The sequence below is a fragment of the Archangium sp. Cb G35 genome (assembly GCF_001896145.1).
Lineage (GTDB): Bacteria > Myxococcota > Myxococcia > Myxococcales > Myxococcaceae > Archangium > Archangium violaceum.
In genome coordinates, this window is sequence record NZ_MPOI01000003.1 from 345,651 (window position 1) to 403,321 (window position 57,671).

General features: G+C 69.4%; 44 protein-coding genes and 1 tRNA gene (2 of these 45 cut by a window edge). 16 read left to right on the forward strand and 29 right to left on the reverse strand.

Annotated elements, in window-relative coordinates; all coding sequences use genetic code 11:
- From BO221_RS11950 to BO221_RS11965, 4 genes are all read right to left on the reverse strand, one after another.
- Nucleotides 1–110, reverse strand: partial view of a hypothetical protein gene (locus tag BO221_RS11950; protein WP_073560545.1) — the 5' end (the start) only. Its footprint begins 1,753 nt before the window's first position; the window shows 110 of its 1,863 coding nt (coding positions 1–110); its start codon is at nt 108–110; the stop codon falls past the left edge of the window.
- Nucleotides 100–6,330: an ATP-binding protein gene (locus BO221_RS11955; protein ID WP_143195402.1), complete on the reverse strand. Its 6,231-nt coding sequence runs from the start codon at nt 6,328–6,330 to the stop codon at nt 100–102. The genes BO221_RS11950 and BO221_RS11955 overlap by 11 nt, the downstream gene beginning before the upstream one ends.
- Nucleotides 6,331–6,720: 390 nt before the next feature.
- A complete protein-coding gene (locus BO221_RS11960) occupies nt 6,721–6,954 on the reverse strand; it encodes a hypothetical protein (protein ID WP_073560547.1) in 234 nt (77 codons plus the stop codon).
- Nucleotides 6,955–7,168: 214 nt separating this feature from the next.
- A tRNA-Phe gene (locus BO221_RS11965) sits at nt 7,169–7,241 on the reverse strand.
- Nucleotides 7,242–7,439: 198 nt separating this feature from the next.
- Here BO221_RS11965 and nhaR point away from each other — a divergent pair.
- Nucleotides 7,440–8,336: a transcriptional activator NhaR gene (nhaR, locus tag BO221_RS11970; RefSeq protein WP_073560548.1), complete on the forward strand. Its 897-nt coding sequence runs from the start codon at nt 7,440–7,442 to the stop codon at nt 8,334–8,336.
- Nucleotides 8,337–8,439: 103 nt separating this feature from the next.
- Here nhaR and BO221_RS11975 read toward each other — a convergent pair whose 3' ends face one another.
- The gene (locus tag BO221_RS11975) at nt 8,440–10,092 is read right to left on the reverse strand and encodes an amidohydrolase (RefSeq protein WP_233165927.1); all 1,653 of its coding nucleotides are present in this window, start codon (nt 10,090–10,092) and stop codon (nt 8,440–8,442) included.
- 186 nt (nt 10,093–10,278) lie between these two features.
- On the opposite strand from BO221_RS11975, the gene BO221_RS11980 reads away from it, so the two are divergent.
- Nucleotides 10,279–10,680 (forward strand): polyketide cyclase, encoded by a 402-nt coding sequence (locus tag BO221_RS11980; protein ID WP_073560549.1) that lies wholly within the window; start codon nt 10,279–10,281, stop codon nt 10,678–10,680.
- Nucleotides 10,681–10,787: 107 nt separating this feature from the next.
- On the opposite strand, the gene BO221_RS11985 is transcribed toward BO221_RS11980, so the two are convergent.
- A complete protein-coding gene (locus BO221_RS11985) occupies nt 10,788–10,991 on the reverse strand; it encodes a hypothetical protein (RefSeq protein ID WP_073560550.1) in 204 nt (67 codons plus the stop codon).
- Nucleotides 10,992–11,199: 208 nt separating this feature from the next.
- Here BO221_RS11985 and BO221_RS11990 point away from each other — a divergent pair, with 208 nt between their 5' ends.
- The 3 genes from BO221_RS11990 (at nt 11,200) to BO221_RS12000 (ending at nt 14,860) form a co-directional block, all read left to right on the forward strand.
- On the forward strand, nt 11,200–12,501 hold the full coding sequence (locus BO221_RS11990; RefSeq protein ID WP_073560551.1) for a glycosyltransferase: 1,302 nt from the start codon (nt 11,200–11,202) through the stop codon (nt 12,499–12,501).
- A 284-nt stretch (nt 12,502–12,785) separates the two neighbouring features.
- The gene (locus BO221_RS11995; RefSeq protein ID WP_369864748.1) at nt 12,786–14,096 is read left to right on the forward strand and encodes a nodulation protein NfeD; all 1,311 of its coding nucleotides are present in this window, start codon (nt 12,786–12,788) and stop codon (nt 14,094–14,096) included.
- The gene (locus tag BO221_RS12000) at nt 14,093–14,860 is read left to right on the forward strand and encodes a slipin family protein (protein WP_073560553.1); all 768 of its coding nucleotides are present in this window, start codon (nt 14,093–14,095) and stop codon (nt 14,858–14,860) included. Before BO221_RS11995 ends, BO221_RS12000 begins: the two co-directional genes overlap by 4 nt.
- Nucleotides 14,861–14,866: 6 nt before the next feature.
- Here the strand turns inward: BO221_RS12000 and BO221_RS12005 are convergent, their stop codons facing one another.
- The 5 genes from BO221_RS12005 to BO221_RS12025 all read right to left on the reverse strand — a co-directional run bounded on the left by BO221_RS12005 (nt 14,867) and on the right by BO221_RS12025 (nt 18,708).
- Nucleotides 14,867–15,589, reverse strand: a complete 723-nt coding sequence (locus BO221_RS12005; protein ID WP_073560554.1) for a YsnF/AvaK domain-containing protein — start codon at nt 15,587–15,589, stop codon at nt 14,867–14,869.
- A gap of 66 nt (nt 15,590–15,655) precedes the next feature.
- On the reverse strand, nt 15,656–16,273 hold the full coding sequence (locus BO221_RS12010) for a hypothetical protein (RefSeq protein WP_073560555.1): 618 nt from the start codon (nt 16,271–16,273) through the stop codon (nt 15,656–15,658).
- Between the two features lie 193 nt (nt 16,274–16,466).
- Nucleotides 16,467–17,585 carry a hypothetical protein gene (locus BO221_RS12015; protein WP_073560556.1) on the reverse strand — a complete coding sequence of 373 codons (1,119 nt, stop codon included), beginning with the start codon at nt 17,583–17,585 and terminating at the stop codon, nt 16,467–16,469.
- Nucleotides 17,582–18,106, reverse strand: coding sequence for a DUF4365 domain-containing protein (locus BO221_RS12020; RefSeq protein ID WP_083680971.1), 525 nt, complete (start codon nt 18,104–18,106; stop codon nt 17,582–17,584). Before BO221_RS12020 ends, BO221_RS12015 begins: the two co-directional genes overlap by 4 nt.
- A 104-nt stretch (nt 18,107–18,210) precedes the next feature.
- Nucleotides 18,211–18,708 (reverse strand): DUF2721 domain-containing protein, encoded by a 498-nt coding sequence (locus BO221_RS12025; RefSeq protein WP_073560557.1) that lies wholly within the window; start codon nt 18,706–18,708, stop codon nt 18,211–18,213.
- 139 nt (nt 18,709–18,847) lie between these two features.
- Between BO221_RS12025 and BO221_RS12030 the strand changes: the two genes are divergently transcribed.
- Both BO221_RS12030 and BO221_RS12035 read left to right on the forward strand, forming a co-directional pair.
- The gene (locus BO221_RS12030) at nt 18,848–19,330 is read left to right on the forward strand and encodes a helix-turn-helix domain-containing protein (RefSeq protein ID WP_073560558.1); all 483 of its coding nucleotides are present in this window, start codon (nt 18,848–18,850) and stop codon (nt 19,328–19,330) included.
- A 4-nt stretch (nt 19,331–19,334) separates the two neighbouring features.
- Nucleotides 19,335–21,950: a VIT domain-containing protein gene (locus tag BO221_RS12035; RefSeq protein ID WP_073560559.1), complete on the forward strand. Its 2,616-nt coding sequence runs from the start codon at nt 19,335–19,337 to the stop codon at nt 21,948–21,950.
- 57 nt (nt 21,951–22,007) lie between these two features.
- Here BO221_RS12035 and BO221_RS12040 read toward each other — a convergent pair whose 3' ends face one another.
- The 3 genes from BO221_RS12040 to BO221_RS12050 form a co-directional block, all read right to left on the reverse strand.
- Nucleotides 22,008–23,018: an NADP-dependent oxidoreductase gene (locus BO221_RS12040; RefSeq protein WP_073560560.1), complete on the reverse strand. Its 1,011-nt coding sequence runs from the start codon at nt 23,016–23,018 to the stop codon at nt 22,008–22,010.
- 111 nt (nt 23,019–23,129) lie between these two features.
- Nucleotides 23,130–24,563 (reverse strand): di-heme oxidoredictase family protein, encoded by a 1,434-nt coding sequence (locus BO221_RS12045; protein WP_073560561.1) that lies wholly within the window; start codon nt 24,561–24,563, stop codon nt 23,130–23,132.
- Complete coding sequence (locus BO221_RS12050; protein ID WP_073560562.1) at nt 24,560–26,056, reverse strand: hypothetical protein; 1,497 nt, start codon at nt 26,054–26,056, stop codon at nt 24,560–24,562. The genes BO221_RS12045 and BO221_RS12050 overlap by 4 nt, the downstream gene beginning before the upstream one ends.
- Before the next feature lie 147 nt (nt 26,057–26,203).
- Between BO221_RS12050 and BO221_RS12055 the strand changes: the two genes are divergently transcribed.
- Together BO221_RS12055 and BO221_RS12060 are read left to right on the forward strand one after the other, a co-directional pair.
- The gene (locus BO221_RS12055; protein WP_143195403.1) at nt 26,204–26,704 is read left to right on the forward strand and encodes a hypothetical protein; all 501 of its coding nucleotides are present in this window, start codon (nt 26,204–26,206) and stop codon (nt 26,702–26,704) included.
- Nucleotides 26,701–27,501 carry a ferritin-like domain-containing protein gene (locus tag BO221_RS12060; protein ID WP_073560564.1) on the forward strand — a complete coding sequence of 267 codons (801 nt, stop codon included), beginning with the start codon at nt 26,701–26,703 and terminating at the stop codon, nt 27,499–27,501. Before BO221_RS12055 ends, BO221_RS12060 begins: the two co-directional genes overlap by 4 nt.
- 19 nt (nt 27,502–27,520) lie before the next feature.
- On the opposite strand, the gene BO221_RS12065 is transcribed toward BO221_RS12060, so the two are convergent.
- The 10 genes from BO221_RS12065 to BO221_RS12110 form a co-directional block, all read right to left on the reverse strand.
- Entirely contained in the window at nt 27,521–27,823 is a 303-nt protein-coding gene (locus tag BO221_RS12065; RefSeq protein WP_083680972.1) for a YkvA family protein, read from the reverse strand.
- Between the two features lie 96 nt (nt 27,824–27,919).
- The gene (locus BO221_RS12070; protein ID WP_073560566.1) at nt 27,920–29,509 is read right to left on the reverse strand and encodes a hypothetical protein; all 1,590 of its coding nucleotides are present in this window, start codon (nt 29,507–29,509) and stop codon (nt 27,920–27,922) included.
- A 301-nt stretch (nt 29,510–29,810) separates the two neighbouring features.
- Nucleotides 29,811–32,579, reverse strand: a complete 2,769-nt coding sequence (gene gyrA, locus BO221_RS12075) for a DNA gyrase subunit A (protein WP_073560567.1) — start codon at nt 32,577–32,579, stop codon at nt 29,811–29,813.
- A 186-nt stretch (nt 32,580–32,765) separates the two neighbouring features.
- Nucleotides 32,766–33,917, reverse strand: coding sequence for a hypothetical protein (locus BO221_RS12080; RefSeq protein WP_073560568.1), 1,152 nt, complete (start codon nt 33,915–33,917; stop codon nt 32,766–32,768).
- 34 nt (nt 33,918–33,951) lie between these two features.
- Complete coding sequence (locus BO221_RS12085) at nt 33,952–34,320, reverse strand: hypothetical protein (RefSeq protein WP_073560569.1); 369 nt, start codon at nt 34,318–34,320, stop codon at nt 33,952–33,954.
- Nucleotides 34,317–34,775, reverse strand: coding sequence for a hypothetical protein (locus BO221_RS12090; RefSeq protein ID WP_143195404.1), 459 nt, complete (start codon nt 34,773–34,775; stop codon nt 34,317–34,319). Before BO221_RS12090 ends, BO221_RS12085 begins: the two co-directional genes overlap by 4 nt.
- Before the next feature lie 82 nt (nt 34,776–34,857).
- Entirely contained in the window at nt 34,858–35,667 is an 810-nt protein-coding gene (locus BO221_RS12095) for a tetratricopeptide repeat protein (protein ID WP_073560571.1), read from the reverse strand.
- A gap of 170 nt (nt 35,668–35,837) precedes the next feature.
- Entirely contained in the window at nt 35,838–36,965 is a 1,128-nt protein-coding gene (locus BO221_RS12100) for an NAD(P)/FAD-dependent oxidoreductase (RefSeq protein ID WP_073560572.1), read from the reverse strand.
- Between the two features lie 54 nt (nt 36,966–37,019).
- Nucleotides 37,020–38,903 carry a LodA/GoxA family CTQ-dependent oxidase gene (locus tag BO221_RS12105; RefSeq protein ID WP_073560573.1) on the reverse strand — a complete coding sequence of 628 codons (1,884 nt, stop codon included), beginning with the start codon at nt 38,901–38,903 and terminating at the stop codon, nt 37,020–37,022.
- 16 nt (nt 38,904–38,919) lie between these two features.
- Nucleotides 38,920–40,854 carry a hypothetical protein gene (locus BO221_RS12110; protein ID WP_143195405.1) on the reverse strand — a complete coding sequence of 645 codons (1,935 nt, stop codon included), beginning with the start codon at nt 40,852–40,854 and terminating at the stop codon, nt 38,920–38,922.
- A 530-nt stretch (nt 40,855–41,384) separates the two neighbouring features.
- On the opposite strand from BO221_RS12110, the gene BO221_RS12115 reads away from it, so the two are divergent.
- On the forward strand, nt 41,385–42,713 hold the full coding sequence (locus BO221_RS12115; protein WP_073560575.1) for a cytochrome P450: 1,329 nt from the start codon (nt 41,385–41,387) through the stop codon (nt 42,711–42,713).
- A gap of 44 nt (nt 42,714–42,757) precedes the next feature.
- On the opposite strand, the gene BO221_RS12120 is transcribed toward BO221_RS12115, so the two are convergent.
- From BO221_RS12120 to ung, 3 genes are all read right to left on the reverse strand, one after another.
- The gene (locus BO221_RS12120; RefSeq protein WP_073560817.1) at nt 42,758–43,555 is read right to left on the reverse strand and encodes an isoprenyl transferase; all 798 of its coding nucleotides are present in this window, start codon (nt 43,553–43,555) and stop codon (nt 42,758–42,760) included.
- A 116-nt stretch (nt 43,556–43,671) separates the two neighbouring features.
- The gene (locus BO221_RS12125) at nt 43,672–45,336 is read right to left on the reverse strand and encodes a type VI secretion system contractile sheath domain-containing protein (RefSeq protein ID WP_073560576.1); all 1,665 of its coding nucleotides are present in this window, start codon (nt 45,334–45,336) and stop codon (nt 43,672–43,674) included.
- An 84-nt stretch (nt 45,337–45,420) separates the two neighbouring features.
- On the reverse strand, nt 45,421–46,104 hold the full coding sequence (ung, locus tag BO221_RS12130) for a uracil-DNA glycosylase (protein ID WP_369864759.1): 684 nt from the start codon (nt 46,102–46,104) through the stop codon (nt 45,421–45,423).
- 222 nt (nt 46,105–46,326) lie between these two features.
- On the opposite strand from ung, the gene BO221_RS12135 reads away from it, so the two are divergent.
- The 4 genes from BO221_RS12135 (at nt 46,327) to BO221_RS12150 (ending at nt 52,607) form a co-directional block, all read left to right on the forward strand.
- Nucleotides 46,327–48,174 carry a CpaF family protein gene (locus tag BO221_RS12135; RefSeq protein ID WP_073560577.1) on the forward strand — a complete coding sequence of 616 codons (1,848 nt, stop codon included), beginning with the start codon at nt 46,327–46,329 and terminating at the stop codon, nt 48,172–48,174.
- Between the two features lie 96 nt (nt 48,175–48,270).
- A complete protein-coding gene (locus BO221_RS12140) occupies nt 48,271–49,179 on the forward strand; it encodes a hypothetical protein (RefSeq protein WP_073560819.1) in 909 nt (302 codons plus the stop codon).
- 8 nt (nt 49,180–49,187) lie between these two features.
- Entirely contained in the window at nt 49,188–50,789 is a 1,602-nt protein-coding gene (locus BO221_RS57305) for a hypothetical protein (RefSeq protein WP_073560578.1), read from the forward strand.
- A gap of 87 nt (nt 50,790–50,876) precedes the next feature.
- Nucleotides 50,877–52,607, forward strand: a complete 1,731-nt coding sequence (locus tag BO221_RS12150; protein WP_073560579.1) for a serine/threonine-protein kinase — start codon at nt 50,877–50,879, stop codon at nt 52,605–52,607.
- A gap of 33 nt (nt 52,608–52,640) precedes the next feature.
- Here the strand turns inward: BO221_RS12150 and BO221_RS12155 are convergent, their stop codons facing one another.
- Entirely contained in the window at nt 52,641–53,405 is a 765-nt protein-coding gene (locus BO221_RS12155) for a transglycosylase domain-containing protein (RefSeq protein WP_073560580.1), read from the reverse strand.
- Nucleotides 53,406–53,464: 59 nt separating this feature from the next.
- Between BO221_RS12155 and BO221_RS12160 the strand changes: the two genes are divergently transcribed.
- Complete coding sequence (locus tag BO221_RS12160; protein WP_073560581.1) at nt 53,465–54,157, forward strand: NAD-binding oxidoreductase; 693 nt, start codon at nt 53,465–53,467, stop codon at nt 54,155–54,157.
- Between the two features lie 10 nt (nt 54,158–54,167).
- Nucleotides 54,168–56,561, forward strand: coding sequence for a DNA polymerase domain-containing protein (locus BO221_RS12165; protein ID WP_073560582.1), 2,394 nt, complete (start codon nt 54,168–54,170; stop codon nt 56,559–56,561).
- A 200-nt stretch (nt 56,562–56,761) separates the two neighbouring features.
- Here the strand turns inward: BO221_RS12165 and BO221_RS12170 are convergent, their stop codons facing one another.
- Nucleotides 56,762–57,671: the 3' portion of a WD40 repeat domain-containing protein gene (locus tag BO221_RS12170; RefSeq protein WP_073560583.1), read on the reverse strand. Its footprint extends 689 nt past the window's final position; 910 of the gene's 1,599 nt are visible here — the last part of the coding sequence; its start codon lies off the right edge, out of view; the stop codon is at nt 56,762–56,764.

Sequence of the window (57,671 nt, forward strand, 5' to 3'; positions counted from 1 at the left end):
CCGTAGATCACAGCGCCGCCGGCGTCCTCGGCGGCGACCGTGAGGCCCAGGTCCGAAGCCGCTGTCCGGTTCTCCTGGGAAAGGAGCTGGGGCAGTTTCTCAGGAGACATGGTTCAGGTGCCGCAGGGCGAGTTCCTTCGTCACGGCCGGGGAATAGTCGTACTTCGTCTGGACCAGTCTCCGCACGAGCGGGAAGCGGATGCGGTAGTACAGCCGCCCGTTCTCGTCCTCGATGACGATCATCTTGTACGTGTCGAGCAGCTTGCACAGGCCCATCACCCGGGAGCGGGACAGCCGGGTGCCCACCTGCTCCTCCGACTGCTGCAGCACGTCCTCGAAGCGGACGCGAGGCTCCTCGTCGGTGGTGCGCCGCGCGATGAGCGAGAGCAGGTACTCCAGCAGCGGGTGGTCCGGATGGTCCTTGATGGGTTCGAGCACCTTGTCGTAGGGCGCGGGCGCCTCGGCGATGCTGTCCGAGGGCAGGCTGCGCCGCACGGCCTCGCGCACGTGCCAGCGGCTGACGAGGTCGGAGGGGCGCTCCAGCAGCACGTTGCACAACCGGCTTCCCAGCAGCTGCACGAAGAAGGGGAAGCCGCCGGTGACCTCATACACCTCGCGCAGCGCGGCCTGGGTGATGGTGATGGGCCGGCCGGCCAGCGTGGCGAAGGGGGCGGTGAGGAGCTTGGTGCACTCCTCGCGAGACATGCTGTGCACCGGCAGCTGGGTGATGCTGCCGAGGAGCGGGTTCTGGTAGTCCTCGAACATGGAAGCGCAGCGGTCGGAGCCGGACAACAGCCACCGGAAGGAGCGCAGTGGACCGCCTCCCGGAGACAGCAGCGAGCGCATCATGTTGAAGAAGTCGTAGACGTACTGCCGTGACTCCGCCTTCTCCCAGTAGTTGACGAGGTAATCGAGCTCGTCCACCACCACGATCATCGGATTGGGCTCTACCTGCCGGGCGACCTCCTCCAGCATTCCCCGGAGCAGGTCCGAGGGGAACCGGGAGTCACTGAACTCCTTGTGGACCTGCTCCTTCCACTGGAAGCCCTTGTAACCGAGGAGCGAGTACAGCGCGCTGCCCTCCGCGCTGCCTTCCAGGATTCGGGTGGCGAGGAAGGAGCACATCCGCCAGGGCGCCAGGGAGAGCTGCTGGTTGTCCCCCTGGCCGCTGTACTGCTTGAAATCAACGAAGGCGGTGACGGCGCCCTGCTCGCGGGCCCGGTCCAGGAAGACGCGGGCCAGCGAGGTCTTGCCGATGCGGCGCATCCCCCGGAGCACCAGGCCCTCTGGCAGCTCCTGCTCCAGCAGGCGGAACTGGAGCTCCTCCAGCTCGCGATCGCGGCCGAAGAAGTTCCGGCCGACCTTGATGACCTCGTTTCCGGACTCGCTGAAGAGCTGCTTGAGGGTCCGGCGTTCGAGGACGGGAATGGCCGCCTTGGAGCGCTTCGGGATGATGACGTTCAGCAGCTTCTCGTAGGCCCGGTCATCATGACCGCGGTAGGTGATCCGCAGACCCAGGGCGGTGGTGCTGCTCTCGTCCGCCGCTCGGAGCCGCCCCTTGATCTGGCTGATGGAGGTCTGCCGCGGGTTGAGCAGCTCGTCGATCACCAACGGCTCGTCCTCGCCCACGAGGATCTGGCTCTGCGACTGCGAGACGATCCGCATCCCATGAATGATGTCGCTGCCGCGGTTCTCTAGGGCCAGCACGAAGTCCACCGCCGTGCCGTCCACGGTCGCATGCGTCTCCTCCAGGAAGACGTGAAGCTCGGGAGGATCACTGGGGACGTTCATCTCCACGAGCGCCTGCTGGATGCCGTGGAGGGTGGCCGCGAAGGACTTGCCGTGGTTGTTGCGCTGGGCGACCAGGAGCAGCCGCAGGAGCTGATCGCGCTGGGCGGCGCGCTGCGCCCCAATGGAGCGGCCGAACGTGGACAGGTTGCGCCGGATGAGGTTCCAGGTCTGTTGCTCGCCGAGCGGCATCACCTCGTCGCTGCGTCCCGAACGCGCGAGGTGATCCAGCACATCCAGCGTCCACTCGTGGTCCTTCGCGACGTGGTTCGTGAGCAGGTAGCCGAGCTGCCGGCGGGCGTTGATGTCGGCCTCGGTGCGCAGCAACCCCGCCAGGCTCTCCGCGAGCCACCCGGGGTTCTCCTCCCACAGGGTCATGCGGCGCAAGCTGACCACCATCAGCGGCTCGCTATCGTCGGCAGGGAGTCCCCAGCAGACGCCCAGGAGGCGCGCCAGGTGGTCTCGCGCGGTGTCCGCCGCCAGGGCCGCCTTCATGTGCTCCGCCGTCGTGGAGCCGCTGCTCGTGCTCCGGGCCAGCCACTCGGCAGGGGCTCCGCGGTGCTCCTCCGGAATACGGGCGATGAGGTGGGTGCTCACCAGCAGCACCACCGCGTTCAATGGGTCCTCCGGCGGCCGCGGAGCTCCCACCTTCTTCTGCGCCCACTCACTCCCCCAGCGTCGCTGGAGAAAGAAGAGCACCTCGCAGCACTGGCGAGCCGCGTCGCTGTCACCCGCGTAGGCGTAGGCAAGGGCGCGGACCCGTGCGAGCTCCGCCAGGAATGCGGTGCGTTGGAGGCCACGGGGGACGGAGATCTCCGCGAGAATCTCGAGGCGGCGTGCCACCCCCGTGCGATCCGCACCACAGCTCGAGTACTCGCGCTGGAGCGCCGCGAAGCGCCCGGACTCCTGGATGCGAGGCGTCTCGGGAGGCTGGAGCAACGCCGCGAGCCCGGGGGGCTCGTCGCTGAGCGGTGCCTGGGCGAGCCGCTCCTTCGCCAGCTCCAGGGTGGAGGCCAGCGCATCCAACTCCGTGGCCGGGAGCAATCGCGCCTGGACGAGCAGGGGCTCGACGGCGGTGACGTCGAAGCAGTCCTGGCGCCGTTGAAGCATGTCCTGCTCTAGCCGCGTGAGCAGCTGCTGGAGCGTGGAACCACGCTCCGTGGGACCTTCTTCTCCGACCTCGGCGAAGTGGCCCGCCCGGTCCAAGAACGACTTGATGGCGCTCTTGCCCTGCGCGTCCTCTGGCGCCACGTCGTGATCGATCACCAACCGGAAGGCCTCGAGCGCCACGACGAAGCGTCTGTCCGCCAGGGCGGCCTTGCCCACCATGAGGCACCGCCGCGCCTGCGGGGATTGCAGCCGTCCTTCGTTCTCGAGCGCCACGATCTGGGTATGGAGCTTGTGCGCGGCGTTGAGGTTCTGCTCGGCCCGGTTGTTCACACCGACCTTCGCCTCGGACAACAGGCGCATCACCTCCTCGAGATCGATGTCTCCAGGCTCCTTCTCCTGGAGGCGCCGCCTCAAGTCGCTCACGAGCTGGGCGACCGGTGCGGCGTCGTACTCCTCGGCGGTCGCCTGCTCCAGCAGCTCGTCGGCGAGCGTGACGAGGGTTTTCAGCTCATTCAGCCGCCGCTCCTGATTGAACACCGCCAGTGCGTGGACGAAGGGCTGCTCCATGCCGGGCAGCAGCTGCGTGCACGCCCGCAGATCCCCCCGGCGCGCCGCGAAATAGGCCTCGATGACGCGCCGCTCCTTCTCGTCCACGCAGGCCACGACGATCCGCTCCAGCAGGTGGCGGGCGAGGAGCAACCGCTGGGCTCGCGTCTGGGCCCGTGGGGCCTCGAGTCCCCGCAGCAGGCCGGGCCGGGTGAACCACTCGGGCTCCCACTGCGGCTCGCCATCCATCATCTCGAGAGCTGCGTTGCCGGATACAGGTGCTGGCGCCAACCCGGCCAGGAGGCAGCGAGCCACCAGTGTCGTCTGGGACGACAGCATCGGCAGGTGCTGCATCAGCCGCTCGCGCGCACCGTTGTCCCGGGAGGGGGCCGTGAGTTCCGCCACCTTCGCCGCCTTCACATCCTGTAGTTTCTGCACGTAATGGGTGAGCTGGTCGGTGAACTTCTTGAACCGGCTCCCATCCGCCGTGGGATCTTCCTTGCCTCGTGCCTGTTCCCGTCTGACCGCGGCCCGCAGCCTCTTCTCACGCACATCTGGGAACTCCAACACCTCCAGCGCCTCAAGCGTCCGCGCCTGGGAGATAGCCTCCAGGAGCGAGCGCACCTGCTCGATGACGGTGTCCTCATGTTCGCGCAGGAAGTGATTGCTCCAGCGATCCTGGAGCCTCTGCGTCTCGGCGAACTCGGCACGCAGCTGCTCGGCGAGTTCCCCGGAGTGGTGCCTGAGTGCAGCGCTGGGAGAATGCTTGTGGGTAAGGGCATCGGCCAACAGCGCTGCGAGATCCGGCGGGTTTCCGGGCAGCGAGTGGATGAGCGCCGTCGCCCGGTTCGTGAGTTCCAGGTCGTCAGGAGCCGCGAGCGCCGCCTCGACCATCGCGAGCGCCCCCAGCCATGCGCGAGGCGTCGTGGGCAGGGGCTGTCCGGAGGGCTCCCAGCGAGGGACGAACGCCAGCAACCGGGCGCGAGCCGCGGCACCCTGGCTGGCCGTTTCCAGGTAGAGCGCATCCAGGATGGGGCCCACAACCGAGGTGACACCGAGGCAGTTGGCGAGAACGAAGGCGGCGGCGACTTCCCGCTCCTCGACCAGGGCCTGGCACAGGCGAGCAGCGGAGGCGAGCTGAAGCTCGCTCAGCTCGGCGCCTTTCCGGGTCTGCGTCCAGAGCCATCCGGCGACAGCGGCACGGCCCGACCGTGCGTTTGCGTCTCCTCCCTCCACGGGAATGAGCTCGAGGACCTTGTCGGCCTCGGCCGTGTTCGAGGCGAAGAGATACAGGCGCTCAAGATAGCGCAGCGGAGGCACCACGTCCGGGGAGCCGAGCACCGCCCACACGTCGGGCTTCTGTCCCCGCGAGGCATTCCGGAGGACATCGTCTTCCTCCAGGGTCGGACGGATGAGCGTGGGTTCCTCGCTGGAGACGGAACTCTCCGTCCTGGGTACCGCCTCCTCGAGGCGCTTCGCCTTGAGCCGGCCCTCGAGAACCTCCGACCAGCCCTCCAGGCGCTGGGCCTGGTCTTCGTGTTCCGCTGCGGTGGTCACCTTGACCGCATCAAGCGGAGTGATGTCGGGGAGCCCAGCCTCCGTCGCGTCCTTCCTGGCCTGCTCCGCCCGTCCGCGAGCCTCCGCCAGCCGCTGGCGTGCCGCAGTGAGGCGCTTGACGGCCTCGTCGAGGCGCGTGGTGAAGAGGTCCATGCTGCGGACCGCCTCATCGAGCCGGTGGGCCGCCAGGGCTTCTCGGGCCGTCTGGAGTGCCTCGGACGCCAGGGCACCGTCACCTCCCAGCAGGGAGCCGTCCAGCTTCGTGGTGGCCTGCCGGAGCCTCTGCCCAAGCTCGTCATGGCGGCGCCAGTGCTCCTCGAGGCGGGTCCGGAGCGAGGGCACCTCCGAGGCAAGAAGGTCCCGGAGGCCGAGGAAGTCCGCCGGAAGCGCCGGCTCCGGGGGGAGCGTGGAGTCCAGCTGGGCAAGGTGCTTGCGCAGCTCCCTCCAGCCGGCCACCGCCGCATCCACCGACGGCTGCACCCGGATGAGTGCATGACCACAGGACGTGAGGCTGTCCTGAATGCGGGACAGTACGGCCGAGGCCTCGGGCGTGCACGGAATGGCGGCATCCTTGAGGCGGAGCTGCAACTGCTCTCGCGTGTGCTCGAAAGCGGTGACCCGTTCCTCAAGCACCTGGATGGGCTGAACAAGCGCCCCGGCATCGATGGGGCTCACGGTGGTGGGCGCGGTGGCCCGCGCCAGGAGTGGAGCCGGCTCGGCGTGAGCTGTGACGTCCCTGTGTGGCTCCGCTCGAGGAAGTCGCTGGCCCGTGACGGACGGAGGCAGTGCCTTCTCCTCCTGCACTGCGGGCTTCGCCATTTCAGCCAGCGGGGGGAAATGCACGAGCAGGGGAGAGCGCGGCCCGGACGCCGGAGCAACAAGCGTGGTGCCGTGGGGCGAGGACTGGACCTTGAAGAACTCGTTGAACTGGGGTCCGAGTGACAGCAGGGGCCGGAGCAGCGCGGGTGCGTCGTCTGGCTGCAGAAGTCCGAAAGCCAGCACAAACAGCGCCAACTGCATCTCGGCGGAATGTACGGGGAGGATGCTCGTGGGTGAGAGCTTCTTCCATCGCTTCCTGACGTTCTTCTCGAACGCGGCCGGGTCCAGCACGGGGATGTAGTTCCTGATGCGCTCGGCCGGTTTGATGGTGTGGGTGTAGACGCTGCGTGCCTCCTGCTTCAGATGGAAATGGAGGCACAACTCGAAGCTGCACACCCGCGTACGGCCATGGTCACCCAGGAGCGTTGTCTCGCTCAGCTTCTTTCGGAATCCGGGATGATCGAGTTGCGACCGCAACGCCACCAACGGCGACTGAGAGGCGGAAGACATCCCCGCCGGAGCTTCTTGGAGCGCGAGGAGCCTGGAGATGTCGAGTTTCTCGTAGATGCGCCGGAGCAGGTTGGATCCCACAGCGGGAGGCAGAGGCCCGTCTGCCTTCAACGGGGCGTAGTCCGAGAAAAGTGGGTCGCTGGCACCAGGAGCCGCTGGGGCGTTGGCGGGTGACGGAGTGGTCCTCGGGTTCGCGCCCAATTCCTGCTTCCTCTCACTCATTCAGGCATCCAGGTCGTTCTGCGGACAGACTACCAGCGGGCCTGGAGCTAGCCCCAAGCGGTAGGGGGGTACGTCGGCCACCCCCTGAGTCTGACACCTCCGCCGTTCGGGACGGCTGGCGTCGGCCGAAGGTGCTTGCTTGTCTGCTTGGTGCACACCAACCCGCCCCTACCCCGCCCCCAGGCGCTTCCTGGACGACTCCTGCGACTGCTCCAGGGCGAACTGGAGAGTTCGGACGATGAGGTCCGGAACGGGATCCTCCCCCCGCTCGCAGGCATCCAGGACCCGACCCGTTTCGAGCAACATGAACCTGGGGATGGGCTCTGGTTCGACCATGTCGGAGAGCAACTGGGCCAGGGCCATGTAGTGGCATGGCTGCTTCTTCGAGGCGTCATTCGGCATGTTGTGGGCTCCAGCGAGAAGGGGGCGCGAACAGCCTCAAGACGCCGCTGGAGGATGGGCTCTGACAGCAACCGCTCAAGCTGCTCCGCCCGTTGCTCACCCGGTGGATGACACAGACCTTCCGGCCTTTCGCATCGAGGCGGATAAGCTTCGCGGGCAAAACAAAAAGGGCGTCAGACCGGAGTCTGACGCCCTGAAATCTCTTGAGTCTTTGTGCCCAGGGGCGGAATCGAACCACCGACACGGGGATTTTCAGTCCCCTGCTCTACCAACTGAGCTACCTGGGCGTGCTGCTCAACCGCTCGAAGTAACGGCGATTTACGGGGACTCGGTCCTCCCGTCAAGCTGGTTCTTCAACTCCCCTCTACTTCTCCCCCTTCCCCCCTCCCCCGCTCGCACGCCCGGCCTCCCTCCCTCCGTCCTTCCACGCACCACCCGTGCGTTTCTCCGTTAGATCCTCCTCTGTCCTCCCGGAGGCCCCTCGCGTGAGCTGGCTCAACTACCACCACCTCCTCTACTTCTGGACCGTCGCCCGCGCCGGCTCCATCGCCAAGGCCAGCCAGGAACTCCGCCTCGCCCAGCCCACCATCAGCGCCCAGCTCAAACTCCTCGAGGAGTCGCTCGGCCACAAGCTCTTCGAGCGCCAGGGCCGCCGCCTCGTCCTCACCGATGTCGGCCGTACCGTCCTCCGCTACGCCGAGGACATCTTCCGCCTCGGCAACGAGCTCAAGAACGTCGTCAACGGCCTCCCCTCCGGCCAGCACCTCCGCTTCGCCGTCGGCGTCACCGACGTCATCCCCAAGCTCGTCGCCGAGCGGCTCCTCGAGCCCGCCTTCGATGTCTCCCCAGACATCCACATCACCTGCAAGGAAGGTCCCCTCCCCCAACTCCTCGCCTCCCTCGCCCTCCACGAGCTCGACGCCGTCATCGCCGACGCCCCCTCCTCCGAGCCCGTCAGCATCCGCGCCTTCAACCACCTCCTCGGCAAGTGCGGCGTCTCCTTCTTCGCCTCCCCCAAGCTCGCCCACCTCGCCAAGGGTTTTCCCCGCTCCCTCGACGCCGCCCCCATTCTCCTGCCCTCGGACTCATCCTCCGTCCGACGCTCGCTCGAGCTCTGGTTCGACTCCCAGGGCGTCCACCCCCTCGTCGTCGGCGACTTCGACGACAGCGCCCTCCTCCAGGCCTTCGGCCAGCGCGGCCACGGCGTCTTCGCCGCCCCCTCCATCATCGAGGCCGAGGTCTCCCGCCAGTTCAACGTCTCCGTCATCGGCCGCACCGATGACATCGAGACCTGCTTCTACGCCATCTCCGTCGAGCGCCGGCTCCGGCACCCGGCTGTCGTCGCCATCGCGGAGACCGCTCGCTCACGGTTGTTCGGGTAGGGGCCTGGTGGGTGAACCCGGGGCCCGTGGCACCCTCACCCCGTCCCTCTCCCGGAGGGCGAGGGGATATTGGGCGGAGAGTTGGGAACAGTGAGGGCTCCGGTTAGTGGGAACGGTGCACCTCACGGCCGTCCACCACCGTGGCCACCACCTTCGCGTCTATCAGTGACTTCGCGTCGTCCAACACCGGGTCCACCGATAGCACCGTGAAGTCCGCGTCCATCCCCTCCACCAGCCTCCCCCTCCGCTCCTCCGCGAACGACGCCCACGCCGGCCCCACCGTGAAGCCCTCCAGCGCTTCCTGTCCCGTCAGTCGCTCCTGCGCCTGCCACCCGCCCTCCGGCTTCCCCGCCGCGTCCTGACGCGTCCTCGCCGCGTACAGCCCCGACAGCACGTCCGGGTTCTCGATGGGGAAGTCGCTCCCCAACGCCAACACCGCCCCCGCCTCCTTCAGGCTCTTCCACGCGTACGCCCCCTTCAGCCGCTCCGCCCCCAGCCTCGCCTCCGCCCACCCCATGTCGCTCGTCGCGTGCGTCGGCTGCACGCTCGCCACCAGCCCCGCCTCCCCCAGCTTCCGGATGTCCTCCGGCCTCAATATCTGCGCGTGCTCCACCCGGTGCCTCAGCGGCTTCGTCCCCGTCGCCGCCGACGCTCGGATCAGCGTGTCCACCACCAGCGTGTTCGCCCGGTCTCCAATCGCGTGCACGCACACCTGGAAGCCCCGCTCCATGAAGGCCCACGTCCTCCTCGCCAGCTCCTCCGGCTCCATCAGCAGCAGCCCCATCTCCCCCGGCGCGTCACTGTAGTCCTCGTGCAGCGCCGCCCCTCGCGAGCCCAGCGCCCCATCCAGCAGGAACTTCACCGCCTTCATCTCCAGCATCCGCCCCCCGTACGTCCCCAACTCCAGGTACGTGTGCCGGTCCTCCCCCTGCCCGTCCGCCATCGCGTACACCCGCACCGGCAGCCGCCCCGCCATGTCCCACGCCTGCAGCTTCCGGAACGTCCGCAGGTCCATCCCCGCATCGTGCACCCCCGTCAGCCCCACCTGCGCGCAGCGCTCCAGCGCCGCCGACAACCGCGCCTCCAACTGCTCGTCCGTCGGCGGTGGCACCACCTTCGCCACCAGGTCCATCGCGTTGTCCACCAGCACCCCCGTCGGCTCCCCCTTCCCGTCCCGGAGGATCCGCCCTCCCGCCGGGTCCGGCGTCTCGCGCGAGATTCCCGCTCGCCTCAGCGCCTCCCCGTTCACCCACGCCGCGTGGTGGTCCACCCGCGTCAGGTACACCGGCGTCCGCGGGAAGCGTGCGTCCAGCTCGCTCCTCCCAGGGAAACGCTGGCCCGGCCACCCGTTCTGGTCCCATCCCTTTCCAATCAGCCAGTCGCCCTGGAAGCTCGTCGCGGGCGCCTCCGCCAGTCGCCGCACCACCTCGTCCACCGAGCCCGCTCCCTCCAGCCTCGCCACCGTCAGGCTCCTGCCCAGCCCCGCGATGTGCGCGTGTGCATCCACCAGCCCCGGCACCACCACCGCGTCACCGTAGTCGACGACCCGCGCCCCCTCGCCCGCCGCATCCAGCACCTCGGCCTTCGTCCCCACCGCCACCAGCCGGCCTCGACGCACCGCCAGCGCCCGCGCCTCCGGCTTCCGCTCGTCCAGCGTCCGGATCCGGCGTGCCACGTAGACTGTCGTCTCCACTCGCGCTCCCTCGGGCGCCCTCCGGGCGCACCCCGCCCCCAGTACCAGCAGCAGTGTCCCCATCAGGGCCACCTGTGCCGCACCTCGGGCTCTCGTTCCTGCTCCGTGTTGGGATGATCGTCCCCGCATCGACGCGCCACTGTGCGCCAGCCGCTCGCGCCTGTCACTGACACCGTGGGCCTCACGAGGCTTCCCGCCCGGCCGGCAGGTGATTACGTACCTGCAAGGCTCGTCGCAGGAGGTACCGCCATGGCGAAGGAAGACACCGTGAGGCATCTGCGCATCGGCATCGCGCGCCCCCTCGACGCCGTCTACGCGTTCGCGTCCAATCCCATGAACCTGCCGCGCTGGGCGAAGGGGATCGGTGGCTCGGTCGTCCGCGACGGTGAACAGTGGCTCGTCCAGACGCCCCAGGGCCCGGCCCGGCTGCGGTTCGCGCCCCCCAATCCGTTCGGCGTCCTGGACCACTCCGTCAGCCCGGCTCCAGGTATCGAGGTCTATGTCCCCCTGCGCGTCATCGCGCATGGCTCGGCCAGTGAGGTGGTGTTCACCCTCTTCCGGCAACCCGGCATGACAGATGCGCAGTTCGCACAAGACGCCGCGATGGTGGAACAGGACCTGGCGGCACTGAAGGCATTGCTCGAAGCATAGGGGGTGCACCCGGGCTCAACCCGGGGACTCCGGCACCCTCACCCCCGACCCCTCTCCCGGAGGGCGAGGGAGAGGGTCCACGGTAGGGCTCCTGTTCTCGCCTGGGGTCAGGGAGGCGTTCCTCCGTCCGAGTCCGTCGGCAGCGCGAGCGGACCCGCGGGCCCAGGCGGCTCCGCCGGCACCAGCTGCGCATCCTCCTTCTGCGCCGGATCCTGGATCGGCATCGCGTTCTCCGTTCCCGGTGGCTGCGTCGTCCGGCAGGCCAGCAGGGAAACGACCACTCCTATCGTGATGAGCAAGGCACGGCGCATGCGTCCTCCTGAAAGCATCCCCCTCCCACCGTAGGGAGCCCCTCCCTCCTCCGCAACGCGCTCCTGCTCCGCTCCGTCCTCCATCGGATGCACGCGCCCCGAGAGGCGCTCGCCTCATCGTCTCCCGCTCCACCCTTCAGGCTCCTCCCCCCCGCCTCCCCTCGCCTCCGTCGTCACCTTTCTCCCGAGTCTCGTGGCGGGAGGCCCCATGCTCGACGTCATCGACATCGGTGACAGATCCCTCGCGGCGTACCGGGGTGTCGCCCCCGATGAGCTGCTCGAGGAGCTCGTGCGCGTCTCCCAACGTCTTCGCGGCGCCCGCATCCTCCACCTCAACGCCACCTCCTACGGCGGCGGCGTCTCGGAAATCCTCCGCTCCTGCGTCCCCCTCCTCAAGGACCTCGGACTCCAGGCCGAGTGGAAGATCATCCGCGGCGACGACGCCTTCTTTCAAATCACCAAACGGCTCCACAACGGCCTGCAGGGTGCTCCCGGCGAGCTCTCCGAGACCGAGAAGGCCCTCTATCTCGGCAACGCCCAGCTCAACGCCCCCCACCTCGCCGAGGGCTATGACTTCGTCATCGTCCACGACCCCCAACCCGCCGCCATCGCCGGACTCGCCCGCCACCGCGGCTCCCGGTGGATCTGGCGCTGCCACATCGACACCTCCCACCCCAATCCCGCCATCTGGGAATTCCTCACCCCCTACCTCGCCGCCTACGACGCCGCCGTCTTCACCCTCGAGAACTTCATCCCCCCTCACTTCCCCATCCGCCGCGTCGCCATCATCCCCCCCGCCATCGACCCGCTCAGCCCCAAGAACCTCGCCCTCCCCAAGGCGCTCGCCCGCCACATCCTCGAGTGGATCGGCGTCCGGCTCGGCCAGCCCCTCGTCACCCAGGTCAGCCGCTTCGACAAGTGGAAGGACCCCCTCGGCGTCGTCGCCGCCTACCGGCTCGTCCGCCAGCTCATCCCCCAGCTCCAGCTCGCCCTCGTCAGCTCCATGGCCCTCGATGACCCCGAGGCCTGGGACATCTACGAGAAGGTCCGCGCCGACACCGCCGGAGATCCCCTCATCCACGTCTTCACCAACCTCGTCGGCGTGGGCAATGTCGAGGTCAATGCCTTCCAGTCCCTCTCCGACGTCGTCATCCAGAAGTCCCTGCGCGAGGGCTTCGGGCTCGTCGTCTCCGAGGCCCTCTGGAAGGGCACCCCCGTCGTCGCCGGACGCGTCGGCGGCATCCCCATGCAGATGCCCCCAGGCACCGGTGGAATTCTCGTGGACAGCATCGAGGAGTGCGCCGAGGCGCTGCTCCACCTGCTGCGCCATCCGCGGACCTCGCGGGCCCTCGGGGAGAGCGGCCGCGAGCGCGTCCGCCATCACTTCCTCACGCCCCGGCTGCTTCTCGATGAGTTGCTTCTGCTCGAGCGGCTCGCCGGAGAACAGTCCCGGGAAGACCCTCACCCCAGCCCTCTCCCAGAGGGAGAGGGTGCCGCCACGGTGGGATGATGGAGAGCGCCGGCTCGTCTGTGGCACAGGTGACATCTGGCCGCTGAGAGACGTACTCGGTTGGATGGTGCCTTCCAGGGAGGGGCGACACCACGACGCACAGTGGATACGTGGTCCAGGCTGATTCACGGACTGGAGTACGGGGACCGATACCCTCACCCCGTCCCTCTCCCGAGGGGAGAGGGGAAGTGGGCGGGGATGTGGGCCGGGATGTTCTGGCGGGGTGTTCTGGCGGGGTGAGAGGCGGTGGCGCGATGGGCGGGTCTCGGCGTTCGGTTTGGACAGTGCTCCTGCTGGGGCTGCTGCTGCTCGGTCAGACGGCCAGCCGTGCGGATTCTCCCGCTCCTCCCGTCGTCTCCCGCTGCGTCCTCGATGGCACCGTCGATGCCGGCTCCCGCGCCTTCCTCGTCGATTGTGTCCGCCGCGCCCACGAGGCCGGTCATCAGGCCCTCCTCGTCCGCCTCGACACTCCCGGCGGCGAGCTCGAGTCCACCCGCGACATCGTCCGCGCCTTCCTCGGTGCCCGCATCCCCGTCCTCGTCTGGGTCGGTCCCTCCGGCGCCCGCGCCGGCAGCGCTGGCGTCTTCATCACCCTCGCCTCCCACCTCGCCGCCATGGCGCCAGGTACCAACATCGGCGCCGCCCATCCCGTCGTCGGCCTCACCGGCCAGGACCCCGAGGACGCCGGGGGCAAGGAGATGGCCCGCAAAATCGAGAACGACGCCGTCGCCTTCGTCGAGTCCATCGCCAAACAGCGCGGACGCAACGTCGAGTGGGCCATCCGCGCCGTCCGTCAGAGCGAGAGCGTCCCCGCCGAAAAGGCCCTCGCCCTGAATGTCATCGAGCACATCGCCCCCACCCAGGAGTCCTTCCTCGAGTGGGCCCATGGCCGCTCCGTCACCATCGGCGACTCGCCCGTCACCCTGCGCACCGCCAACGCTCACATCGTCGAGCTGCGGCCCTCCTTCTCCCAGCGCTTCCTCCACGCCCTCGCCCAGCCGGCCGTCGTCTACATCCTCTTCCTCCTCGCCGGCCTCGGCATCGCCGTGGAGCTCACCCACCCCGGCCTCTTCGCCCCAGGTCTCATCGGCGTGGTGTGCCTCGTGCTCGCCCTGCTCGCCTCCTCCGCCCTCCCCGTCCGCACCGGCGCCATCGTCCTCATGCTGTTCGGCATCGCCCTGCTCGTCGCCGAGCTCTTCGTCACCAGCGGCCTGCTCGGCGCCGCGGGCTTCGGGCTGCTCGTGCTCGGCGGCGTGTTCCTCGTGGACCGCTTCGACCCGGAGTGGTTCCTCGACAGCCCCCTGCACGTTCCCCTGCGCACCATGCTCCCCACCGCCGTCTTCGTCGCCGGGGCCGCCATCTACCTCGCCTTCCGCGCCGCCGAAACCCGCCGCAAACCCCAGCTCGCCGGAGACGTGGGCCTCGTCGGCGAGGTGGGCCAGGTGCTCGACGCCGTTTCTCCCTCCGGCGGCGAGGTGTTCGTCCATGGCGAACGCTGGGCCGCCGTCTCCTCCGCTCCCCTTCCCGCAGGTGCCCGGGTCATCGTGCGCCGCGTGGAGGGGCTCACCCTCTTCGTCGATGAGGTGACTTCATGACCGATTTCTTCGGCGCCCTCGGGCTGCTCATCCCCCTGGGTATCCTCGTGCTCGCCTTCCTCTCCGGCGTGCGCATCGTCAACGAGTACGAGAACGGTGTCGTCTTCCGGCTCGGCCGCTTCGTGGGCATCAAGCGCGCCGGCTTCCGGTGGATCATCCCCTTCGTCGAGCGCATCGTCATCATCGACATGCGCACCGTGGCTCGCGACGTGCCCCCGCAGGATGTCATCACCCGGGACAACGTCAGCGTGAAGGTGAACGCCGTCGTCTACTTCCGCGTCATCCACGCCGACAAGGCCGTGCTCCAGGTGGAGGACTACCTCTACGCCACCAGCCAGCTCGCCCAGACCACCCTGCGCGCCATCCTCGGCCAGGTGGAATTGGACCAGCTCCTCTCCGAGCGCGACCGCATCAACCGCGACATCCAGAAGGTGCTCGATGCCCACACCGACCCGTGGGGCATCAAGGTCTCCAACGTGGAGGTGAAGCACATCGACCTCCCCGCGGAGATGCAGCGCGCCATCGCCCGCCAGGCCGAGGCCGAGCGCGAACGCCGCGCGAAAATCATCGCCGCCGAGGGCGAGCACCAGGCCGCCGAGAAGCTCTCCCTCGCCGCCGAGGTGCTCGACCGCAACCCCATCACCCTCCAGCTCCGCTACCTGCAGACCCTGGTGGAGATAACGGGCGGCGGCAACCAGACCATCATCCCCATCCCGTTGGATTTGATACGGGCGCTCGGCATCCAGCCGAAGTCATCCGAGTGAGGTGAATCAGTGCGAGCGCGTGTCCGGCCGCGCGTCGTCCACGACCACTTGCGCGTCGCCCTCCTCCTCCACGCGCGCCACCTCGTGGCGCAGGGGCACCTCCTCCGTCCAGGTGCGCCGCTCCACCGCTTTCTTGAGGTGCACCTCCTCGTAGACCACGGAGCGCTTCACCACCTCCACGTCCTCGCGCCACAGCGGGATGACCTGCTCGAACGCCTCGAACGCCCCCGCGGTGATGCCCTCCGGCGCGGCGGTGGCCCCCGGCTGCACGGGCAGGCGCTCCACCACGAGCTCCTCGCGCCGCACCTCGACGGTGAGCTGCTTCAGCTCCGTGCGCACCACCTTGCGCACGCGCACCGCTCCCACGTCGCGCATGTGCAGCAACGGGTACGCGTCCTCGCGCGCCAGCGGCACCCGCGCCTCGTCTCCCTCCTCGCGCACGCTGGCTCCGGAGGCCTCGCGCGCGATGGACTCCCGTGATGGGCCGGGCTCGCGCAGGGGAGTCCCGGTGTGCGTCTCGCGCAACGCGGCGCCCTCGAGCAGCCGCACCTCCCCATCCGTCACCGTGCCCACGTCACTGCGGGAGATGGTGAAGCGCTGCGGCCAGAAGAAGCCGCGCTCCACCACCAGCGCCCCCGCCTCGAGCCCCACCAGCGTGCCCAGGCGCCTGCCATCCACCCCTCGCACCACGAGCCCCGTCCGTAGCTCCGCCGTCCCGTTTCCAGCCATGACCGTCCGCTCCTCGGTTGCCTGCCGTGTCGTGCCGCGTCCTCACGGGTGTCCCACTTCGTGACCTCAGTGCAGGTCCTGGTCCGGACGTCCCGTGTCCTCGTGGGCTCCGGGCCGGCGGCCTTCCGGAGCGCCCCGCCGTGCCGTGAGCACCTCGCGCCACCGAGAACGCGCCTGGGAGACCCGGCCCGGCTCGTCCACCGGGTGCGCCCCGGTCGAGGACACCAGGGGCCGGCGGACGCTCCCGTGCAACCCACGCGGCGCGGAAAGACGTCCGGCCAGCAGGGCTCGACCGAGCGCCGCGCCCACCACCGCGCCCACCACCGACGCGAGCCCGCTCCACCCCGGCTGCGGCAGGACGCCGGCGCTGCCCGGTCCCACCATCGCCGCGAGCAGGAGCGCGCCCGCCCAGGAGAGCAGCCCGTGCAGGTACGCGCCGAGATTGCCGCGCTCGCCCGATGCGGAGGCTCCCGTCCACGCCGCCACGCCCGCGGCGAGCAGCGGCGCCACCACCCACCACAGTTGCCGCCCGAGCCCGGCCTCCTCTTCCACCAGCGCCCGTGGCACGTCCCCGAAGCGCAGCAGCACCAGCCACACCGCCGCGCCCAGCAATGCGCCCGTGGCCACCGCGCCCCAACGCACCCCGGGTAGGGTGCGGAACGTCCTGCGATGCGTCTCGTCCATGGTGTCTCTCCTCACTCGGGAGTAATGGTCGCGAGCACCCTGACGGGCGCTCCGCTGATCACCATGTGCAGTGCACGCCCCCAGCGCAGCACTCGCCGGGAAGCCCCGCCTCGCTACATCGGGAGGGCGTCCAGGCAGCAGGGGCTACTTCACCCACCAAGAGGGCGGGCGGACGAGCACAGCTCACGAAGCGCTACGGAACATCGGCGAGCAACTCGAAGCCCGACGGGTCCTGAAGCTCGAAGCGCCGCCCTGTCTTCGTCAAGGTGCCGAAGACACGCACCTGCAATCCATCACGATGTGCATTGGTAGCGGCGGCATAGTCCGCTCCCGAGAGGCGCACGTGTATCTTGGCGCTCCCGTAGTCCTCTAGCTGGGTCGCGAGGATCACTTCTCCTGGGAGCTCTGGCCCCTTTTCCGGCCGCTCCAAACGAACAACGAAACCTTCCACTTCCAATCCGGGAACCGGGGTGGTCTCGCGCAGGGCTCGCGCGGCCTCGGAGAACATGCCGAACACGCCCTGCTCGAACCGGACCTTCGAGCGCGACAGCACCAGCTCCGGGCGCGCGCGGGACCAACTCATGTCTATTTCCACGAAGGAGCGCTCCCCGCCGGGACGCATGTCAGCGAGTGCTGTGAGGAAGTTGGAGCTGACCCCACTCTGTGCCCGATCCAGCAACGTCTCCGGCTCGCCAGCCTCGACACTCCGGGACGTCTCCACCAGCCCGCCCATCAAAGTCCTGGTCACACGGCGGGCATAGGGCTCTTCCACCTCCGGGCCACCGACTGGAGGATCCACAGGTACCAGCAGCGACGTCACGTAGCTCCCCCGCTCCGTCTGGGTCTCGCGGCAGTCGCGCAGCAGGTCGAGCGCGGAGGATTGAGAAAGCCGGGCGAAATGCCGTTGGGGTTTCAGCGCGGAGTGGGCAGAGGCCAGGAAGAGCTGCCGGGCCGCCACTCTCAGCCGGATGGAGTCATCCAACGCAATGGTCCCCGAGCGCGTGCTCTCCGAGAAGATGCGGAAGCGGATGCGGTCTCCCGGTGGGATGAGCAGCTCATCGAGGATCTCGATGAAGGCCCTGTGCTCGAAGCGCGAGAGCACGTCGATCAACTCAGCCGTCCGCAAGGCGTAATCGGAGAAGGCCGGATCGAGCAACACCCGGACCTTGAGCGCGGTGTCCTCCATCACATGGACGTACTCGGCCACATGGCCCCGGGGCTCACCCCGAGGGCGCCATCCCTTCAGGCGGAGGTACTGCTGCACGTCCGATGGCCGGACCGCATCGATTCCTGGCACGAGCGAGACGTTCATGGCGCTTCACCCCGGCTCACCCGCTCCATCATCGACATCAACTGCTCGGGAGAGAAGACATTGGCACGGGGAAGACGAACCCGTTTGAACTCGGAAGTGGTGGGCGGCAACCCCGCCATCGAGAGCCAATAGGCGCACCGGCGGAGGATGAGCGCTTCCGTACCGTGCTCCACCCATTGAGTCTCCAGCTCGGGCAGGACGAGCACCACCAGGAGCTTGGGGATCGAGGAGCGGGCGCGCAACTTGTCGTAGTGGGTCCGCGTGAGCTGCCACACGATGTGGTCCTCATACAGGTGGCGTCCGTCGCTCGTGCACTTGAGTTGGAGATCAAGCCGAGGGTCCTCCAGGGTTCCCCCACCCAAGGCGCTGCTCGCTCCGATGCTCACGTCAACACAACCCTGGTCCTGGGACCACGACCCCACGGCGAATCCGCAACGCGCCGCGACGGCGTGGACATAGGCCCTGCTGAGTTCCTCCTTCTGCTGCTCGGGAGTCATGGTCACCTGACAGGTATTGACCATACCCCTACCTCTGCCGTCATGTCGACTCTCGAGTGGGCACCCTGCAGGCAGACCCTCACCCCAGCCCTCGCCCAGAGGGAGAGGGAGCTCACAGCGAGTGACGCTCACTGCCTCCGCTCGCCGCCGGACCCGGGCGGAAGGACGACACCGAACATCTCGCGCTTCTCCAGCTCGAGCGCGGCGCGTCCCAGCCGCAACGACGCCAACGCGAACAGCGCCACGGCTCCCAGCAGCAGCACGCCCACCGAGAAGGACATCACCGGCAGCACGTCCGGCACGCCGAAGCGCCGCTGCGACAGGTACAGCAGCGACGTCACCACGAACGAGATGAGCGCCCCGTAGGCCATCGCCATCGCCCGCGCCAGCAGCCGGTGCCTCCGGTCCAGGATGCCCACCTCCAGCCGCAGCACCTCGCGCCTCGGGCTGTCCTCCGGCAGCGAGCGCCACTCCTTCAGCATGTCCCGCGTGCGCGACGTCATCCGGGCGATCTGGTTGTCCAGCCCCGTTGCCAGGATGCCGCACGCCGACACCATCACCGCTGGCGTCACCGCCGCCCCGATGACCCGGATGGAGGAGATGTCCACGCCGCCCGTCGCGTCCATGCCCCTCTCTGTCCCACTCGCTCCCCCACCACGCAAGCCAGGTCGCCTGCCCTCCTACATCCCGACACTGGCTTCATGACAGTGACAATTCACCACTGACATCTTGACACCACAGGTGTCGGGTCTTACTGTCAGTGGCGTGAGCACGACGAACACACGCAAGGAGTGGAAGCTGACGGAGCTGGCGGAAGCGGCGGGCGTATCCCCGCGCACCGTGCGCTACTACGTCCAGCGCGGGCTCCTGCCCGCCCCGCCCTTCAAGGGGCCGGACACCGTCTACGGGGAGGACCACCTGGTGCGCCTCAAGGCCATCCGGGTCCTACAGGCGCGGTTCCTCCCGCTCGATGCCATCCAGGTGGAGCTGGCACGGCTGGGCCCCGACGAGCTGAAGGCGCTCGCCGAGTCCGAGCCCACCGCCCCACCTGCCGCCCCCGCCTCGCCGCCCCTCCCCGGGCCGGTGAAGGCCGTGGCCCCTCCCAGCCCCTCCAGCACGGTGACAAGCTGGCAGCGGTGGGAGCTGGCACCAGGGCTGGAGTTGCACCTCGCCGACACGGCGGACGCGAAAACCCGGGCGCTCGCGGAGCGAGTGCGCGCCCTCATCCAGGAGTCCCAGGAAAGGTAGAGCCATGGAGATCCAGAAGGCAGGGCTGTACACGCAGAGCGGTGCGCAGGTTCCCCTTCAGGGCGTGGACGTCAGCGGCGAGCTGCTCGGAGGTCACGCCCGCGTGCGCGTGCGCCAGCGCTACCGCAACACCGAGTCCAAGCCCGTCGAGGCCGTCTACGTCTTTCCCCTCCCCTCCGACGCCACCCTCACCTCCTTCTCCATGGAGTGCGCCGGCCGCCGCGTCCAGGGCGTCCTCAAGGAGCGCGAGGAGGCCTTCCGCACCTATGACGACGCGGTGACCGCCGGCCATGGTGCCGCCCTGCTCGACCAGGAGCGCCCCAACGTCTTCACCGCCCAGGTCGGCAACCTCCTGCCCAACGAGGAGACGCTCGTCGAGGTGGAGTTCCTCCAGGCCATCCAGGTGGAGGAGGGCTGCGTGCGCTGGGCCCTGCCCACCCTCGTCGCTCCCCGTTACATCCCCGGCAATTCCTCCGGTGACCGCTCCGCCCATGGCTGGGCCAATCCGACCGACCGCGTCCCCGACGCCGACCGCATCACCCCTCCCGTGGGCGACGCGCGCTACGGCCTCACCCTGGACCTCCTCGTGTCACTTGGCCGCGAGGTCGTGGTGGAGAGTCCCTCCCACAAGCTCGACCTCTCCCGCTCCGAGGGCTCCACGCGCGTCAAGCTCTCCCAGCCCCACGTGTCCCTGGACCGCGACCTGGTGCTGAGCATCCGCAGTCCGGATACCAGCATGCCCCTCACCACCCTCGTCACCCACCGCAAGGGCGAGGAGCCGGGCACCTTCGCCCTCACCGTGGTGCCGGACCTGCTGGGCATGGCCTCGGGCCCCAAGCGTCAGGAAGTGGTGTTCGTGGTGGACACCTCCGGCTCCATGGACGGCGAGAGCCTCCCGCAGGCCCAGGGTGCGCTCCGGCTGTGCCTGCGCCACCTGCGCGAGGGCGACCGCTTCAACATCATCGCCTTCGAGAACTCCTTCCGTCTCTTCTCGCCGGAGCCGGTCACCTTCACCCAGAAGACCCTGGAGCAGGCCGACCGCTGGGTGGCCGCTCTGCGCGCCAGTGGCGGTACCGAGCTGCTCCAGCCCATGCAGGCCGCCGTGCAGGCCGTGCCAGATGGCGTGGTGGTGCTGCTCACCGACGGCCAGGTGGGCAACGAGTCCGAAATCCTCAACGCGGTGATGGGGGCTCGCAAGACGGCGCGCATCTACTCCTTCGGCATCGGCACCAACGTCAGTGACGTGCTGCTCAAGGACATGGCGAAGCAGACCGGCGGCGCCGTGGAGTTCATCCACCCCGGCGAGCGCATCGACGACAAGGTGGTGGCCCAGTTCTCCCGCGCGCTGGCTCCCCGCGTCACCGGCGTGGAGATTCACTTCGAGGGCGTGGAAGCCTCGGAGCTGGCTCCCGCCGAGCCTCCCCAGCTCGTGGACGGCACGCCCTGGAGCCTCTTCGGCCGCTACACCACTCCCGGCTCCGGCAAGCTGGTGCTCAAGGGCAAGTCCGGTGCGGAGACCTTCTCCCTCTCCATCCCCGTGAGCTTCCCCGCCCAGAGCGACCGGCCCGCCGTGGAGAAGCTCTGGGCCGCCGAGCGCATCCGTGCCTGGCAGGACGCGGCCCTCGTGGGCCGGCGCGCCCAGTCCCTCAAGGACCGCATCGTCCAGCTCGCCCTCGCTCACGGCATCGTCACTCCCTACACCTCCTTCGTCGTGGTGGAGGAGCGCACCGGTGAGCGCCGCGCCTCGGGCCAGCCCGAGACTCGCGTCGTCCCCGTCAACGCTCCCGCTGGTTGGGCCATGTTCGGCACGGCGAAGCAGGAGGAGGCCGAGGGCGGCTTCGACAGCATGGGCGCATCGGGAGGCAGGGCAAAGCGGCAGCGCAGCACCGGGTCGTTCCCGGCGGTGCTCTCGAAGGCAGCCCCCGCCAGGAGCGCCCCCGGGGCCGCGCGGCCTGCTGCCCCGGGTGCACCGCCTCCGCCCGCTCCCATGGCCCCCGCGCCGGCCGCATCGATGGCGCCGCCCGCTCCGGCTCGCGCCGCCGCGGTTCGCAAGGAGGCCGAGTCCGCGAAGAAGAAGGGCGGTTTCTTCGGTGGCCTGTTCAAGGACAAGGCCCCGACGCCCGTGCAGGCGGAGCCCCTCATGGACTCCATGAGCGACGACGCCGAGGCGGAGGAGTTCGCGGAGCTGTCGCGCGCCGCGCCCGCGGAGGAGGCGCCCATGGAGCCGGCGCACGGAGCCGACGGCGGGGTGGGCCTGCTCGAGAAGCAGCTCGCCAGCGGCCTGTGGGCGGGCACGGGAGCGGGCGCCGAGCCCGTGCGTCAGGCCCGCGCCACCGCGCTCGCCCTGCTGGAGCTGCTGCGCCAGGGCATCACCAGCAGCCATGCCCTGCACGGCGCGCAGGTGAAGAAGGCCGTGGAGGCACTGCTCGCGCTCGTCCCGCAGCTCGGCGGCGCTCCCGACGTGGCCGAGTTCGCTCTCGGCGTGGCCTGGCTCGTGGCCGCGGGTCCTCGCACCCGCGGGCGTATCGCCCAGGCCGCCCAGCCCATCGCCGGGCTCAGCGCACGGCTGGAGAACGAGGTGGCCCTGCGCCAGCACGTCGACGCACTCGCGACGCGCTGAGCCGGTCCCCTCTCCTGCTGGTGCCGGAGCGCCATCCATGCGCCCCGGCGCCAGCCGTCACTCGTTGGCCACCTTGAGCACGAGCTTGCCCGTGTTCTCGCCCTTGAAGAGCTTGAGCAGGGTGTCCGGGAACGTCTCCAGGCCCTCGACGATGTCCTCGCGCGACTTGAGCTTGCCCTGGGCCACCCAGCCGGCCATCTCGCGCGCGGCCTCGCCGTAGCGCGCGGCGTAGTCGAACACCACCATGCCCGTCATGCTCGCGCGGTTGACGAGCAGCGACAGGTAGTTGGACGGGCCCTTCACCGGAGTCGTGTTGTTGTACTGGGAGATGGCGCCACAGATGATGATGCGCGCGCGCATCGCCAGTTGGGTGAGCGCCGCGTCGAGGATGTCGCCACCCACGTTGTCGAAGTAGACGTCGATGCCGTTGGGGCAGTGCGTGCGCAGCGCCTTCTTGACGTCCTCGGACTTGTAGTCGATGGCGGCGTCGAAGCCGAGCTCCTCGACGATGTACCGGCACTTGTCGGCACCACCGGCGATGCCCACCACACGGCAGCCCTTGAGCTTCGCGATCTGCCCCACCACCGTGCCCACGGCGCCCGCCGCGCCCGAGACGACGACGGTGTTACCCGGCTGCGGCTTGCCGATGTCGAGCAGCCCGAAGTACGCCGTCATGCCCGGCATGCCGAGCGTGCCGAGGTAGACGGGCAGCGCGGCGAAGCTCGTGTCCACCTTGGTGACGCCCTTGCCGTTGGAGAGGGCGTACTCCTGCACGCCAAAGGAGCCGGAGACATGGTCTCCCACCGCGAAGCCAGAGTGCTTGCTGGCGATGACCCGGCCCACGGCGCCAGCGCGCATGACCTCGCCGATGCCCACGGGCGGGATGTACGACTTGCCCTCGTTCATCCACCCGCGCATGGCCGGATCGAGCGAGAGGTAGAGCACCTTGACCAGCAGCTCTCCCTCGCCCGGCTCGCGCACGGGCTCTTCGGTGTAGGACCAGTCTTCACGCTTGGGCATGCCCACGGGACGGGCGGCGAGACGGAACTGATGATTGGTGGTGGTCATGCGGCCCCTCTTAACCGCCAGTGGACGCACGGGCCAGTGGAACGGGGACAGGCACCCTCACCCCGTCCCTCTCCCGGAGGGCGAGGGGTGATGGGCACCGTGCTGACGCGGTTACAGCGACTCGAGGAAGGAGAGGAGGGCCTCGCGCTCCTCCTTCGAGAGCTGACGGACGGCTTCTCGTGAGGCCTCGGCCTCGCCTCCGTGCCAGAGGATGGCCTCCATCAACGAGCGCGCCCGTCCATCGTGCAGGTATCGCGTGTGTCCGTTGACGGTGGCCGTCAGTCCGATACCCCACAGCGGTGCCGTCCTCCACTCGCGCCCCGTGGCCTCGAAGTCCGGCCGCCCGTCCGCGAGCGCCTCGCCCAGGTCGTGCAACAGCAGGTCCGAGTAGGGCCGGATCGTCTGCCCGGACAGCTCCGGGTAGCCCTCCAACGTCCCCGTGTCGAGTGTGGGCCGGTGACAGCCCGCGCACCCCACGCGGTGGAAGAGCGCCTTGCCCTGCAACACCCGGGGCGCGTCCACGTTCCGCCGCGCGGGCACGGCCGCCACGTGTGAATAGAAGGTGAGCGCCGCCAGCCGGTGGAGCTCCACCTCCGGAGCGCCTCCCGTGGGAGCATCCCCACAGGCCTGCTCCGCCGCCGTGCAGGGCTGCGCGGGGAAGAGCGCCGTGGTGAGCCCCATGTCCCCGAGGAAGGCTCCCGCGTTCTGCTGCTCCAGGTCCGGCTGGTTGGCCTTCCAGCCGAAGCGTCCCAGCACCTGCCGGCCCTCGCGCACGCTCCACACGCGGTTGGGCCTGCCGGAGATGCCATCTCCATTCGCATCGTCTGGATCCGCCCACTCCATCACCGTCTCCTCGGGCACCGCCGCCAGCAGGCCGAGCCCATGCAGCGGTTGAGCGAGCCGCGGCGAGAGCATCGTCTCCGGGTGAAGCGGACCATGAGCCGGTGCCTCCAGCACGTACTCCGGGGCCTGGAGGGTGAAGGCCTCTCCGTCCGCGAAGGAGCCCTCACGAGGCGTGTGGCGCACCACCACCCGCGCCTCGGCTGGCACTCCGGCGATGCCCTTCGGTTGGAGTTGGTCACCATAGGTGGGCTCGGGGAGCGGGCCGCCATTGGGCGCCGTGCCTGGAATGCTCAGGCGCACCAGCAGCGCCTCGCCCGTGGAGCCGGGCTCGTCCGGCGGCGCGGCCCGACCATTGGCCGGGTGGCACGAAATGCACGCCACCGCGTGGAAGAGGGGCCCCAGTCCATCCCGGTCCGCCCGGCTGCTGGAGGCCGGAGCGGGCACCCAATCAATCTCGAAGACGCCGCGTCCCGAGACGAACCCCGAGCGCCGCTCCAGCGTCAACGCCGGCAGCGCCTGGGCGAAGGCCTGTGCACCCGCGTGGGTGACGGTGCCCGCCTCACCGCCCGACAGTTCCTCGCCGGGCTCCACCACGTCCCAGCGCACCGAGGGCTCCTCTTCCGGAGGAGACGGAGGCTCCTCGCGGCACGCCGTCACGAGGGCCAGCACCGCCGCCCACGTCCAGCCGTGACGCCCCCTCATGGGAGCTTCACCTTCACGGGCTCGGGGTAGGTCCAGTTGTTCTGCAGCTCGTCGTTACCGAGCGAGCCGTTGCTGCTCCACCCCCACCCGAAGAGCTGGCCATCCCGGCGCAGCCCGAGTCCAAACGTGGAACCCGCGGCGACGTCCCGCAGCTCCGACAGTCCCACCACCGCCGTGTCCGCGAGCGGATCGGCCCGATGAGCGTCGCCACTCAGCCCATTGCCAAGCTGCCCGTTGAAGTTCTGGCCGAAGCCCCACAGCGTGCCATCCGCCTTGAGCGCGAGGCTGAAGTTGGAGTTGGCGGCCACGGCCACCACGTCCGACAAGCCCACTACCTTCACCGGCGCATGCACCTCGGTGCCCGTGCCACTCTCGCCGTTGCCCACCTGGCCACTGACGTTGAGGCCCCAGGCGGACACCGTGCCGTCCGCGTGGAGCGCCAGCACGTGGTCACGCCCGCTGGCGATGTCCACCACACTGGAGAGGCCCGGCACCTGCGCGGGCTCGGCGTGCGCCTCCGAGTCCTCCGTGCCCTGCCCCAGGTTGCCGAAGTTGTTGTTGCCCCACACCCACACCAAACCGTCCCGCGTGAGGGCCACCGACTGCTGCGAGCCGCCCGCCAGCTTCATCACGTCCGTCAGCCCGAGCACCGGCACGGGGTAGTCGCGGTCCGTGGTGGTGCCATCACCGAGCTGGCCGTTGTTGTTCTTCCCGAAGGCCACCACCGAGCCATCCGCCTTCAACACGAGCGAATGGCTGAAGCCGAGCGCCCCGGACACCGCATCCGTCAGCCCGGGCACCTGCGCTGGCCGGTTGCGGGCCACGGTGTCCGGCGTGTGCGTCTGTCCCTCCACCGGAGGCGACCCCAGGCCGAGCTGTCCGCTGGCGTTGGCGCCCCACGTCCACACCGTGCCATCCTCGCGCACCGCCAGCGAGCTGTTGCTGTTGAAGGCGATGGAGGCCACACGCGACAGGTCCACCACCACGGGCGTGGTGCGCGCCGTGGTGTCTCCCTGCCCGAGCTGTCCCTGCGTGTTCTGCCCCCACGTGTACAGCCGTCCGCCGTGCACCGCGCCGCCGTGCAGGCCCCCCGCCGATACGAGGTTGCCGAAGTGGAAGGAGACGGACGACTCGGCCACGTGGCCCACGGCGTCCTCCGCGCGCACCACCACGGTGTTGGCTCCGGGCCGGGGCATCACTTCCAATGCGAAGGCCCGTCCTCCCTCCGCCTCCGTGGACTCGAGCACCTGGAACTCACCGTCGTTGAGCCTCCAGGTGAGCCGCGCCACTCCGGAGTCATCACCCACCGTCCCCTCCAGCCGCACGCCCTGGTACGCGCCCAGACGCCGGGCCTCGTACGGCGAGGCGAACGACACGGCCGGCGGAGTCAGGTCCACCGGAGGCGGTGGCGTGCCCGTGCCGGGCGGCGGCTTTCCACCACATCCCCACAGCAGCACGGCTCCGAGCAGGGCGTAAGACGAACGTCGGTGCATGGCTCTCCCTTCATTCGGAGTGGAACTCCGGTGGAAAGCTCTGCCGCTAACGCATTCCCCTGGAGGAGCACAAGCCACCCACGGACTCGGGTATGGGTGTTGCTCCCTCCACCCTTTAGGATGGGGCACACACGGAAGGAGCGCGGGATGCGTACATGGCAAGGGGGTGTGACACTCGCGGCGCTGTGGCTGACGGGTTGCGCCTGGGGACCAGGGCCAGGCGGAGCCGCCAGTCTGGCGGCGGCCATCGGGCTGCTGTGGCTGGCCGCCTGCACTACCGTCACCCCGACCGAAGAAGATGGGGGCACCCGGGACGGTGGCACCTATGACCCCTGTTGCGTCGAGGGCAGGCTCACCACCTGCTACTGCCCGCCCAACGCCGCCTGCAACTACGGCCAGGGCTTGATCGTCTGCGATGATGGCAGCTGCTCGACCGCCCCCCACGCGCAGTGCGCCCCGGACGGTGGCGTCATCGACGCCGGGACGTGGGAGCCCTGCTGCTCCAATGGGGTGCTCACCAGCTGCTATTGCCCGCCCAACACCGCCTGCAACTACGGCCTCGGCTGGGTGAGCTGCGGCGAGGGGACGTGTGCCTACGTCAACTACGGCCAGCCCGACGCGGGCGATCCGTGCCAGCAGCAGCCATGAGGACGCTCCAACACACGGGGGGCCTCTTCCAGCGTCTCCACCAGAAGACGGTGCACACACCGCCGGAGCTCACCACGTTGCGCCCGGAGGAGGTGCCCCCGGAGCTGCTCCCACGGGTGCGGCGCACCTGGCAGGAGCGGGCCCAGAGTGAATTCCGCTCCATCCAGATCCTCACCCGCTTCCTCACCGAGGTGGTGGGCAGTGGAGACCCGCTGGAAGTCTACGCGGGCGCCGTGGAGGCGGTGGAGGACGAGGTGCGGCACACCGCGCTCTGCGCCGCGGTCTGCGAGGCCCTCGGCGCACCGGTCCTCCTGCCAACGCCCCTGCCACTCCTGGACCCGGAGGGCTTCCTGAAGGCGCCCATGCCCGAGCGGGCGCTGGCCACCGCCCTCACCATGCTCTGCATCAACGAGACGCTGTCGGTGGGCTACATCGAGGATCTCCGCGCGCGCTGCACCCAGCCGGGGCTGCGGGCCGTGCTGGACACCACGCTCGCGGACGAGGACGAGCACGGGGACTATGGCTGGGCCTACGCGGAAGTGTCGCTCCAGCGCTTCCCCGCCTCCACCCGGAAGGACTGGCGGCACCTGGTGGCCCAGACGCTCGCGCCGCATCAGGAGCAGGCGCGGCGTGTCCTGGCGGATGTCCCCCAGGCGCTGCGTGCGCTGGAAGCCCACCCCGAGCCCGAGCTGTCACACTGGGGCATTCTCGGCCCCGTGCGCCAGGCGCTCGTCTTCGAGCGCACCTTCCAGGAGCGCGTGGCCCCGCGGCTCCGGAAGCTGGAACTGCTGGGCTGAGGCCCTCGTGCGGCGTGCCTCAGCGCTCGCGCAGCGGAGGCGTGCCCGTCTGGCCCTCCACCACCGGCTGGGGCCAGCTCGACGGCTCCCCCTCCGGTGCGTAGCGCTGCACCTCGCGCACCATGAAGAAGGCCGCCGCCGACAGCACGCCCACGTCGTCCAGCCAGCCCAGGAGGGGCAGGAAGTCCGGCAGCGCGTCCACGGGCGACACGAAGTAGATGACGGCGAACAGCCCGGCCAGCCTCCGCCACAGCGGCACGCGCGGATCTCGCACGTAACGGAAGAACCGGGTCCCCATTGCACGAAGGCCTGCGACGTTCATGTCCTCTCCTACGAATGGAGGCCACGCTCCATTGCGACCCCTCCACCGTAGGTGCCCGGCCGCTCGCGGGGCAAGCGGCCTCGCTCGGAACTGTCCTCAGCCTTCCTCGCACCGGTCCTTGTCCGGCTTGCCCTGCCCGGGCTCGGCCGCCCGCGCCCCGCGCACCTCCGGCTCCTGGCACTCGTCATCCGGGTCCGGCTGCTTGTCGAAGGGCGGGCGCCGCTCGAGGAAGGCCTCCAGCAACTGCTGCCTCGGTGGGAGGAAGGTGTTCACCAGCACCCCCGAGAGCCCGAAACGCGAGCCATCCGGCCCCTCCTCCGTCGTGCGCTCGCTCACGTGCACGAAGGTGAATGGGGTCTTCTTGTCGGGCCAGGAGAGCCCGCCTCCGAGGTCCGCATTGGTGCTCAGTTGGTGGCAGCCCGCGCACGAGAGCACCTGCGCCCGCGCCACGATGTTGTCCACGGAGAGCGGACTGCCCAGCTCGTTGAGCCGCTGCTGGAGCTTCCTGCGCAGCGGGCCATCCCCTTTGCCCAGCTGGTGGGCGTAGAGGTTCTCCGTTCCGTTCGCGTGGCTCTGGCCGCTGTTGAAGCGCTCCTCCACGTCCAGGCTGAAGCGCAACAGGTCGTTGACCGCCAGCGACTCCACCTGGGACACGAGCGCCTCCGAGAACGCCTCCTTCAGCGGGTGCTCCTGCTTCGCGCTGAAGAGGATGCCGGCCGGGTTCGTCTTCACCAGGTCCGGCTCGAAGCGCATCATGCACGTGTTCCCCGTGCAGCGCGTGCGCAGGCGGAACTCGCGCAGCGTCCACGTGCCCTGCGTGGTGCTCTGCTGGATGAACTGGTTGGTGCGCACCTGGCCCGTCGCCCCCTCCGTGGCGTTGCCGAAGCGGTCGGGGTGGATGACCGGCGGGAACTTCCCCACGCCCTCGAAGTAGAAGCGGTACAGCGCCTCGGCGCGCGCCGCCGGGTCGGGCTCCCGCGAGAGCTCCGCCCAGAAGCGCGCCACCTTGCGGCACCCGTCCAGCCCCTTGCGCGGCTTCGGGTTGGGCAGCACCCCCTCGAAGGCGATCAGGTTGCGCTGATTCAGCTCGCTCATGCCCGAACGGCGCGCGAAGACGATGCGGTACTCCCCACAGTCGCTCCCGTCCGCCGCCGCCAGGTCGAAGCGATTGAAGAGCCCGATGGGCACGTACGCCGCCGCGCTCGTCGCCGGCTCGAGGAAGGGATTCTCCAGCGCCTGCCGCCACTCTTCGCGAGGGCAGGAGTAGGGGAACCTGTTGAAGCCCGGCTTGCCGTCCGGCAACAACTCGTCACCGCAATGCGGGCCACCCAGCCCCAGCCCGGGTGCCTTCCGCTGCGAGTCCCACCACTCCTGGTACAGCCTCAGCCCCGTCAGCCCCGGAACGCCGCTCTGCTCCGCGAGCCGGTTCATCACCTCCTCGAAGCTGAAGCGCGCCAGGATGACCTCGTCCGTCACCGCCAGCGAGCGCCGCGGATCCACGACGATGTCCTCCTCCGTCCCCGCCAGCGACTGGGGCCCACTCACCGTCAACAGGCTGATGCCCCGGCGCTCCGGATGCCGTGACACCTGGGGCACGGTGGGAACAGGTGGCTGCTCCTCCACGGACGCACGACAGGCCGTCAGGGCCGTGGCTCCAGCCAGGGCCAGGAGTAGAAACGAACGCATTGAACCCCCTCCGCGAGCCGCCTGTCTCCACTCGAGCGAAGGCGTGCCTGCCTCCAGAACTTAGTGACGCGGGCAAGGCGGGGTTGACCGTCCGGCACGGGACAACCGGTATGGGTTTCCCGTGCGGGTTCTGTGCGGAGCTCCACGGTGGCACTGCCCTGGAGGGCTTCCGTGCTCCCTGGAAACACGAAGAGGGCCGGTGGAGGGAATTCCCTCACCCCAGCCCTCTCCCAGGGTGTGAGGGGGCTTCACACGGGCTCCAACCGAGACCCGTGGCACCCTCACCCCGACCGGCCCTCGCTCAGCTCTGCTCCGGCTCCGGCTCCGAGGACCCCGTGTCCGACGGCTCTCCGCTGCTCTCGGTGGCCGCTCCGGCTTCCGACGGCTCCTCCGACGCCACCGCTTCCACCGGCTCCGTCGTCTCGCCCCCGTTCTCCGTCTCGTCCTCCGACTCCGGCAGCTTCGAGATGCCCGTCACCTTCTCGTCCGCGCTCTCCAGCGCGATCAGCCTCACGCCCTGCGTGTTGCGGCCGATGACGGAGATCTCCTTCGCCTTCATCCGGATGAGCATTCCGCCGTTCGTCACCAACATCACCTCGTCCTTGTCCGTCACCTGGACCAGGCCCACCACCTTGCCGTTCCGCTCGGTGGCCTTGATGTCGATGATGCCCTTACCGCCTCGGCCCTGCTGACGGTACTCGCTCTCCTCCGTCCGCTTGCCGTAGCCGTTCTCCGTCACCGTCAGGATGGTGGTGTCCTTCTCCACCACGTCGGCGCCCACGACCTCGTCACCCTCCTCCAGCGTGATTCCCTTCACGCCGTACGCCTGACGGCCCATCGAGCGCACCTCTTCCTCCGGGAAGCGGATGCTCATGCCCGACGCCGTCGACAGCAGGATGTCCTTCGTCCCATCGGTGATCTTCACCGCGACGAGCTCGTCCCCCTCGTCGATTCCCAGCGCGATGATGCCGCTCGCGCGCACGTTGGCGAACGCCGACAGGTCCGTGCGCTTCACCACGCCGCGCTTGGTCACGAAGAACACGAACTGGTTCTCCACGAACTCCCGCGTCACCAGCACCTGCGCCAGCCGCTCGCCCTCACCGAACTGCACCAGGTTCACGATGGCCTTGCCGCGCGACGTGCGGCCCGCCGACGGAATCTCGTGCACCTTCAGCGAGTACAGCCGGCCCTTGTTGGTAATGGGCATCAGGAAGGCGTGCGTGCTCGCCACGAACAGGTCCGTGACGAAATCGTCTTCCTTCGTCGTCGCCCCCGTCTTGCCGCGCCCACCGCGCTTCTGCGCCCGGTACTCGGAGAGCGGCGAGCGCTTCACGTAGCCCGTGTGCGACAGCGTGACCACCATCGTCTCCTCGGCGATGAGGTCCTCGCTGGTGATCTCATCCACCGCGCCGGTGATCTCCGTGCGCCGCTTGTCCCCGTAGCGCTCGCGGATCTCCTGCAGCTCCGTCTTGATGACGTTGAGCAGGCTCGACTCGTTGGCGAGGATGTCCTCCAGGCGGAGGATCTCCCGGATGAGGTCCACGAGCTCGCGGAACAGCTCCTCGCGCTGCAGGCCGGTGAGGCGCTGCAGGCGCATCTCGAGGATGTTCTTCGCCTGCTCCTCGCTGAAGCCCGAGCCCTCGTACTTGTGCTCCAGGCCCGAGTAGCTCGGCACCTCGGCGCGCGCGCGCGAGACGAGCAGCTCCATCTGCGCCTTGGCCTTCTCGTAGTCGATGCGCTGCAGATTCTTGAAGCGCTCGTGCTCGTAGAGGGCGGGCGACAGGATGTTCATCAGGCCCCAGCGGGCCTCGTCCGGATCCTTCGAGGCGCGGATGAGGCTGACCACCAGGTCGATGAGGTCCTGCGCGACGAGCAAACCCTCGACGATGTGGCGGCGGGCGCGCGCCTTGCGCAGCTCGAAGCGGCTGCGGCGCGTCACCACGTCACGGCGGTGCGAGATGAAGCGCTCGAGCAGCTCCTTGAGCGTGAGCGTGCGCGGCTGGCCGCCGTCGATGGCCAGCATCACCGCGCCGAAGGTGGTCTCCAGCGGGGTGTTGGCGAACAGGTTGTTGAGCACCACCGCGGACATCGCATCGCGCTTGAGCTCGATGACGATGCGCATGCCCTGCCGGTCGCTCTCGTCGCGGATGTCGCTGATGCCCTCCAGCTTCTTCTCGCGCACCAGGTCGGCGATCTTCTCGATGAGCCGCGCCTTGTTCACCTGGTAGGGAATCTCCGTGACGATGATGGCCTCACGGTCTCCCTTCTTGGAGGTCTCGATCTCCGTGCGGGCGCGCAGGGTGATCTGCCCGCGGCCTGTCTCGTAGGCGCGGATGATGCCCTCGCGGCCGGAGATGAAACCGGCGGTGGGGAAGTCCGGACCGGGGATGAACTGCATCAACTCCCGGACGGTGGTCTCGGGGTGGTCGATGAGGTGCAGCGTCCCGTCGAGCACCTCGGTCATGTTGTGCGGCGGGATGTTGGTGGTCATACCCACCGCGATGCCCGTGCTGCCGTTGACCAGGAGGTTGGGGAACTTGCTGGGGAGGACGAGCGGCTCGACGGTGGAGTCGTCGTAGTTGGGACCGAAGTCGACCGTCTCCTTGTCGATGTCCGAGAGCATCTCCTCGGCCAGGCGGTCCATGCGCACTTCGGTGTAACGCATGGCGGCCGGGGAATCGCCGTCCACCGAGCCGAAGTTGCCCTGGCCGTCCACCAGCAGGTAGCGGAGGCTCCACTCCTGGGCCAGACGCACCATGGCGTCGTAGACGGCGGTGTCGCCGTGGGGGTGGTACTTACCGATGACGTCACCCACCACGCGCGCGGACTTCTTGTAGGCGCGGTTGTGGTAGTTGCCCAGGTCGTTCATCGCGTAGAGGACGCGGCGATGCACGGGCTTGAGGCCGTCACGTACGTCGGGCAGAGCGCGCCCGATGATGACGGACATCGAGTAGTCGAGATACGAGCGGCGCATCTCGTCTTCGATGTTGACGGGGATGAGTTCTCCCACGCTGCCCGGAGGCGGAGGCGCGGGGGGCGTTGCCGGCTTGTCGGTGGTGTCGTCGGCCATGAAATCTGTGAGGTTTCGAGGGGGCCCGCACGTGGGGGCCCATCTGGGTAACGTGGTTACCTAACCCCCGGATTTTCCTGCGTCAACAAGGGAAACACGGGGGTGGTGAGGGGTAGCCAGAAAGGCGGTCCCGAGCCTGCCCGGCCGGGGGGTTCCAGACACCTTTCCGGGCGTCGTTTTCCCCCTTCAACGGATGAGCGCGCGGGCTTGTTGCACCAGCGGAACCAGCCGTGACGAATCCTTCCAGCCACGCTGGTTTTCGGTGCCAATGGCGTGCTGCTGGATGAGCGTCCGGAGGACGTCGCGAACCCGCTCGCCATCCGCCCCGGTCCGGCCCTCATCCGCCCGCCAGGACTGCTCCTCCATCCGCGCCCAGCGTGCGGGCGTCCAACGCTCCTCGTCCGGAATATCCCGGCGTTGGGCGTCCCACAGCTCGTAGGCCACTTCGATCAGCCCCGCCCGGCAGTCCTCGAGGGCCTCCGAGGGGAGGAGCCGGACGCGCGGCACGTACTCACGCTCGAAGAGCCACCAGAGGACGGGAGCGAACTCGTGCGGCTCGGGCGCGAGGGGAGCCAGCCGGGCCAGGACGAGCTGCCGCAGCCGGGCCCAGGCCTCCTGGTGCCAGTACTCGGCGTGAAGCAGACGCTCGGGGCCGTTGCGCGGCGGGCGGGACGGCGCCAGCGTGGCCCGCTTGCGGAGCTCGGCCACCATGAGGCCCTTCGCGTCCACGCCGGACAGCCGGCGCCACACCGAGGCCAGCGCCGCCTCGCCCCTCGGCCACCACAGGTTCAGCGACTCCCGCTGGGCCTGGGTGAAGGGGATGCGGCCGGTGAGCAGCATGGGGTGGGCGAAGAGCGGCTCCAGGAAGCCCCCGAAGGCGGCGGCCTCGCGGAGCGCGGGCAGCGAGTCCGGGAGCAGCTCCAGCGCGGTGCTCGCGCGCAGGTGGGGAGGGATTTCGCGGGGGATGGTGACGAGCCAGTCCTCCAGGGCCGCCATGAGGCTCCCGAGGGACTCCTGGGAACCGCGTCCGAGCTTGCGGGCCACGTCGCGGACGAGCTGCTCGTGGAGCGAGTGGACCTCGTAGAGGCAACGGACGGTCGGGTTGCTGGTGGGCCAGGACTCCGCCTGGGCGCGGCGCAGAGCGGGGCCGAGCATCGCGTCCAGGGCATCCTGGTGGGCTGCTATCTCGCGCAGCAGGGGCAGTTCCCGCCGCAGCCGCTCCTGCCATCGAGACTCGGCGAGCACCAGCACCAGGCGGTAGTAGCGCTCGCGGGCGGGCTCCAGCAGTTCCGCCCGGCCTTCGAGACGCAGTTGGTATTCGTCGCGCGGTGCGCCCATGGTGGTGCGGAGTATACCTCCCGCGGCGCGGTGCTCAGGTGGCTCGTTCCCGGGCCAGGACGTGGTATTCCGCACAGCGCTCCAGGAACCTCAGGATGGCCGCCCGGTGGTCGCCCCCAGCCTCTTCCAGGTACAGCCCTGCCCACCCCTTGCCTGACGGGAACTCATTCCGGACGTCCCGGAGCCAGGCGCTGAACTCCTGGTACCTCGAGTCCTCGGCGCCCCCGCAGTACAGGTGGAAGCGCACGCCGTGTACGAACGCGGCCACCGCTCCTACATCCAGCTTGCCGAAGAACATCTCCGGCATCACCCCACCCAGAATCTGCTCCCGGATGAAGAGCAGGACATCCAGGGTCGAGACGAATCGGCCCTTCCACTCCTCGGGAGGACGAATGGCGCTCATGGATGCACCGTGTACTGGAGCGTCCCCAGGTACGTCATGGCTGCCTGATACTCAGCCCAGGTCATTCCCACCGCTCCCGTAAAGGCATCGAAGATTCGCCCATCATTGCGAACGGCTACATGGAAATTGTTGTCCGAGACCAGTTGTCTGCCTCTCCACGACAGCATGTCCCCAGCCGTGCTCGAGATGCGGATGAGTTGGGGACTCTGACCCAGCTGCCTGAATCCCTCGGCAATCGCGTTGGCCGTGGACTGGCAGGCGTTGGGAGCACGGCTTGCCGTGTCGAAAGCCCTTTGAAGTGCCGTGAACCACTTCGGGAGCTGCGGTGCACCCGTGGCCAGCAGGTAGTAATCGCCGGCCGCCGCAACTTCTCCGCGCAGAATCAATACGAGCGTGTGCGTCCGAACTGTATCCCCTGACGCATCCGCACGCTGAATGGGGGCGAGCAGCAACACGGCACACATCAGACTCCGAAGAATCCAGACCATGCACACCCCCAAGGCTCGAGAACGAGGATACACCCCTCGTTCACAGGCATCAGCCCGCCTGAGCAATAGTGTTGTCCTTGGGACGCAGCGGAGCGGCGAGCCGCTCGGCCTCGGCGCCCAAGGGGCCTTCCGGATCCAACGCCTTCGCACGCTCGAAGGCAGCGAGAGCCCCCGTGCGGTCCCCCTTCAGCTTGAGGGCCACTCCCACGTTGAGGTGCGCGCCGATGTTGTCGCGGTCCATGACGAGCGCCTCGCGGAAGTGCGTCAGCGCATCGTCCAGGTCACCCGCGAGCAGGGCCTCCTTGCCGGCCTGCACGCGCTTGTCCGCGTCGTTGACGAACTCCACCTGGAGCAGACTGCCACCCGCCACGGTGAAGATGAGCGCGCGCAGGATGCCGCCCCAGTAGAACGTCAGGCCCTCGGCGGCGACCACCGCGGCGATGGGCAGGTCCGGCAGCAACTGCTTGCCCCGGAACTTGAAGCGCACCTTCGTGTAGCGGCCCTTGTTGGCCCAGTGCACCAACTCCTCGCGCAGCTTGCCCAGGCTCTCCTCGACACGCTTGGGGTCGATCTCGAAGGGCAGCGTGGGACCGGCCACGGGCTCGCCCGCCGGCAGGGCCTTCATCTCGGGTACGGGCTCGGAGAGGGGGAGCGCCGCATCCGCGGTGATCTCCTCGGGCTCGGGAGCAGACACCGGAGCGGCGCGCTTCTTCGCGGCGGCGGGCTTCTTCACCGGCGCTCCACGCTTCTTCACGGGCGCGGGGCTCTTCTTCGCGGAAACGGTGCTCTTCTTCTTCGGAGCCGCGCGGGTGGCCTTCTTCGGGCTCGCCGGGGCCTTGCGGGATGCGGTCTTCGCCATGGTGGGTAGACTCTAACCAGTCGCGAGCCAGCTTGCTCGCGGCCCGATCATCCCCCCTGCCTCCTCCCGTCGCTCCGGGCCTGGGGACTCACTGGACTACGTCGGCTTCACGCTGGAGACCGACGACTTCGTGTTCGGGTATGGGATGGATTGTGAGCCCTCCGCACCACTCACTCCACGGGGGCGTCCAGCCGGCGCCGCCAGAAGTCCTCTCCGGCCCAGCGTTGCTCCAGGGTGTAGTGGGCCTGACGCGCGGACAGGTAGCGGTTGAACTCCTCCGCCTGTTGCCGTGCGTAGTCCTCCAGCGCGCCGCTGTTCCCGCCCAGCGCGGCGCACAGGGCCTGAGCCGCCGCGCGCCCGGTGCGCAGCCCCTTGAGGATGCCGCTCGAGGAGAGCGGATCCCACATCGCCGCGGCGTCCCCCACCGCCACCCAGCCCGGCCCCGCCGCCTGCTCCAGGCGGCTCGTCTCGCAACGGCGCACCCGCGGCTGTGACACCACCGCGAGCGTCCCTACCCGTTCGCGCAGGTGCCGGGTGGTGGAGAAGAGCGCGCTCCACCCCTCTGGCCGCAAGGCGCCGTGGCGCTGGAGTACATCCACGTCGCTCAGCAGCGAGAGGATGAGCTGATCCCCGGGCAGTGGCGCGGCGTACCACCAGCCATGGGGCGTGGCCTCCACCACCAGGTGCTGCTCCTGGAATCCGGGCGGCCTGCCGGTGACCACGGACACACTGCACAACGCGTCCCAGTCGAGCCGCCGCACACCGCACTGCCGTGCCACCTGGGCCGAGCGCCCCGTCGCATCCACCAGGGCCTCGCAGCGCAGCTCCACCGGGCCCCGGGGCGTGCGGACCCCAACCCGCCACCCATGTCCCTCGCGATCCAGGTGGGTGACGCAGGTGCTCCGCCACAGCGGAACCTGAAGCGACTCGGCATGGCGGGCCAGCAGCGCGTCCAGGTGCCGGCGCTCCACGTGCCAGCCGCTCCCGTAGGGGTTGGTGAAGAAGGAGTGGTGGTGGGGCCGCTCCGAACCCCAGGTGGCTTCCAGGCCATGTGACTCCAGGAAGCCCCCGGTCTCCAACGGCTCGGGTGCAAGCAATTGACTCAGCTCGGCGAAGGCCACCGGGGAGAGGGTCTCCCCGGGGCGCCAGGGGGAGTAGTCCGTGCGCTCCAGGACGCAGACGGAGACGCCCGCCCTCACCAGGGTGAGCGCGGCGCTCAGGCCCGCTACGCCGCCTCCCACCACCACGACGTCATGAGAGGCGCGCGGGCCCCACGCCTCGGAGGGTAAGGAGTCCATCGGGTCCACCAGGTTGGAAGTGGGAGCGGCGAGCATGAGCGTGGCTGGAAGTGGCTAGGAGGCCTTGGCGGCGGTCCCGGTGCCCGCGGAGGCAACCGCCACCGGAGCGCCGCGCTCCTGGGTCTCGAAATAGGCGTCGCCCTCGTTGATGACGAAGCCGAGCTTCCACCAGTTCTGCTGCATCTGGATGTACATGGCCATCTCGACGGCGCTGGTGCCCTCGGGCGCGCTGTTCTTGATCTCCGGCTTCTTCGCCTCGGCCTCGGCGACCGCGTCCAGGGCGCGAGTCCAGGGGACCATCTGGATGTCGCCCTTCTTCGCGTAGACGTCATCCGGACGGTGCGCGGCCCACCACATGTGGTACATGCCGTCGCCCTGGAAGTTGTCCTTCGTGAAGGACTTGGGCTCGAAGAACTGCTTCTTGCACTGGTAGAAGTCCGCCTGCCAGGGCAGCGCCATCTGCTGGGAGAAGAACCCCGGGCCAATGGCGAGCTTGGCCGTGGTGGGGAACACCGTGCCCGAGTGCTTGATGCGGAAGGGCGCCGCGTACAGCTCGGGCTGGCGCACCAGCCAGCTGCAGTCGATTCCAGGGAAGAAGGGGCCGCCCACGGCGTTCTCCAGCGCGGCCCGATCCACCCCTCCGGGGCTGATGTCCGGGTTGATCGCGCGGGCCTTCGCCGCGTCCCAGTCCTCCTCGAACTGCCCCTCGGACCAGCGCTTGAGCAGCCCGTACTGCACCCGCGTGAGGGTCATGAAGTAGCCCTTCTTCATTCCCTCGTCGGGCGCCTCGTCCCTGTAGCCGTCCCCCAGCCCCTTGGGCATCAGCAGGGGCTCGAGGGTGGCGCTGAAGGGATCACGCAGGTAGTTGAAGATCGTCTTGCGCAGGCGCTGGCCCTTGACCGAGGCCACCGAGCCGAGATCCTGCTCCACGCCCGCGAGGGTGGCATGGAAGGCCTTGGAGGCCTCGGGATTGTGGACATGGCGGTGCCCCAGGGCCCGCTCGAGGATGGGAAACACCTCCAGCCGGAAGGAGGGCTTGTACGTCTGGAAGGAATGGGTCGTCGTATTCCAGTCCGCGCGCTGCTGCTTGAGCCGGGCGAACAGGCCCTTGTCGAAGAAGCCATCGGAGGCGGGAAGCGGCACATCCTTCACGCGCACCGCCAGGTCCCACATGGTGTCGAACAGGCGCACGACGTTGCCCACCGCGGGTCCGAAATCCGGCGGCGCCACCATCAGCCAGGCGCCTTCGCTGCCCTCCAGCTTCACCGTCTGGGTCTTGCCGCCCTCCGTGTAGGTGATCTCCGCGCTCACGGGTCCGTCCGACATGTCGTCGAACCAGTGATCATTGTTCACGTAATCGTTGATGAGCTTGCCCTGCGCCGTCTTGCTGGCCTGGCCGAGCCCGCCCAGTACGAGCAGACGGCCCTTCTCATCCGTGCGCAGCTCGCCCAGGGTGGTGATGGGGATGTGGGTATTGGGGTTGGTGAGGGGTACGGGCGGCTTGCCCGGGCCCGAGATGGACTTGAGCCCGGGGTCGATGACGAGCAGCTTCTCGCGCTCGGCCGCGCCCTGAACATGCGCATTGCGCTTCCCGTTCCAGGAGCCGTCCGCCCCATCCTGCCCGTCGAACTTGAAGAAGGCGGCCTTGCGGTTGGCCAGGTGGACATTCCACTTGATGCCGGTGACGTCGAAGCTGCCCGCGGTGACTTCCCGCAGGGGAGACTTCACGCCGTCCTGCACCGTGTACTCGAAGATGCGGAAGCGGGCCGCCTGCCGCTTGACGCGGCCCTGACTGTCCTTGAAGGGCAGGAACTTCTTCTGGGTGATGTCGAAGTTGGGCGGCTGGTTGGGATGCTCCGGACCGATGAAGAACTCGTCCGGGGAGTTGCCGACGCGGGCGATGCCCACGGCGGGATGGATGCGGAAAAAGCGGGCCATGGTCTGTTCCTTGGAATCAGTGGGTCTGGGTGTACAGCTTCTCGATGAGCTCGATCATTCGCTTCTTGTCCTTGTCACTCATCTCCCGGTCCACGGGCATCTTGAAGCCAATGATTTTCGCCTGTGTGGGATTGGGATCGAGCCGGTCGAGGATGGGGCTGCTCTGGTCCGCGACCATGTCCTTGCTGAAGACGTCGTAGCGGACGGCGCCGTGGCAGCGGTAGCAATACTTGTTCATCAGGCCGAGCAACTCCTTGTCATCGGCGCTCGACGTCCAGTCCAGGGGCGCCGCGGTGGGCTTGCGGTCCTTCTTGAGTGGGTGGCCCGTGTTGGAGAAGGAGATGGCGCGCTTGATGAGGTCTGGCTCCGGCGCCACGGAGGTCTTGTGGAGCTCCAGCCACTTGTTGGTCGCGACGAGGTGGAAGCCCTTGGGGTTCACGCGCTTCTGCATGTCCGCGACCTCCTGGTTGAGCTGGCGCAGCACGCCAAAGGCCTCGGCGTATCTGGCAGACTTCACGTCCTTGCCCGCGTCGAAGAGCACGGGGGGCGCATCGGGCTTGTTCAGGGCGGGGAAGTCGCCATCCGCGAGGCGATCCAACCAATGGTCGGTATCGAGGTGGTTGAGCACGGCCTGGCCACGCAGCGAGCCATGGCAGGTGTCACACCCGTTGGGGACGTAGTAGGGGGCGGCGCCCGGGAGCAAACCGGCATCGAAGAAGGCGTCGAGCTTGTAGGAGAGCTTGTAGCCCTTGTTCGAAGGCCCGAAGTCCATCCAGTAGATGCTGTTGAGCTCCGCGTTCTGGCAGGCGGTCTGGCCGGCCTTGCACTGGGTGATCAGGGCCACCTGCGTGTTGACGGAGCCATTCTTCGCCGACAGGGGCACGTTGGTGCCACCAAAGGGGCTGTGGACGGAAGGCCCGGTGAAGTGGTTGAAGAGGATCCAGGCGCTCTCCACGAAGTGCTTCCGCGCCTCGGAACCGGGGCGGGATTTCATGCGCACCAGCCGGCGCCAGCCGCTCTTGCGCTCCGCGGGCTTGTCCTTGAAGTTGACGATCTTGGGCGCGAAGAAGCGGGAGACGAGGATGTCTCCACTCGAGACACCCGCCCGCACGATGGTCCACTGGGCCGAGGGCTGGTTCCGGGCGTCGGTGGCATGGATGCCGACCGAGTCAGGGGTGTTGATTCTGGGCGAGCAGTTCCTGCATCGGGCCAGGTAGTTGCCCGTGTTCGCCTTGAAGGCGACCTTCCCGTTGGGAAGGAGTTCCGGGGTGAACTGAGAGAGAGGGTGCGGTGTGGCACCGGGCACATGGACGGTCGCGAAGTCCTCGATGGTGCCTTGTGCGACGCAGCCGTTGCACCGGCTCACGTAATTGCCCGTGTCCGCCTTGAGGCCGATCTTGCCACCGCCCGCATCCACCACCTCGAAGAGGGTGGAAGGCCCGGCGTCCGCACGGGTGGCATTGGCGACCACGAGGTCCGGCACTATCACGCCCGCTGGAATAGACATCTTGGTCTGCAGCCACTCACTGGAGCGGGCCAGGAACGAGCCCGTGTCTGCCTGGAGCGAGACCTTGCTGCCCACGGGCAGCACCTGCGCGAGGGTCGCCGTCCCCTCCATCAATGACTCGGGCTTCGCGAACTCGACGTCCTCGGGGGTGAGCTCCTTGTACCCGAGGTAGCTCAACAGGTCCTCGAGGGTCGCCTGTGACTCGATCGTCGCGGGCGTGAGGACTCCGAGCTTCTTGGAGAGCTCCTTGTAGTACCTGGACGCCTCCTCCGGGCTGCCATTGTTGAGGGCGCTCTGCTGTGGAGCGGGGGCCTCGGGGAGAGCGGGCTTGGGAGCGGCGCTCTGCGCGAAGCCGGGCAACGCCCGCAGGGCCCCCCACAAGACAACGAAGGCGAGCAGGGAACTTCGACGGGGACACGACGAAGAAACCGCGAACTTTTTCATCTTGGGTTGGTTCCTGTTTGTGCAAACACGACCCGGGGAACCCAAGTCCTTCGAACCGCCAGAACGCAGCCAGATACGGTGCGCGGCCCCCCATGCGATGACTCAGCAACAAGCATGCCTTTCATTGGCGAGGTATTTCTTGTTCGTGTGAGCACCTTTGACGTGTCAGCCGCCCTGTTGGCGCGTCAGTTCCCCCCCTTTTGACGTGTCAGCCCATGTCTTTTGATGTGCAACCATTCGGGGCGAGAGAGGTCTTGACGCGGCATGGGCGCTGCAATCCCATTCTGGTGGGCTGATGCACTTCAAGGCCCGAACAAGGAGCTCGACATGAAGGCGTTCTTCTACATCGCGGTGGCGCTGGGCCTGTCCAATCCGAAGAAGCTGACGCGCCAGTACCAGGCCATCACGCCCGGCGGCGGCTACTGAGTCACCAGCTGAAGTCTTGACTCGAACCGGCCAGCGGCGGGCTCATGCCGCTGGCCGGTTCTCTTCGCGGAAGCGCCATCTGTCCGTGAGAGGGGATTCTTCGCATGACTGCGATTCATCGAGAGCCGCCCGGCCCCGAGGGGACGTGGGGTATCGCCAACGTCGCGGACTTCCACGCCGACCCGCTCCGGTTCGTGACCCGGTGCGCCCGGGAGTTCGGTGATGTCGTCCGGTTGGGCCAGGACAACTATCTGCTCTGCCATCCCCGTGACATCGAGCATGTCTTCGTCAACAGCCAGCGGAGCTTCGCGAAGGAGACCGGGCAGAAGCCGGACCATGCCAAGACGGGCTCGTACCACTATGCGCTGATGCACACGGACGGGAAGGACTGGCTCTACAAGCGCAGGCTCCTCCAGCCCCTGTTCAAGCGGGATCGCGTCGACACCGGCGCGGAGCCCATCGTCGCGGCCGCCGAGGAGATGATCGCTTCCTGGCGCCCAGGGGAGGTGCGCGCGCTCGAGGGAGACGTCGCGCCGCTCTCGGCCCAGTTGGTCGGGCGGTTCCTCCTGGGTTCGGACCTCAGCGCCAACGAGGTCCGGCGGGTCACGTCCTTCCTGGCGTGGAGCTTCCGGCCGCTTCCGATCAAGATACCGCGCTGGCTCCCCACACCCCGGAACCTCCGGTTCAGGTGGTCGGTCCTGCAGTTCGACCGGGCCATCTACGGGCTCATCGAGCGCCTCCGGGAGCACAGCCGCGGCTCGTCCAACCTGCTCGAGCTGGTGCAGCAGGCCCGCGACGGGGAGGATGGCTGTCTGGCTCCGCCGTGGTACCCCCGCGACGAGGTGGCCATCATGCTGCTCGCCGCGCATCAGCCGACGGCCATCGCGCTGGCATGGACGCTCTACCTGATGGCGCAGAACCCGGAAGTGGATGCGCGGGTGGCCGCCGAGGTGAAGCAGATACTGGGTGACCGGCGCGCCACGGCCGAGGATTCGGAGCGTCTGGTCTACACGAACGCGGTCATCAAGGAGACGCTGCGGCTCTACCCGCCTGTCTGGATGACGGCCCGGGATGCCATCCAGGATGGAGAGCTCGGCGGCTACCGGCTCTCCGCGGGTGTCAGCCTGGCGCTGAGCCCCTGGGTCGCCCACCGGGACCCGCGATGGTTCGCGGACCCCGATACGTTCCGCCCGGAGCGCTGGCTCGATGGCTCACTGGAGGGGCTCCCGAAGTACGCGTACTTCCCCTTCGGGGGTGGCCCACGCCTCTGCATGGGCGCGGCACTCGCGAAGCTGGCACTGGTGCTCGTCATCGCGACGGTGGCCCGCCGTTACCGCCTCACGCTCGCGGCGGGCGCGAAGGTCTCCCCCTTCGCCGCGGCTTCCTTCCTCATTCCCCAGGGGGTCCGCCTGGTGCCCACGGCACGGACCTGAAGCACTCGGGCGAAAAAGAAGACCCTCGCGCGCCAGCCCCAGGGTCACGCATTGGCCCGGAGGGGGTCCTCTCGCTTCACTTGCGCGGAAGTGAGACCGAAGCGCCGCTCGCGTTGCTGGTATTGAGCCAGGCAGCGCAGGAAGGCCTCGGTCCGGAAGTCCGGCCAGAGGACGTCGCTGAAGCACAGCTCCGCGTACGCCAGCTGCCAGAGCAGGAAGTTGGAGATGCGCTGCTCACCGCTGGTGCGCACCACCAGATCCAGCGGTGGCAGCCCATTCGTCCAGAGGTAGGACTCGAAGGTCTGGGTGTCCAGTTGCGCTGGCGTCAACTCGCCCTTGCACACGGCCTCGGCCATGCGGCGCGCCGCATGGGCCAGCTCCTCGCGTCCGCCGTAGGACAGCGCCAGCGTCAGCACCATGCCCTTGTTGTCCGCCGAGTCCGCCCGCAGCCGGTCCAGCGGCTCCTTCACGAAGCGCGGCAGCTTCTCCACCTCGCCAATGGCGTTGAAGCGGATGCCGTTCTCCAGGATTTCCGCGCGCTCGCTCTCGAGGTACTCGCGCAGCAGGTTCATGAGGGCGGCCACCTCCTCGGAGGGGCGGGCCCAGTTCTGCGAGGAGAAGGCATAGACGGTGAGGGCCTGGACCCCCACGCGCCGGGCGCAGCGGGTCACCTCGCGCACACTGTTGGAGCCCTCGCGGTGGCCCTCCTCCCGGGGCAGGCCGCGCATCTCCGCCCAGCGGCCGTTGCCATCCATGATGATACCCACGTGGCGCGGCAGGGGCCGTTCCTGGACGAGTCGTTCGAGAGCAGCCACGGAGGGAGGCGACAGAGGACGTTCCATGATGCGGCTCAATGTAGAGCCTCCCCCCTCCCCGTTCATGGGGGATGGCGGGAGTGGTCGCACCACCCGCCCGAGCGGTCGCGCCCGGGGGTTGAACGTCCCCCCGGGTTGACCGGCTACCCGCGCATCGGCAGGACGAAGCCCAGCTCCAGGGGCATGCCCGCGTACTCCGGCCGCACCAGCGCCGTCACGCGCACGCCCCGGGTGCCCTCGCCGGTGGGTACCACCTCGCCGCGCACCCGGCCCGCGGGCGTCGCCCCGCCGAACAGGAACACGTCCGCGGCCTGCGAGAACAGCGTCGACACCTCCGCGTCACCCGCGCTCGCCGGGAGCTGGTCCCTCACCCACTGCGCGAAGCGCACGATGCGGCCCGTGAGGATCTGCGCCGGCAGCGGCACCCGGTGCTCGCCCCCGTACACCATGGGCGCCGCCGTGAGCTGCAGCACGTCCGTGTTCCTGCCGCTGCCCAGCCCCAGCACGCCCAGCTCGGCCAGCCGCGACTGCGTGCGCAGGGGGAAGAACGTCTCCGTGGGCACCGCCGTCCCGCCCTCGCGCCCCGGAGGCAGCTGCCACACCGCGGGCGCCTGCACCCCACCCGTGCCCCCGAGAATCCGCGCGAAGCTCCCCGTCTCGCGGAAGCTCGACGCCAGCATCGACGCCACGCCCAGGGCCGCGCTGGTGAAGCACGTCCGCCGCCGGGCTCCCTGCCCGTCCACCATCACCACCACCCGGTGCAGCGCCGCGCACAACCAGCGAGCGGACTCCTCCGCGCGCAGGCCCGTCCAGGCCTCGGAGACGCCACCCCCCTCCTCCTCCACCCGCGTCACCACCTCCGCCGCCGACGTCACGCCGAAAAGCGAGGGCGGCACATCCACCACCACCGGAAGCTGCGCCCGCTCGCCCAGCGCGGCCAGCTTCCCGAGCAGGGCCACGTCGTCCACCGCCTCCACCACGAAGAGGGCATCGGGACGCTCGAAGCGGTCGAGCGGAAGCTGATTCTCCAACCTCTCCACGGCCGCCGGGCCCTCCACGTCGAACGCCTCCAGGGACATTCCGGACGACGCGGGGCAGTGGTCCACCAGCATCTTCAGGCCGCGCCAGGCCGACTCGAGCCGCGCGACGAGCGGATGGGCGAGCACGTCCCGGGCCGTGGCCAGCACCGCCTCCTCCACCAGGGCCCGCGCCGGAGCCGCCGCCGAGGCGGGATTCGCCGGGGGCGTCGAGCGCGTCCCCACCGCGCGCAGGAAGGCATCCACGCCCGCCTTCGCCGCCTGCTCGGGGCGGGCCGCGTCCGTCCGCTCGAAGATGGAGTCCACGAGGTCCGGCTGCCGGGGCGCCGTCGAGGCGTGGGGGGCGACGCCATTGCTCACGCCATTGCCCGCCTTGGGCGCGGGCGGGGATTGCTTCTCGCGAAGCACGGCGCCCACCGACTCGGCGAGGCGCCCGGCGCCCACCACCGCCTCGATGCTCTTGACGGCCGCCTCCGCGGGCAGCTTGTCCAGCCCGTCCATGAGGGCCTTGAGCGCACGCAGCTCGGGGAGGGCGGACACCACCTCCGCCACCACGAAGGAGCGCAGCTTGGGGAAGCTCAGCTCGAAGGTGCGCGTCTCGCCCGCGCCCAGCCGGTCCGCCACGCTCACGCGCAGCCCCGTGGCGGAGCGAGCCAGTTCCTCGGCGAAGGAGTCCGGCGTCACCTGGAAGCGCCTGCCCGAGGGGCTCTGCGTGAAAGCCCCCGCGACCCACCACCTCACCTGCGAACCCGCTGTATCCTCACGGCTCATCCTGGCATCCCCCCTCGGTTGGAGTGGCCAGCAAGGTTAGCCCGATTCAGCGGGCCCGGGACAGTTCCCGGAGAGGACTCCGCCTCACGACGGCAGTTGCCAGTCGATGGGCTCGCGCCCCGCCTTCTTCAAGGCATTGTTGGCGCCGCTGAAGGGTTTGCTGCCGAAGAAGCCCTTCTTCGCCGACAGGGGCGAGGGGTGCGGCGCCTCGAGGACGATGTGCTTCGAGGTGTCGATGAGCGCCTTCTTCTTCTGGGCGTAGCTGCCCCAGAGGATGAACACCACGGGCTCCAGCTTGCCGCTCACCTTCTGGATGACGGCATCGGTGAAGTGCTCCCAGCCGTGCCCCTCGTGGGCGTTGGCCTCACCCTGGCGCACCGTCAGCACCGCGTTGAGCAGCAGCACGCCCTGCTCCGCCCACGGGACCAACGAGCCATCCTTCGGCCTCGGCACGCCCACGTCGCTCTCCAGCTCCTTGAAGATGTTCACCAGCGAGGGCGGCGGCTTCACTCCCGGCTGTACGGAGAACGCCAGCCCATGGGCCTGCCCCGGTCCGTGGTACGGGTCCTGCCCGAGCAGCAGCACCTTCACCCCCTCGTAGGGCGTCAGCCGGAAGGCCGAGAACAGGTCCTCCTCGGACGGGTACACCGTCTGCTCCCGCCGCTCCCCGGCGACGAACGCCTCCAGCTCCGCGAACTCCGGGCTGTCCAGCACGTCCTTCAGCACCATCCTCCAGTCCTTCGGCAGCCGGTCCTTCATCGAGCCCATCGCGCCTCCGCGTCTCGTGCCCCATCCGGGCACCCCATCCACACTACTTTTGCGGTCGGATGACGCCAGTGTTTTCCGCACGTGAGTCGAGTGGAGGGCGAATGACCCTCACCCCCCACCCTCTCCCAGAGGGAGAGGGAGAGCCGCCCGCCTGGCCTCCGTGCCGGTAACCAGGCCCTGCGCTTGGGACTCGGCCGGTCTCGGGCTAGCCTCGGGGGCGCCATGTCGATGTACAACGAGTCGCTCCGCGCCTTCCTCAAGCCCGTCCTCCCCTATCTCGACGACCCCTCGGTCTCCGAGATCATGATCAACGGGCCCACCGACATCTGGATCGAACGCAAGGGCAAGGTCTCCAAGGTCGATGCCTCGTTCACCGAAGAAGGGTTGATCGGCGCCGCGCGCAACATGGCGCAGTTCGTCGGCCGCCTCCTCAATGACGAGCGCCCCCGCCTCGACGCGCGCCTGCCCGACGGCAGCCGCATCCACGTCGTCATCCCGCCCATCGCCCGCAAGGGCACCACCATCTCCATCCGCAAGTTCTTCAAGGACAAGCTCACCATCGAGTCCTTGATCAAATTCAAGTCCATGACGCCGCAGATGGCTCGGCTCATCGACGCGGGCATCCACACCAAGCTCAACATGCTGGTGTCCGGCGGTACCGGCTCGGGCAAGACGACGCTGCTCAACATCGTCTCCTCTCTCATCCCCGACGAGGAGCGCATCCTCACCATCGAGGACTCGGCCGAGCTCCAGCTCAACCAGTCCCACCTCGTCCCCTTCGAGAGCCGGCCCCCGGACAAGTTCGGCAAGGGCGGCGTGGACATGGGAGACCTGCTCAACTCGGCCCTGCGTCTGCGCCCCGACCGCATCGTGGTGGGCGAGGTGCGTGGCGGCGAGGCCTTCTACCTCGTGCAGGCGATGAACACCGGCCACGGCGGCTCGCTGGCCACCACCCACGCCAACACGCCCACCGACACGCTGCGCCGCATCGAGTCGCTCTGCCTCATGTCCGGCATCGACCTGCCCATGGTGGCCATCCGCGCCCAGGTCGCCAGCGCCATCAACTTCGTCATCTGCTGCGAGCGCCTCCACGACGGCAGCCGCAAGACGATCGCCCTCTCCGAGGTGCTCCCGCTCAACGAGAAGGGCGAGTACCGCACCCAGGACATCTTCGTCTTCACCCCGGTGACGAAGGACGAGGACGGCCACATCCTCGGCTACCACGCGCCCACCGGCATCATCCCCCACTTCGTCGCCCGGGCGCGCGCCTACGGCTTCTCGGACCTGGACGAGTCCTTCTTCGACCCGGCCACCTACGGCCTGCCGCCCCCGCCCTCCTTCCACGCCGGCGAGAGCTACAGCGTGCACTGGGCCCCCTCGCTCAAGCACCGCGAGCGCGGCGAGCCCGACCCGGCGAGCTACAAGAAGGAGTGGCTGGCCTTCGAGCAGCGCCTGAAGGACGAGGCCCACGAGGCCAAGGGCGGCAAGCCCGCGGCGCCCGCCTCGCCGCCCGTGCAGGTGCAGGTGCCCGCCAACCTCCCCGTGACGGCTCCCCGAGCCCCCGAGCCGCCCGCGCCCACCCCCGCTCCCGTCCGCTCCCGGACGACCGAGGTGCCCGCCGCGCGCACCGGCCCCGCCCCGCGGCCCAATCTGCCCGCCAACCGGCCCGCCCCGCCCGTCCCCGACGAGCACGACGACGACAAGACGCCCCCGCCCACGCGCAACCCCTTCGCCGCCGAGGCGGATGACGGGCTCGGCGCGCCTCCGGACGACGAGCCCAGCGTGCAGGTGTCCGCGGACCTCCTGGCCGAGGACCTCGACGCCACCCAGGGCCGGGGCATCCCTCCGCCGCGTCCGGCCCGCCCCGCCACGCCTCCGGCGCGTCCCGCCCCGGCCACCGGCTCCCGCCCCGCCGTGGCGTCGCCTCCCCGCCGGCCCGCCCCTGCCGCTCCCGCGCGTCCGCCCCCTCCCGTCCCGTCCGAGCACCTGGAGGACGATGACGCACCGCGCGAGTTGGACAACTCGGAGAAGACACACATCAAGCCCATGCCCGAGAAACCGCGCCGCTGAGGCCGCTCGCCTGGGCACACCGGCGTCACGCACCCGGCGCTACTTGGAGTGCGTGACCTTGCGATGGGCGCGACATGGGGGGAAAGTGACACCATCGTGTTCCTTTCACTCCTCGCCACGCTCGTCGTGCTCGGCCAGACGCCCACGACCTCCGAGGCTCCGCTCACCGTGCTGATCGCCCCGCCGGAGGCCGCCGGGGTCCCCTCCCACATCGTCTCCTTCGCCCAGGAGCATGTGTACGAGCAGCTCAAGACGCAGGGGCTGCAGGTGGTGCGCGCCTCGGAGCTGTCCCAGCGCCTCCCGCCCGCGCAGCGCAAGACGGTGCTCGGGTGCAACCGCCTGGAGGCCGCGTGCCGGATTACGCTCGGCGAGGCCGCCCAGGCCGACGTGGTGATGATCGCCGAGCTGGTGCAGTTCCTCAGCGGCTACCGGGTGGGCCTGAAGGCCTACGCCACGCGCGACGGCGAGCAGCTCTCCGAGCACTACGTGCCGGGCGTGCGCGAGGACCAGTTGCTCGACGCGCTCACCCAGTCCAGCGACAAGGTGGTGCCGCCGGTGCGCCGCGCGCTGCGCCCCTCCCTGGAGCCCATCGTCGAGGCCCCGGTCCAGCCCACCACGGCCACGCCCCTCCAGCCGGTGCCGGTGAAGCCCGAGGTGACGGCCTCGCGCTCGGGCGCGCCGGGCTGGGCGTGGCTGCCGGCCGCCGGGGGTGCGGTGCTGCTGGGCGCGGGCACGCTCTTCTTCATGCAGGCGGGCAATGACTACAAGGCCCTGCAGGCGAGGCAGTTCACCGACCCCTCGGAGGGCGAGCGGCTGCGGGACTCGGGCGCGCGCGCGCAGTGGCTGAGCCGGGGCTCCTTCGCGGTGGGCGCGGTGGGCGTGGTGACGACGGGGCTCATCTACCTGCTGTCTGGCAAGAACGAGGGCTCGCCTTCACAGGTGCGCCCCACCGCCTCCGTGGGCAACGGCGGCGGCATGGTCGGCGTGGCCGGAACACTGCCGTGAGGACTCCTATGCTCGAGACGAAGAAGCCATTCGCCGCGGGGCTCGCGCTGGCGCTGCTGACCGCTACCGGTTGCTACGACTTCGACAAGGCCTTCGAGGAATGCAAGACCGCCGGCCAGTGCCTGCCCAGCACCTGCGAGCCCGCGGAGATCGATGTGCCGGATGATCTCTTCTACGACGCCAACTGCGACGGCATCGACGGCATGCTCGACGCCGGTTTCTTCGTCGATCCCTCCCGGGGCCTGGACGAGGTCAATCCTGGCACCCATGTGGCCCCCTTCAAAACCATCAAATACGCCCTGGAGCGCGCCGCCACCGACGGCAAGGTGCTCTACCTGGCCCAGGGTGACTACAACGAGGCGGGGTTGGAGTTGAACGCACCCATCTCGCTTTATGGCGGCTACGCCGGCATGGACGGGAACTGGAAGCGCAGCGCTGACTACACCACGCGAATCGACGGGGGCAGCATCGGCCTGACGGTCACCCGGGTGCCGCAAGACGCGGGAGTCACCCTGGAGCGGCTGCACATCAAATCCAGCCAGGGCTCCGAGCCTGGAGCCCCCTCCATCGGCTTGCGGCTGGTGGACTCCAGTGTGCGCCTGCGCCATGTGGAGGTGAAGGCCGCGGCTGGCATGCCTGGCAAGGAGGGCGACCTGGTCAGCGACATGCCGCACGCCGCGGATGGTGGCCAACCCGCGAACCCCGTCGAAACGGGCACGGCGCAGGCCATGGGAGGCACGCCCGGCCTCAGCGCCTGCGGCACCTTCAATGGAGGAACCGGAGGCAGGGGAGGCACCTTCGACATACCCGCCACCCTCGGCGTGGGGGGTACTCCCTCCGCGGATGGTGGCACCCCGGGGGACGCCAACGTCACCGCCGACATCAGCTGCGGCGGCAATCCTCCCTGCACCTACAACGGCAACCCCGGCAACCCCGGGCAGGCGGGCTTCGATGGAGGCGAGGGAACGGCTGGCGACCCGGGCAATGAGAGCGGCGTGCTGGAGGGCGGAATGTGGCGCGCCAGTGCCGGCGACGCGGGCAGGGAGGGGAACGCCGGGGGCGGCGGCGGCGGAGGCGGCGGCGGCGGCGTGATCTCCGCCAACGGCGAGGCCGTGTCGAAGGGCGGCGGCGGCGGCGGCGGCGGCGCTGGCGGCTGCCCGGGCCAGGGCGGGAAGGGAGGCCAGGGCGGTGGAGCCTCCATCGCCGTGCTGCTCATCAACGGGCACGTGGAGTTGGAGAAATGCGCCCTGGAGACAGCCGGTGGAGGGAAGGGAGGGAACGGCGGCAAGGGTGGCACCGGAAGCAGCGGTGGTGTGGGAGCGCCCGGAGGCAAGACGAACCCACAGACGAGTACCACCTACGGGGTGACGGTCTTGGGAGGCGAGGGAGGCAAGGGCGGCAACGGTGGAAAGGGCGGCAACGGAGGCCACGGAGGCAACGGCACGGGCGGCCCGTCCGTGGGTCTCTGGTGCGATTCCAGCGCGTCCATGAACCAGAAGGAGGTGCGCGTCACCCTCGGCCCCGCGGGTTCGCCCGGTACGGGCCCCGGTCCCACCAACTCCAAGGTGCTCCGACGGGACTTCTATAACTGCCTCCCCGCGTCCCCCTGACGGGAAACGACCAGGCGGGTCCTCCCCGCCCGCTCGCCCGCTTGTGGGAATCCGCTCCCGGTCTGCTACCCTGGGGGCACTTCCCCGATGGCTGACTCCCGTTTCTGCGAAACCTGCGGTCTCTCCGTGCCAGCGGATACCGATATCTGCCCACGCGACGGCACCGTGCTGCTCGACGCCTCGACCTCGTCCTTCCCGGGCGATCCGGGAGGTGCACGGCGGACCTCGCCCGGGAGAACGGTGAACGTCATGGACGACTCCTCCGCGCAGGATCCACTCACCGGCCTGAAGATCGGTGAGTACGAGCTGCGCCAGCGCGTCGGCGTGGGCGGCATGGGCTTGGTGTACGAGGGCATCCAGCCGTTGATCGGCAAGCGCGTGGCGGTGAAGGTGCTGCGCCCGGAGCTGGCCGCGGCCGAGGAACAGGTGGCGCGCCTGCTGGCCGAGGCCCGCGCCGTCAACGCCATCCGCCACCGCGGCATCGTGGACATCTTCGGCTTCGGCCAGGTGCCCGACGGCCGCCAGTACATCATCATGGAGTACCTTGAGGGCGTGGCCCTCGACGCGCACCTGACGGAGAAGAGCCGGCTGCCGGTACCCGAGGCGCTGGACATCCTCGACGAGGTGCTCAGCGCGCTGGGCGCCGCGCACGGGGCCGGCGTGGTGCACCGCGACCTCAAGCCGAGCAACATCTTCCTGGTGAAGCAGCCGGACGGCTCGCGCTACGTGAAGCTGCTGGACTTCGGCCTGGCGAAGATGGGCCTGCCCACCGGGCGTACCGCGCAGACGCGCACGGACATGGTGGTGGGCACCCCGGAGTACATGGCGCCCGAGCAGGCCCGCGGCCAGCCCGTGGGGCCGATGACGGACCTGTACGCCCTGGGCGTGGTGGCCTTCGAGATGGTCACCGGCCGGCTGCCCTTCGTCGGCACCTCGCCGGTGGACCTGCTGATGAAGCACGTGGACGCGCGGCCGCCGAGGCCCTCGGAGTTCGTCCCCGAGCTGCCCGCCGCGCTGGACGCCTTCGTCCTGCAGATGCTCACCAAGGATCCGGAGGCGCGCCCCGGTTCCGCCGAGCAGCTGCGCCGCCAGCTCCAGCGGCTGCGCGACACCCTCACCCAGCAGGCCCAGGCCCGGCCCACCGCCCCGGAGCCCGCCCGCCGGGAGACCCCGGACGCCCTGGCGCCCGCCGAGCCCGTCAAGCCCGAGCCCCGCCCCACGCCCGAGCCGGTGAAGCCGCGGCCCCCGCCCGAGCCTTCGCACGACACCGGCGGCCATACGTCCTCGCGGCGGATGTTGCTGGGCGTGGGAGCGCTCGCGCTGGTGGCCGTGGGCGGAGGCCTCGTGCTCGCCCTGCGCGGGGAGTCCACCCCGACTCCGCCGCCGCAGGTGGTCATCGCGCCGCCGGAGCAGCCCGCGAAGCCCCCGCCGCAGCCGGTGGTGGAGGCCGTGCCGGACGCGGGCCCGCCGCCGCAGCAGACGGCGTCCGTGACCGAGGTGCCCGACGCGGGCAGCACCGTGCAGGCCAGCACCACGCAGACGCCGGACAATCCCGTCCAGCCGGCGGGTCCGGCGGTGACGCCCACCGAGCCGGTGAAGCCGCGCGCGCTCACCCAGGCCGCGCTGCTGGGCCGCATCCGCAAGCTGGACCGGGACATCGACACGCTGAACCAGGCCGGCCAGAAGCTCAGCCCCGCCGCGCGCCGCACCCTCGACGCCATCCGCGAGAAGGCCGAGTCGGCCACGACGGCCGAGGAGCGGCGTCAGGTGGTCAAGGAGCTGTCTGACTGGGAGAAGTTCTTCCTGCGCCGCAAGTGAGGGGCCCGGACCGCGCCAGGCCCCCTCCCGCGCTCAGCGGCAGATGACGGGCTGGGCCATGGCGGTGCGCGCCCGCTCCTCGGTCACCAGCTTGTAGCCCGCGAGGTCCGCCAGCAGCACGTCCCGGTTCTGCCGGATGAGGCTGGCGTTGCGGCACACGAGCGCATCCGCGTACATGTAGTGCGGCGGCAGGGTGAGCGACAGCTCGGCCAGCTCCTGCAGCTTGAGCGTGTCCAGCTCGCGCCCGAACATTTTATAGGCCCCGTCCTGCACCCCGACGATGCCGCGCTCGAAGTAGAGCGTGGACATCTCATAGGCGATGAGCTGGTCCTTCTGGAGGAAGGAGTGCAGGCGGTTGGCCGCCACCGCCAGCGGCAGCGGGCCGCGAATGCCCAGGGCCTCGGCGAGCCGGGTGGCGAGGAGGCGCTCGCAGGCGCCATCACCGGGGGGCTCGGTGCCGAAGGTGACGACGGAGAAGAGGCGCCAGGCCCACTTCGCGCCGTCCTCGCGCCGCGTCTGGAAGTAGGTGGGGCACCCGAGCTGGGCGATGTAGAGGGCCACCAGGTCCTTGGGCAGGCGCGAGAAATCCGGCTTCGTGTAGGCAATGGGGCGCTTGGGCCCGAAGGTGCCCGCCTGGAGACTCATCCGCTCGCCCTCGATGGAGTGGCGCAGCTGTTTCTCCAGGTCGAACTCCGTCTCCAGCTGAGGCAGCTTGCTGGCGGCATGGAGGTAGAGGGCCGGCATCACCACGCCCGCCAGCCCGATGAGGAACAACACCAACCAGAGCAGGGTCTTCACGCCCCCCAGAGTATCAAAGGGCGACGGCGGGCCGGGTCCGGGTTAAATCAAGTTCCGACATGAACGACTGGCACCCCACCACCGTGGCGGACGTCCTTCCGGCCGCGGAGGGCCTCACCGAGCTCGTCCTGGACATTGGTGGAACCCCCCTGGTGGGGATGCACCGCACCCCGGGGCAGTACGTGCGCCTGGCCCTGCCCGGGGTGGGCGAGAGCATGTTCGCCATCGCCTCGCCGCCGGAGCCCTTCGGCACCCGGTGGGAGTTCCTGCTCAAGGGGGGCAGCGAGCTGGCGGATGCCCTGGTGCGGCTGAAGCCGGGGGCGCAAGTGCTGAGCGGGCGCCCCGAGGGCCGGGGCTTCCCCCTGGTGCACGCACGGGGCGGCCACGTGCTGCTGTTCGCCACGGGCTCGGGCATCTCGCCCATCCGCTCCGTCATCGAGAGCATCCGCCAGGAGCGGAGCGCCTACGGACAGGTGACGCTGTACTTCGGGGCGCGCACCCCGCAGGCCTTCGCCTACGAGGACGAGTTGCACCACTGGGAGGCGGCGGGCATCCACGTGGTGCGCACGGTGAGCCAGCCGGGCGCGAGCGGCTGGCAGGGCCTCACCGGCTACGTGCAGGAGCACCTGGGCGAGCAGCGGGTGGAGGACACGGTGGTCTTCGTGTGCGGCCAGTCGGGCATGGTGCAGGGGGTGATCGACATGCTGCGGATCCGGGGGCTGCCCCGCGAGGCCATCCACCTCAACTACTGACGAGTCCACGATGGCGCACACGCCGGAGGACGAGTGGCTCTGGGGATGGGATGACACGCCGGGAATCGTCTCGGTGTGGGCGGAGCCCGATGGCCGTGCCTTCGTCTGGCGGCGGCTCCCCGGGAGTGGCTCGCTCGTGCGCGAGGATGTGCGCTTCCGTCCCTGGCTGCTGCTCGCCTCGCTGGAGGATGTGCGGCACCTGGGCGCGAGGCTCCGCCCGGAGAGCGAGGGGCCCGCGCCCCACCGGGTGACGTGGCAGGAGCTGGAGGGCCCCGGTGCGCTGCGCTACCTGGTCCGCGCGGACGATGGGCGCGCGTTGGCCTCGGCCGTGCTCCAGGGGGCGGCGCGCAGACTCGGCCGCCCGTTCGGAAACCTGCGCGAGCTGGGTCCCCAGACGGTGCTCGCCCTCCCCCCCGAGGAGCAATACCTCGTCGCGTCGGGGCGCACGTACTTCCGCGACCTCCGGTTCGATGACCTGCACCGCATGCAGCTGGACCTGGAGACCACCGGGCTGGACCCCTCGCACGACCGCATCTTCCTCGTGGCGATCCGGGACGCGGAGGGCAGGGCCGATACCCTCGAGGTCCAGGGTAACGGTGACGCCGCAGAGGCCGACCTCCTCCAGCGGCTCGTTGCTCGCGTGCGCGCCATCGACCCGGACGTGCTCGAGAACCACAACCTGCACGGCTTCGATCTGCCGTTCCTCGCCCACCGGGCGCGGCTGCTCGGTGTGACGCTCGCGCTGGGACGCGCCGGACCCCCGGGCCTGCGGCAACGCCCCGCCGCACGAGGTGCCTCCCCCGGACGGGGCGGACCCGGCAACGATGCGATGCGCCGCGCGCGGTACACGGTCCCCGGCCGCGAGTTCATCGACACGATGGACGCCGTGAAGCGGCACGACTTCTCCACCCGGGAGCTGCCGGGGCACGGGCTCAAGGCCGTTGCACGGCACCTGGGCATCTCGGGCCCGGAGCGCGAGCACATTCCGGGAGCCCACGTGTACGAGGTCTTCGGCACCGACCCCGAGCGCGTGCGGCGCTACGCCCGCGACGACGTGACGGAGGCCGCCGGACTGGCGCGCATGCTCGGCGGGGCGGCCTTCGCGCTCGCCCGCATGGCACCGCGCCGCTACGAGCGCCTCGCGGACGCCGGACCCGCTACCGGGGTCATCGATCCGCTGATCGTTCGCGCCTATCTCCGGGCCGGTGCCGCGCTGCCCGCCCATGAGCAGGGCGATGGCACGCCTCACAGCGGGGCCGCGCTCCACCTGTTCGCCACGGGCGTGGCCCGGCACGTGGTGAAGGCCGATGTCGCCAGCCTGTACCCCTCGTTGATGCGCGAGTACCGGATTGGCCCTCGGAGGGACCGGCTCGGCGTGATGCTCGCGCTGGTGGACCGGCTCGTGGAACAACGGCTGGCGGCCAAGGCGCGGGCGAAGGCCGCGGCACCAGGGTCTCCGGAACGGCACACGAACGAGGCGCTCTCCGCGGCGATGAAGATCGTGGTCAACTCGGCCTACGGCTACCTGGGCGCGGGCGGGCTCACGCGCTTCGCGGACGTGCACGCCGCCAACGAGGTGACACGGCGCGGGCGCGAGGTGCTGGCGCTCATCTGCCAGGAGCTGGCCCGGCGTGGCGTCACGCTGCTGGAGGCCGACACGGACGGTGTGTACTTCTCCGTGTCGGAGGGATGGAGCGAGGCCGACGAGCGCCGGGTGGTCTCCGAGGTCGCGGACCTGCTGCCGCCCAAGGTGCGCCTCGAGTTCGAGGGGCGCTACGCCGCGATGCTCTCGCACGAACCGAAGAACTACGCGCTGCAGGCGTATGACGGCGCGCTCATCCTGCGCGGTGTGGCGTTCCGCTCCAGCCGGGCGGAGCCCTTCGGCGAGGACTTCCTGCGCCGGGCACTGCACGACCTGCTCGCGGGGGACATCCCGGGCGTGCGGGAGACCTATGTGGAGACGGTGACGGCGCTGCGCCGGCGGGCACTGCCGACCCGGAGCGTGGCGGCCCAGGTGCGGCTGACGAAGACACCAGCGCAGTACCTCGCCGCGCGCAGGCGTGAATTGCCCTACGAGGCCATGCTGGCGAGCGGGCAGAAACAGTGGGCCACCGGCGAGCAGGTCCGGGTCTACCGGGCGGTGGGAGGGCGCGCGGGACTGCTACTGGAATCGGAGACCGGAGAAACGGTGAGGGATCCCCGGGACTACGACGCCGAGTTCTACGCCCGGCAGTTACGCGAGACCTTCGCGGCCCGGCTGGCGCGCGCGCTGACGCCCGAGGACTTCGCGACGGTGTTCGCGGATCCGGAGCAACCCTCGCTCTTCGCGCCATCGCTGGCGAATGCACGGCCGGTGCTCAACGTGCTGAACGAACCCGAGGGAGCACAGCTGGGAGAAGGTTGATGACCCGCGCCCATTTCCCAGCGTCAATTTCCCCTCGCCCTCCGGGAGAGGGACGGGGTGAGGGTATCTGATGTACCCGGGTTGAACCCACTGTCCACACTGGGGACCACGGGTTGAAGAACGGGCCCGGATACCCTCACCCTGACCCTCTCCCGAGGGGAGAGGGGATATCTTCGCTCACTTCCCTTGGGGGATGGGCGTCACCGTTCCACGGTGGGGGCGGCGTAGCGCACGGGGAACAGGGCCGCGGCTGGATCGCTCTCCTGCGTGCCCGAGGCCTTCTGCGGCGTCCACGCGGCCACGCCCACCAGCCGCCCGTCCGGGCTGAAGCGCACCCGGCGCACGGACCAACCGAATTTCCGCTCCGCCACCGGCGGCTCCTGGCCCTCGCGCCAGACGTACAGCTGCTTGTCCCAGCCACCACTCGCCAGCGAGCGCCCGTCCGGAGAAATACCGGCGGAGGCCACCACGCCCCGGTGCGCCGTCCACTTGCGCAGCACCTGGCCCGAGCCCGCGTCCACCAGCGCCGCGGCGTTCCACTCGGCGGGAGGCTCGACGAGCCCCTTCTTCTCGCGCTCGTAGACGGTGCGGTTGCGCTCGGCCTTGGGCTCGGAGAAGGCCACGCCCAGCCGGCGCCCGGCCGCGTCGAGCGTGACGTCATTCACGTGCGCCTCGAAGGTAAAGGCCGTGCGTGGAGCGAGCACCAGCCCCCGCTCCTCCTGCTTCACCTGCGCCGGAGCCTTCAACGTGAGCACGGCCTCACCCGTGGCGTCATCGAAGGCCACGTCCACACGCTCGGAGAAGGGAGCACCCAGCACTCCACCCACGCCCGGAGGCAGACACGCGTCACACACCACGACGTCCAGGCCCTCCAGCTCCAGCCCCTTGAGGCGCAGCCGCTGGCCCCGGGCCACCCGCGCCAGCGTGGACCCCAGCGCCGTGGGCAGCGACACCGTCTCCTGCAACATGGCCGTGTCGATCCCCGCCGCCTCCGCCGCCTGAGAACCCAGCACGAGCGCGGGCGCACGCGCATCCAGTGCGAAGGCCACCGGAGCCTTCCCATTGAGCGTCCCGCCCACCACGGCGTAGCCCCCGCGCCGCTCGAAGCGA

What these genes read in the sequence shown, in the direction of transcription:
- BO221_RS12010 (WP_073560555.1), bottom strand. Translation starts at nt 16,273, where the DNA reads ATGGACGAGACGCATCGCAGGACGTTCCGCACCCTACCCGGGGTGCGT.
- BO221_RS12150 (WP_073560579.1), top strand. Translation starts at nt 50,877, where the DNA reads ATGGCTGACTCCCGTTTCTGCGAAACCTGCGGTCTCTCCGTGCCAGCG.
- BO221_RS12000 (WP_073560553.1), top strand. Translation starts at nt 14,093, where the DNA reads ATGACCGATTTCTTCGGCGCCCTCGGGCTGCTCATCCCCCTGGGTATC.
- BO221_RS12025 (WP_073560557.1), bottom strand. Translation starts at nt 18,708, where the DNA reads ATGGACGCGACGGGCGGCGTGGACATCTCCTCCATCCGGGTCATCGGG.
- BO221_RS12095 (WP_073560571.1), bottom strand. Translation starts at nt 35,667, where the DNA reads ATGGCGAAGACCGCATCCCGCAAGGCCCCGGCGAGCCCGAAGAAGGCC.
- BO221_RS12070 (WP_073560566.1), bottom strand. Translation starts at nt 29,509, where the DNA reads ATGCGTTCGTTTCTACTCCTGGCCCTGGCTGGAGCCACGGCCCTGACG.
- BO221_RS12060 (WP_073560564.1), top strand. Translation starts at nt 26,701, where the DNA reads ATGAGGACGCTCCAACACACGGGGGGCCTCTTCCAGCGTCTCCACCAG.
- BO221_RS12160 (WP_073560581.1), top strand. Translation starts at nt 53,465, where the DNA reads ATGAACGACTGGCACCCCACCACCGTGGCGGACGTCCTTCCGGCCGCG.
- BO221_RS12100 (WP_073560572.1), bottom strand. Translation starts at nt 36,965, where the DNA reads ATGGACTCCTTACCCTCCGAGGCGTGGGGCCCGCGCGCCTCTCATGAC.
- BO221_RS11975 (WP_233165927.1), bottom strand. Translation starts at nt 10,092, where the DNA reads ATGGGGACACTGCTGCTGGTACTGGGGGCGGGGTGCGCCCGGAGGGCG.
- BO221_RS12115 (WP_073560575.1), top strand. Translation starts at nt 41,385, where the DNA reads ATGACTGCGATTCATCGAGAGCCGCCCGGCCCCGAGGGGACGTGGGGT.
- BO221_RS12020 (WP_083680971.1), bottom strand. Translation starts at nt 18,106, where the DNA reads ATGGTCAATACCTGTCAGGTGACCATGACTCCCGAGCAGCAGAAGGAG.
- BO221_RS12065 (WP_083680972.1), bottom strand. Translation starts at nt 27,823, where the DNA reads ATGAACGTCGCAGGCCTTCGTGCAATGGGGACCCGGTTCTTCCGTTAC.
- BO221_RS12080 (WP_073560568.1), bottom strand. Translation starts at nt 33,917, where the DNA reads ATGGGCGCACCGCGCGACGAATACCAACTGCGTCTCGAAGGCCGGGCG.
- BO221_RS12015 (WP_073560556.1), bottom strand. Translation starts at nt 17,585, where the DNA reads ATGAACGTCTCGCTCGTGCCAGGAATCGATGCGGTCCGGCCATCGGAC.
- BO221_RS12045 (WP_073560561.1), bottom strand. Translation starts at nt 24,563, where the DNA reads ATGAGGGGGCGTCACGGCTGGACGTGGGCGGCGGTGCTGGCCCTCGTG.
- BO221_RS12110 (WP_143195405.1), bottom strand. Translation starts at nt 40,854, where the DNA reads ATGAAAAAGTTCGCGGTTTCTTCGTCGTGTCCCCGTCGAAGTTCCCTG.
- BO221_RS12165 (WP_073560582.1), top strand. Translation starts at nt 54,168, where the DNA reads ATGGCGCACACGCCGGAGGACGAGTGGCTCTGGGGATGGGATGACACG.
- BO221_RS12120 (WP_073560817.1), bottom strand. Translation starts at nt 43,555, where the DNA reads ATGGAACGTCCTCTGTCGCCTCCCTCCGTGGCTGCTCTCGAACGACTC.
- ung (WP_369864759.1), bottom strand. Translation starts at nt 46,104, where the DNA reads ATGGGCTCGATGAAGGACCGGCTGCCGAAGGACTGGAGGATGGTGCTG.
- BO221_RS12040 (WP_073560560.1), bottom strand. Translation starts at nt 23,018, where the DNA reads ATGACCACCACCAATCATCAGTTCCGTCTCGCCGCCCGTCCCGTGGGC.
- gyrA (WP_073560567.1), bottom strand. Translation starts at nt 32,579, where the DNA reads ATGGCCGACGACACCACCGACAAGCCGGCAACGCCCCCCGCGCCTCCG.
- BO221_RS12005 (WP_073560554.1), bottom strand. Translation starts at nt 15,589, where the DNA reads ATGGCTGGAAACGGGACGGCGGAGCTACGGACGGGGCTCGTGGTGCGA.
- BO221_RS12135 (WP_073560577.1), top strand. Translation starts at nt 46,327, where the DNA reads ATGTCGATGTACAACGAGTCGCTCCGCGCCTTCCTCAAGCCCGTCCTC.
- BO221_RS11960 (WP_073560547.1), bottom strand. Translation starts at nt 6,954, where the DNA reads ATGCCGAATGACGCCTCGAAGAAGCAGCCATGCCACTACATGGCCCTG.
- BO221_RS11985 (WP_073560550.1), bottom strand. Translation starts at nt 10,991, where the DNA reads ATGCGCCGTGCCTTGCTCATCACGATAGGAGTGGTCGTTTCCCTGCTG.
- BO221_RS12035 (WP_073560559.1), top strand. Translation starts at nt 19,335, where the DNA reads ATGGAGATCCAGAAGGCAGGGCTGTACACGCAGAGCGGTGCGCAGGTT.
- BO221_RS12050 (WP_073560562.1), bottom strand. Translation starts at nt 26,056, where the DNA reads ATGCACCGACGTTCGTCTTACGCCCTGCTCGGAGCCGTGCTGCTGTGG.
- BO221_RS12105 (WP_073560573.1), bottom strand. Translation starts at nt 38,903, where the DNA reads ATGGCCCGCTTTTTCCGCATCCATCCCGCCGTGGGCATCGCCCGCGTC.
- BO221_RS11955 (WP_143195402.1), bottom strand. Translation starts at nt 6,330, where the DNA reads ATGTCTTCCGCCTCTCAGTCGCCGTTGGTGGCGTTGCGGTCGCAACTC.
- BO221_RS11990 (WP_073560551.1), top strand. Translation starts at nt 11,200, where the DNA reads ATGCTCGACGTCATCGACATCGGTGACAGATCCCTCGCGGCGTACCGG.
- BO221_RS12125 (WP_073560576.1), bottom strand. Translation starts at nt 45,336, where the DNA reads ATGAGCCGTGAGGATACAGCGGGTTCGCAGGTGAGGTGGTGGGTCGCG.
- BO221_RS57305 (WP_073560578.1), top strand. Translation starts at nt 49,188, where the DNA reads ATGCTCGAGACGAAGAAGCCATTCGCCGCGGGGCTCGCGCTGGCGCTG.
- BO221_RS12085 (WP_073560569.1), bottom strand. Translation starts at nt 34,320, where the DNA reads ATGAGCGCCATTCGTCCTCCCGAGGAGTGGAAGGGCCGATTCGTCTCG.
- BO221_RS11980 (WP_073560549.1), top strand. Translation starts at nt 10,279, where the DNA reads ATGGCGAAGGAAGACACCGTGAGGCATCTGCGCATCGGCATCGCGCGC.
- BO221_RS12055 (WP_143195403.1), top strand. Translation starts at nt 26,204, where the DNA reads ATGCGTACATGGCAAGGGGGTGTGACACTCGCGGCGCTGTGGCTGACG.